Origin of the sequence: Nocardioides sp. Leaf307 (assembly GCF_001423135.1) — a bacterium.
GTDB lineage: Bacteria > Actinomycetota > Actinomycetes > Propionibacteriales > Nocardioidaceae > Nocardioides > Nocardioides kribbensis.
In genome coordinates this window covers 565401-622045 of the sequence record NZ_LMNY01000001.1, presented here as the reverse complement: position 1 = coordinate 622045, position 56645 = coordinate 565401, and the positions used below count along the sequence as shown (strand labels likewise).

Below are 56645 nucleotides of genomic sequence, written 5' to 3'. Positions count from 1 at the left end.
AGATGACGATGCGGCCCTCGGCGTCGACGCCCCCGGTGACCGGCGAGATCTGCGGCCGGCCGTCGGACTTGGTCGTCATCAGCGTCAGGTGGTGGCGGGTGCGCACGAAGTCGAGCAGCTGCTCGCGGTCGACCCGGTCGGTGGTGGCGATGTTCGGCATGGCGCCAGCCTAGGCGGGGCGATCACGCGACCGGGTGCGTCACGGACGCCGTGGGGTGCTGGGTGTCGTGGGGTGTCGTGGGCGACGATGGGGCGGTGGCAGCGAGGAGCAGGGCAGGCGGGACCGGCGGCAGGACCGGGCCCAGGACCGGGGGACGTCGCGGCGCAGCGGGTCGCGAGGGCGCCCCGGTGCGGGTGACGGTGGTCGGCGACCCGGTGGACCCCGCCGCAGGGGTCGGGCCCGCTGCCGAGCCCGCTGCCGAGCCCGCAGTCGGGCCCGCTGCCGAGCACACCGTGGAGGTGCCGGCGGCGACGACGCTGGCGGCGCTGCTCCCCCAGGTCGTGCCCGCGGTCGTGCCCGAGGTCGTGCCGCCGGTCGTCGCGGGCGGCGCCGACGTGGTCCTGCTGCTGCGCCACGGCGGCGACTGGCTGGGGATGCACAGCGCGACCACGGGCACGCGGGTGCTCCGCGACCCCGAGCGCACCGTGGCCGAGCTCGACCCCCCGCGGGTCCGCCTCGAGCCGTGGCCCGGCGTCGACGCGTCGCTGCTGCTGGAGGAGCTCGCCCTGGGCCGACTGCCCGACCGCGCCGCCCTCGCCGACCTCGCCGGCGACGGGTGGCGGCGTCGCTGGGAGGCCGAGGAGCGGGAGCTCGGCTCGGGCGGCGGCACCGCCCGGCTGCTCGACGACGACGTCGTCGGGGTCCTGGCCGCCGTCGGGGCGACGGTGCTCGCCCACGGCCCGGGCCACGCGCGGGTCGAGGACGCCGCCGGGTCGTCGTACGTCGTGCGCTGCGACCGCCAGGGCGGTGCGGTCTCCCGCCTCGACGCCGACGGCCTCGAGCGCCCGGTCGCCGCGGTCGCCACCCGGCCGAGCAGCCGGGCGGGCCCCGGCTCGGACGCCCGGGCCGGGGCCGGGGGGCCGACCGCGCGACGTGCCCTGGCCGCGACGCTCGCGGCCCTGCTGGGCACGACGTGGCGCGAGCAGCAGGGCCTGGAGCCGGCCCCGTCCCCTGCGCCGACGCGCGACACCCGGGTCGAGGTGGCCCGCGGCGGCGGGGTCTGGGGCTGGTCGTGGAGCGACGCCGCGGGGCGCCACGAGGGCCGCTTCGCCGCCGACGGGGCGATGGCCGCCGCGACGGCGGCGTACGCCCGGCTGGAGCCCGCCGACGTCGTCGCGCACCTCACAGCCCCCGCCGCCGATGGGGGCGGGGACCCCTCGCGGCCCTAGAATCGAGGAGGCTCCATCGGGGCCCCTCGACTCCCACCGGAAGTGACGACGCACCGAATGTCTGGAAACACCACCCGCAACGACCTGCGCAACGTCGCCATCGTCGCGCACGTCGACCACGGCAAGACGACCCTCGTCGACGCCATGCTGCGCCAGGCCGGCGCCTTCACCGCCCACCAGGCCGAGAGCGTCGCCGAGCGCGTCATGGACTCCGGTGACCTGGAGCGCGAGAAGGGCATCACGATCCTCGCGAAGAACACCGCGGTCCACTACGCCGGCCCCGCGGCCGACGGCAAGCCGATGACGATCAACATCATCGACACCCCGGGCCACGCCGACTTCGGCGGCGAGGTCGAGCGCGGCCTGTCCATGGTCGACGGCATCGTGCTGCTGGTCGACGCCTCGGAGGGCCCGCTGCCGCAGACCCGCTTCGTGCTGCGCAAGGCGCTCAACGCCGACATGCCGGTGATCCTGGTCGTCAACAAGACCGACCGCGGCGACGCCCGCATCGCCGAGGTCGTCGACGAGACCTACGAGCTCTTCATGGACCTGCTCGACGACAGCCACAGCCAGGACGCGCTCGACTTCCCGGTCGTCTACGCCTCGGGTCGCGCCGGCGTCGCCGGTCTCGACCAGCCCGCCAACGGCGAGCTGCCCGACTCCCCCGACCTCGAGCCGCTCTTCAAGACGATCCTCGAGACGATCCCCGCCCCGACCTACACCGAGGGCGCGCCGCTCCAGGCCCACGTCACCAACCTCGACTCCTCGCCGTTCCTGGGCCGCCTGGCCCTGGTGCGCGTGCACGAGGGGACCCTGAAGAAGGGCCAGACCGTGGCCTGGATGAAGCGCGACGGCGAGACCAAGAACGTCCGCATCACCGAGCTGCTGGTCACCGAGGGCCTCGAGCGCAAGCCGGGCGAGTCCGCGGGGCCGGGCGACATCGTCGCCATCGCCGGCATCCCCGACATCACCATCGGCGAGACCCTCGCCGACCCCGAGAACCCGGTCGCGCTGCCGCTCATCCACGTCGACGAGCCGGCCATCTCGATGACCATCGGCACCAACACCTCGCCGCTGGTCGGGCGGGTCAAGGGCGCCAAGGTCACCGCCCGCCTGGTCAAGGACCGCCTCGACTCCGAGCTCATCGGCAACGTGTCGCTGCGCGTCCTGCCCACCGAGCGCCCCGACGCGTGGGAGGTGCAGGGCCGCGGCGAGCTGGCGCTGGCCATCCTGGTCGAGCAGATGCGCCGCGAGGGCTTCGAGCTCACCGTCGGCAAGCCGCAGGTGGTCACCAAGGAGGTCGACGGCAAGGTCCACGAGCCCGTCGAGCGCCTGACCATCGACGCCCCGGAGGAGTACCTCGGCACGATCACCGAGCTGCTCGCCTCCCGCAAGGGCCGCATGGAGCAGATGACGAACCACGGCACCGGCTGGGTCCGCATGGAGTTCCTCGTGCCGGCCCGCGGCCTGATCGGCTTCCGCACCGAGTTCCTCACCGACACCCGCGGCACCGGCATCGCCCACCACATCTCCGAGGGCTACGAGCCGTGGGCCGGCGAGATCCGCTCGCGCAACAACGGCTCGCTCGTCGCCGACCGCAAGGGCGCCGCGACGGCCTACGCCATGACCTCGCTGCAGGAGCGCGGCGTGATGTTCCTCGAGCCGACCACCGAGGTCTACGAGGGCATGATCGTCGGCGAGAACTCCCGTGCCGACGACATGGACGTCAACATCACCAAGGAGAAGCAGCAGACCAACATCCGCTCCGCCACCTCCGACAACTTCGAGAAGCTGATCCCGGCCAAGAAGCTGTCGCTGGAGCAGAGCCTGGAGTTCTGCCGCGACGACGAGTGCGTCGAGGTGACCCCCGAGATGGTCCGCATCCGCAAGGTGATCCTCGACGCCGGCGAGCGCGCGAAGATCGCCAGCCGCGCCCGCAAGGCCAGCAAGTAGCACCCGCACACCCCGCTCCACCCCCGAGGGCCCGCCTCCGTCTCACGACGGGGCGGGCCCTCGGCCGTCCCGGCAGGCATGAAGGGCGCGAGTACGGGGTATGTCACGTACCGTGGTGCCTGGCGACCACCCCGCGGACCCTCACACGGGCGCGCGCGGTCGCCGCCAGGCCGGGCCGGGGGGACCAGCTGCACCGACTCCTCGACGTCTCGACGCCGCACGACCGTCAGCCAACGCTCGAGGAGCACCCGTGAGCCCGCACCGCCGCCCCCGCACCGCCCGCACCGCACCGGCCCGGACCGTCCTGGCCACGCTGGCCCTCGGCGCGGTCGCGGCCACCACGCTGGCGCCGAGCGCCACCGCCGCACCCTCGACGGCGGGCAACGGGCCCGCCGCCCAGGCCCCCGCCACCACCGGCTGGCTCCGCCTGGGCCACCTGAGCCCCGGCACCGGCGACGCCGACGTGCGGGTGCTGCCCCTCGACGACGGCAGCCGGCTCAACCTCACCGACGTCCCCTACGGCGAGGTCTCCGACTTCCAGCGCCTGCCGGCCGGCCGCTACCGCATCGCCTTCCGCGAGGCCGGCCAGCCGCTCTCGGCCAAGCCGATGGTGGCCCGGCTCGTCGAGGTCGACCCCGGCTCGGCGGCCACCGTCGTCGCCACCGGCCGCGGCGAGTCGCTGCGCACCGAGGTCATCGACGACGACCTCACCCCGCCGCCCGCCGGGCAGGCCAAGGTCAGGCTGGTCTCCGGCGTCGGCGACAACGGCCCGGTCTCCGCGGCCGTCGTCGGCGGCCCGGTCATCGCCGAGGACGTCGCCACCGGCGGCTCCACCCCCTACGCCAACGTCGCGGCGCAGACCTGGCAGGTCGACGTCGCCTCCGGCTCCGACATGCCCACCACCGGCAAGGTCGCGGTGAAGGCCGGCGGCGTCTACACCCTCCTCGTCGTCGACGGGGCCGACGGCGGCGTCGAGATCAAGGCCCTCCAGGACAGCGGCAGCGCGGCCACCATGCCCTCCGGCGGTGTCGACACCGGCGCCGGTGGCCTCGCCCCCACCGCAGGCGCCCCGACCGACCTGACCGCGCCCGCCGCAGGCGTCCTGGCCGCCCTCGCCGCGCTGGGCGGCCTCGTGCTGCTGCGCCGCGGACGCGCCACCGCCTGACCGACCCCGCCGGTCCCCCGACCGGCGCCCGCCCCCCGCACCGCCGACCCCGAGGCCGACCTGTGAGCACCCGCCCCGTCGCACGCCGCGCCGCCGCGGTGACGTTGCTCGTCGTCGCGGGCGTCTCGGCGCTGGTCGCCGTACGAGCCGGGGACGGCCCGCAGGCCGCGTCCTCACCGGCCGCGGCCGTGCCTTCGGCTGCCGCCGCCCCAGCCACCCCGTCGGGATCCTCCGCGCCGTCGTCGGGTGCCTCGACGATCCCGGTGCAGGGGGCCACGGCGGCGCGACCGGTGGAGGTGCGGGTTCCGCGCCTCGGGATCGTCTCGCGGCTCGACGACCTCGCCGTGGTCGCCGACGGCACCCTGGAGCGCCCGCCGCGCTGGCAGGTGGCGGGCTGGTACGCCGCCGGCCCGAGACCCGGCGAGACCGGTCCCGCGGTGATCGCGGGGCACGTCGACTCCCCCACCGGGCCCGCGGTGTTCACCGGGCTCGAGGCGCTGCGTCCCGGCGACCTGGTCGAGGTGATGGGCGACGACGGCACCACCACCAGCTTCACCGTCGACCGGCTCGCCACCGCCCCCAAGGACGCCTTCCCCACCCGCGCCGTCTACGGCCAGACCCCCGACGCGCACCTGCGGCTGATCACCTGCGACGGCGCCTACGTCGCCGACGCGGGCGGCTACCAGGACAACCTCATCGTCTTCGCCACCGAGCGCGCCTGATGGACGGCGGGGTCGCACCAGCGGAGCCCCCGCGCACCGGGCGGCGACGGACCCTGCGCCTGCTCGGTCTCTGCTGCGCCACGGCGCTCGTGGTCGCCCTCGTCGCCACGACGCTCGTCCTCGTCCTGCGCCCCACCGGCAACGAGAGGGGGCCGGAGGGACCACGCGCCGACGTCGACGCCCGGGCCTTCCTGGAGACCTACGTCGAGCCGGACGGCCGGGTCGCGCGCACCGACCAGGGCGGCGACACCGTCAGTGAGGGCCAGGCCTACGCCATGCTGCTCGCGGTCGCCACCGGCGATCGCGACACGTTCGACCGGGTGTGGGACTGGACGCGCGAGGAGCTGATGACCGCCGAGGGCCTGCTCAGCTGGCGGTGGGCCGACGGAGCGGTGGTCGACGCGTCCCCGGCCGCCGACGCCGACCTCGACGCCGCACGAGCCCTCGTGACCGCGGGCCGGACCTTCGACGAGGCCGACTACACCGAGGCGGGGCTGAGGCTGGGCACAGCGGTGCTCGACCACGAGACCGTCCGCACCCCGGCGGGCCTCGTCCTGGTCGCCGGACCGTGGGCCACCCAGGGCTCGCCGTACGTCTTCAACCCCAGCTACGTCTCGCCCGTCGCCACCGGTCTGCTCGACGCGGCCTCCGACGACCCCCGCTGGGAGGAGCTGACCGCCGGTTCGCGAGCGGCGCTGGAGGGCCTGACGTTCGGTGGTCGCCTGCCGCCGGACTGGGCCGAGGTGTCCTCCGACGGGTCGGTCCGGGCGACCGGCTCCCCGAGCGGAGGAGGGCCGCAGTTCGGCTACGACGCAGCGCGGGTCCTGGCCCGTCACGCCGAGTCGTGCGACCCGGACGACCGCGCCATCGCCGCACGGGCCGCCGACCGGCTGGGCCCCGAGCTGGACGTCGACGTGCTGGCGCTGTCGGGCGAGCCGCTGTCGCGCTTCACCAGCCCGGTGATGCTGGTGGCCCGTGCCGGGGCCGACGCCGCGTCGGGCGACCCCGCCGCCGCGCGCGCGGCGCTGGCGGCCGCGGACACGGCCGCCGCGGCGGCACCGACGTACTACGGCGACGCCTGGGCCGCGCTCGGTCCCCTGATGCTCGCCACGACCACGCTGGGTGCCTGCCCTGCGGTGCCGGCCGCGTGAACCACCCGGCGGCGAGGCAGGCTTGCTCCGTGACCCACGACCCCCTGGCCGCCCCCGCCGGTCCGCCCGCCGACCTGCACCACCTCCCCGACCTGCACAACCTGCGTGACGTGGGTGGCCTGCGCACCGACGACGGCGGGCGCACGCGCCACGGCGTGCTCTACCGCAGCGGCACGGTGGCCTTCCTCGACGCCGCCCAGGCCGAGGTCCTCGTCGGAAGCGACGGCCTCGGCGTGCGCTGCCGCGTGGACCTGCGCGGGCCGCGCGAGGTGGCCGAGGAGACCAGCGCCGCGCTGCGCGAGCGGGAGCGGCGCGCCGAGCACGTCGAGATCCACGCCGCCGACGTGGCCTGGGACTTCACCGCCTCCCACCGCAGCGACTGGGTCGCCGCCCACTACGCCCGCTACCTCGACGCCTCCGGCGACCGCATCGTCACCGTGGGCCGGCTGCTCGCCGACCCGGCCAACCGTCCGCTGCTCGCGCACTGCTCCGCGGGCAAGGACCGCACGGGGGTGACCGTGGCCGTCCTGCTGCGAGCGGTCGGTGTGGTCGCCGACGACCTGGTGGCCGACTACGCCCGCACGGCGCAGGCCATCGCGGGGCTGCGCGAGCAGCTGACCCGGCTGCCGGCGTACGGCGACCGGATCGCCGCGGTGCCGCAGGAGGCGCTCGGGTCGACCCCCGAGACCATGTGGGCCTTCCTGTCCACGCTGGAGGAGCGCCACGGCGGCGCGCGGGCCTACCTGCTCGGCCACGGACTCGACGGCTCCGAGCTGAGCGCGCTCAGCGAGGCTCTCGTCGAGCCGGCCTGAGGGGCCCCGCCCTCACTCGACCTCGGCGTACGCCGGCTCCGCGCGCCGCGACGACCGGGCCGGCCGGGAGCCGCGCAGCGCCGGGGCGAGCACCAGCAGGCCGGCCAGCGGCAGCAGCGCGAGCACGGCGAGGCTGGGGCCGATGCCGATCACGTCGCCGAGCCCGCCGACCACGGCGGAGCCGACCGAGCCGCCGGTCATGAAGACCAGGGTGGCCACACCGAGGGCGACGCCGCGCACGTCGGCGTCGACGGCGTCACCGACCGCGGCGCTGAGCGAGGGCTGACCGAGGCCGAAGGCGAAGGTCACCAGCACCACGGCCCCGCCCAGCACGGCCGGCACGTCGAGGATCGCCCCGACGCCCGCGACGAGCAGCGCCACCGAGGCGACGGCCCCGGAGATGGCCAGGCAGGCGGTGGGGCCGATGCCGCTGATGAGCGGGCCGGCCACCCGCGGCACGGCGAGCGCCAGCACGGCGCTCGGTACGAGGAGCAGCCCGACCTGCCAGGGCGCCCAGCCCTCGGCCACCAGCACGGCCGGCACCGCGATGAGCTGGCCGAACCACGCCGCCGGCACCGCGGCCGCGGCCACCGCGCTGCGCACCACGGCGGGGTTGCGCACCACGGCCAGCGGCAGGAACCCGTGGGGCCGCCGCCGCACCCGCAGCGTCGCCAGCGGAGCGCCGAGCACGAGCAGCAGCAGGCCCACCAGGGCCACCACCACGCCGGTCGACGGCGACTGCACGAGCAGCACCAGCCCGGCCGCGGTCACCGCGACCAGCACGGCGCCGAGGACGTCCAGGCTCGCGCCCGTGCCCTCCCCCACCAGGGCGCGCCACAGGAAGGGGATCACCGCGACGCCGAGGATCGGGATCGCCATCACCGCGCGCCACCCGAAGGCGTGCTCCACGAGGCCCCCGAGGAGCGGCCCGAGACAGCTGACCGCCGCCGCCACCCCGGCGAGGCGACCCAGGGCCAGACCGCGCACGGCCCCGTCGTACCGCGCGCTGAGGATGGCCACGCCCAGGGTCGGCACCGCCGCCGCGCCCGCGCCCTGGAAGAGCCGGGCGGCCAGCAGCACGCCGAAGGAGGGCGCGAAGGCCGCGACCAGCGCGCCGCTGGTCATCAGGCCGATGCCGATGACGAGCGGCAGCTTGACCCCGACGAGGTCGGAGACGCGGCCGTAGACCGCGGTGGTGACCGCGAGCATCAGCGCGTAGAGGCTGATCACCCAGGTCGCGCCGCCCACGCTGGTGCCGAACTCCGCGCCGATCGCCGGAAGCGCGATGGCCGCCGAGGCCGACCCCATGCCGGCCAGGCCGAAGAGGAGCCCGAGGAGCACGGAGACACGGCGCGAGTCGTCGAGGGGCATGGTTGTCGCCAACAACGACCGACCCGGGCGCATTCCGCCCCCGGCCGCCCAGCACGGCCGGCGCGGCCCTCCACCGGGCCCGCAGGGGGGACCTGTCGGCCCGGACCCGCACCTGTCGGCCCGTGCGTGGGCCGACCGGTGCGGGTTTCGCCAGCCGGCTGGCGAAACCCGCCGCCTCACCCGAAGGCCGGCTTCTCCTTGCCCAGGAACGCCCGGACCCCCTCGGCGAAGTCGGGCCCGGTGTAGACCTCGCGCAGCAGCTCGTGGTCACCGGCGGGCGAGGCCTCGAGCCGGCGGGCGCGGTCGAGCAGCTGGCCCTTGGTCGCGCGCAGGGTGACCGAGGAGGCGGCGCGCAGCCCGTCGAGCAGGGCGGCGAGCTCGGCGTCGAGGGCCTCGGCGTCGGGTGAGACGGCCATCAGGGCACCGACGGCGTGGGCGCGCTCGGCGTCGACGAGCCGCGAGGCGAGCAGCATCTCGCGGGTCACCGGCTCGCCGAAGACGGTGGCGCAGCGGTAGACGATCGAGGCGGCCAGCGCGTTGCCCAGCGTGCGGGCGATGGGGTAGCCGAAGCGCGAGCCGGCCGTGGCCAGGCGCAGGTCGCAGTGGGTGGCGACGGCCAGTCCCCCGCCGACGCAGACCCCGTCGACGGCCGCCACGGTGACCTGCGGGAGCGCGAAGAGCTGCTCGAGCAGGTCGCGGATCCAGTCCTCGTAGGCGACCGCGTCGGCGTCGACGAAGTCGCTGATCTCGTTGCCCGCCGCGAAGGCCCGCCCGCCGGCGCCGCGCAGCACCAGCACCCGCACGCTGCCGTCCTCGCGCAGCTCGGCGCAGAGGTCCTTCAGCGCGGCGTACATCGCCCGGGTGAAGGCGTTGCGGCGGTGGGGCCGGTTGAAGACGACCTCCACCACCCCGTCGCCGCGGGTCACGATCAGGTCCTCGCCCGGGCCCTCGCCGGTGCTCGTCTCGCTCACGCCGCCCGACCCTACGGTCCGGCGGCCTCAGCCCCGCGAGGTGTCCGCGCCCGGCCGGGCCACGACGTACGCCGCGACCGCGCCTGCCAGCGCCCCGAAGAGGTGGCCCTGCCACGAGATGCCCGGCTGCCCGGGCAGCACGCCCCACAGCAGCCCGCCGTAGACGACCAGCAGCACGACGCCGAGCACCATCTGGCCGACCCGGCGGGCCACGAAGCCGCGCAGCACCAGGTAGACCAGCCAGCCGAAGACGAGACCGGAGGCCCCGATGTGCACCGTGCCGGCCGGGGAGACCAGCCAGGTGCCGAGCCCACCGAGCAGCCAGATGACCGCTGTGGCGGCCAGCCCGCGGCCGATCCCCCCGAGCAGCACGAGGAAGAGCAGGAGCGCGGCCAGCAGGGAGTTGGAGGCGAGGTGGTCGAAGCCGCCGTGCAGCAGCGGGGCGAGCAGTACCCCGACGAGGCCGTCGCCGGTGCGCGGGCGGATCCCGTCGTCGTCCCACTGCACCCCGGGGAGGGCGTCGACGAGCTCGAGCACCCACAGCAGCGCGACGAAGCCGAGGGAGATCCCGAGGGCGGCGGGCCAGCTGCGCCGGGGGCGGGTGGGCGTGGTCGTCAGGCTCACGCCGACCACGGTAGCCAGGCCCTGCACGGGCCGGGTCGGGCGCTCGGCCCGGATCGCGGCGAAGCACCGCAGGAGGGGGTGCGATGCGTCAGACTGCGAGCGTGACCGTCCTGACGGCCGCGGGGGGCGCCGTCGAGGCTCCTTCCTCGCAGCCCGCCGCGCTGCCCTCCCCACTGCCCGCCGCCTCCCGTCGTGCGCCCCTGGTGGTCGCGGCGGTGGTGCCGGCCGTGGTCGGGCTGCTGTTTCTCAACGCCGACCTGCTGCTGGGTCCTCACCCCGCCTTCCTGCCGGCCTTCCTCACCCTGGTGCTGGCCTGCGACCTGCTGACGGCGGTGCTGCTGGTCGAGCAGTACCGCGCCGGCGGCGGGCCCCGCGTGCTGGCGCTCAGCGCCGCCTACGTCTGGTCGGCCGCGATCGTCGTGCCCCACGCCCTGGTCTTCGGCGGGCTCTTCACCCCCACGGGGCTCCTCGGCGCCTCCCCCAGCAGCGCGCCGTGGCTGTGGGCGGCCTGGCACACGGGGCTGCCGGTGCTGATCGGGCTGGCCCTGGCGCCCTGGCCGGCCGGGCTGGAGGCGCGCCTGGGCAGCCTCGAGCACCGCGGCCGCCGGCTGCTGCTGACCCACGGCACCGTCCTGGCCGCGGCCGTCGGGACCACCGCGCTGGTGACCGCGGGCGCCGACCGGATCCCCACGATCATCGTCGACGGCGACTACACCGTGCTCACCGAGCGCTTCGGCCCGTGGATCGTGGCGCTCTGCCTGCTCTCGCTCGGCGCGGCCCTGGTCGGCGTCCTGGGGCGCCGCGACGCCCAGGGCATCGAGGCGTGGGCGATCGTCGCCGTCGTCGCCACCACCGGCGACGCCACCCTCACCCTCTTCTCCGAGTCGCGCTTCACCGTGGGGTGGTACGGCGCGCGCGCCCTGGCCCTCACCGCCGCGACCGTCGTACTGCTCGCCATGCTGCGCGAGGTCACCGCGCTGCACCGCCAGGTGCTGCGCGACTCGGTGCGCCTGGAGACCACCAACCGCCAGCTCCTCGACGCCCAGAACCTGCGCGAGCACATGGTCGCCGTGGTCACCCACGACATGCGCACCCCGCTGACCGGGCTGCAGGGCTACCTCGAGCTGCTGTCCGAGGCCGGGGGCGACCTCGGCGAGGAGCGGCAGGCCACCATGATCGACCGCAGCCGCATGCTCACCCGGCGGCTGACGCTCATGACCGAGGACATGCTCGCCGTGGCCACCACCGACCGCGCCGTGGTCGCCCTGGAGCCGGCCCCGCTCCTGCTCGCCACGGAGCTGCAGGCCTGCGCCGAGGTCTTCCCCGACCTCGACCTGCGCCTGGAGTGCGAGCCCGGGATCCGCGTGCAGGCCGACCCGCTGCGCCTCCAGCAGGTGCTGGTCAACCTGGTCCGCAACGCCCAGGCCTACGGCGCCGAGCCGGTCGTCCTGGCCGCCCGCTCACTCCCCGGGCTGCCCGCCGCCCCGGGGCCCGCCCTGGTCGAGCTGGCCGTCTCCGACGCGGGTGCCGGGGTGCCGGCCGACTTCGTGCCGCAGCTCTTCGACTCCTACACCCGCGCCGAGGGCACCGGCCGCCGTGGGTCCGGCCTGGGCCTGTCGGTGGTGCGGGAGCTGGTCGAAGCCCACGGCGGACGGGTCTCCTACGACGCCGCCGCCAACGCCTTCCGTGTCGTGCTCCCCGCCCCGGCCGAGCTCAGCCTGGTCGAGCCGGTCGAGGCCGACCCCGTCGCCTGACGTCCCCCGGCTCCACCCGTCACTCGCGTCACACCGGTCGGCCCGGACCCGCACCTGTCGGCCGACGCGTGGGCCGACAGGTGCGGGTTTCACCAGCCGGCTGGCGAAACCCGCGGACGCCCCGCCGCCCCCTGACACCACCCGGCGCCCCTCAGTGCCCCGCGTCGGCCCACTTCTCCGACTGCGTCAGCGAGAAGAGGTACGCCAGGGCGGGCAGGACGACGGCGCCGGCGATGCCCACGGCGACGAGGAGGGCGGCCAGCGTGGCGGGAGCGCCGGCGGCGTCGGTGAGGGTGACCTCGTCGACGAGCAGCCAGGGGTACTGCCCGATCCCCCAGCCCGACACCACGGCGGCCACCGCGACGAGGGCGGTCAGCCGGGCCACGGAGTGGCGTCCGACCCAGAGCAGCCACAGGGTGGCGGCGCCGGCCGCGGCGGAGAGCAGCACCAGCGGCAGGGCGCGACCGCTGAGGCCGGCCCACAGGGTCGGGGCGTCCTCGTGGAGCGGCACCAGGGCGGCGAAGACGACCAGCCCGGTGACCGCGCCGACGCCGAGGGTCCGGGCGCGCAGCTGCGCGACCAGGTGCGTGCGGCCGGCCCGCGCGGCGTCGGCGACCAGGAAGACCCCGGCGAGGAAGGCGCAGGTGCCGACGGCGATGGCCCCGCCGAAGAACGACGTGGCGGTCAGCCACGACCCCCACACGTCGCCGCGTCCCTCGGCCGGCACCCGGCCCGAGGCGATCGCGCCGGCGGCCGCGCCGAGGAAGAAGGGCGTGATCAGTGAGGAGGCGGCGAAGACCGCGCCGAAGAGCTGGGCCTGGCGCAGCGAGCCGGAGTACTTGCGGAACGCGAAGGCGGCCCCGCGCAGCACGATACCCAGCAGCGCGAAGAGCATGGGGAAGATCAGCGTGCTCATGGTGGAGGCGAAGGAGGCCGGGAACCCGGTCCACCACACCACGAGCACGTAGATGAGCCACACGTGGTTGGCCTCCCACACCGGCCCGAGACTGTGGTCGACCTGGGTGCGCAGCTCCGCGCCGCGTCGGCTGCCGCCGGCGGTGAGGTCGTAGAAGCCCGACCCGAAGTCGGCCCCGCCGAGGAGGGCGTAGGCGATCACACCGGTGAACAGCGCCGCAGCGACGGCCAGCTCGAGGCTCACGCGTCGGCCCCCTCGAGCGACTCGCGCTCCGGGCCGTAGGGGCTGGGCAGGTCCTCCTCGCCCTCGCGCCAGCGCCGGGCCATCGAGCGGAGCACGACCACGGCGCCGACGGTCATCGCGGTGTAGACGACGGTGGAGATGCCGAGCAGCCACCACAGGCCGGGGTTGTCACCGGCGGCCTCGGTGGTGCGCATGACGCCGTAGACGACCCAGGGCTGCCGGCCGACCTCGGTGGCGATCCAGCCGGCCTCGAGGGCGACGACGGCCAGGGGTCCGGCGAGCACGGCGCCGCGCAGGAACCAGCGGTTGCCGAGCAGGTCGTGCCCGCGCCAGCGGGCCAGCCAGAAGACCACGACCGCGAGGGCCAGCAGGGTGCCGATGCCGACCATCGACTGGAAGGCCAGGTGGGTGATGTTGACCGGCGGCTGCTCGTCGACGGGGATGGTGTCGAGGCCCTGCACCGGCTCGGTGAAGGAGTTCCGCGCGATGAGCGAGCCGAGGTAGGGGATGTCGAGGGCGTAGCGGACCTCGCCGTCGACCAGCAGGCCGCCCAGGCGCAGCGGCGAGGGGCTCTCGGTCTCCAGGGCCAGCTCGAAGGCGGCCAGCTTGGCCGGCTGCGTCGAGGCGAGCCGGGAGCCGAGCAGGTGGCCGATGACCGGCTGGAGCAGCGCGGCCACGGTGGCGAAGACGAAGGGCACGGTGAAGCCGAGCCGGTGGTGGCGGTCGCGGCGACCGCGGAGCATCCCGGCGGCGTAGACCGCGCTGATCGCGAAGCCCGCGACCATGAAGGCCGCCACCCACATGTGGAGGAACTGCATCCACACGCCGTCGTTGAGGAAGGCCACCCAGGGCTGGACGTCGACGACCTCGCCGTCCTCGATGCGGAAGCCGGTGGGGTTGTTCATCCACCCGTTGACCGCGAGCACGCAGAAGGTGCCGACGACGCCGGTGATGCCCATCGGCACGAGCATCAGCAGGTGCTGCTTGGGCGGGATGCGTCCCCAGCCGTAGAGGTAGATGCCCAGGAAGATGGCCTCGAGGAAGAAGGCGAGGCCCTCGAAGGCGAAGGGCAGTCCGAGCACGTCGCCGAAGCGGCTCATCAGGCCCGGCCACAGCAGGCCGAACTCGAAGGACAGCACCGTGCCGGAGACCGCGCCGATCGCGAAGAGCACGGCGGAGACCTTCGACCAGCGCTTGGCCAGGACCAGCGCATCGGGGTCGTCGCGGTAGATGCCGCGCCAGTGCATCGCGAAGATGATGGTGGGGAAGGCGACGCCGAAGCAGGCCAGCACGATGTGCCAGCCCAGCGACAGCGCCATCTGCTGCCGCGCCGGGAGCAGCCCGGCGGGATCGTCGGTGACCAGGGACGTGAGGGCGAGGAGGGGCTCCACGCACTCGACGCTACGTCGGGGGAAGACCGCCTCCGAGGGTTTGTGAATTCATTCACGAAGTCGTGGGAGTGGCCCTCGACACACGGCCGTCACACGTTCTTCACGGCCTCCACCCCGCAAGGTGAAACGATTGGCGCGCAGGCTGGGGCAGCATCTACGGTCGGTCGGCCGTCTGGCACCAACCGGCCCGCGACAGGAAGAGGACAGCCGTGAACGCCCCCGAGCGATCCGACGACGCCCCCCGTCGCGACCCCGGCGTGCCCGCCGTCCGCCTGACCGACGTCGAGACGACGCTGCTGACCCGGGTCGGCGCCGTGCGCTGCACGCTGCGGGTGAGCAACGACGACGTCACCCCGATCGTCGACCTCGCCGTCACCCACGAGAGCGAGGACGGCCTCGTCTGCGGCATGCTCGCGAAGGAGATGCCCGGCCGCAGCAGCCGCGAGTTCAGCGTGCTGATCCAGGTCGGCGAGCACGCCGAGCTCACCCTGCCGCTCACCCTCGTCTTCACCGACGCCTACGGCGGCCACTGGGCCGCCACCAGCGAGGCCCCCGTCCGGTACGTCGGGCCCGCGGCTCCCGGCGACTGACGGCGAGCATCGGCCCCGAGGGCCTTACAACGTAAGGCCCTCCGAAGGTAACGACAATGGTCCGATCCGACCATTCAGACCGCGGCGCCCCGACCGCCATGATCGACCGGCGCGGGCACCCGGCCCGCACCCACGGGGACCCCCGCCACGTGCGCGTCGAGTCGCTCCGCTCCGGGGGGACGGGGCGGCCGACGACCTGGCCGGGGTCGCCCGAGACGGGCGCGGCACCCGCCCGGGTGGAGGTCGTGCGAGACGTGGGGTCTCCCCCGCGTGGCGCACGACCTCCACCGAACCCGCCTCGCAGCGGGACCGGGCGCCGGCGCCCGCGAGCGACGGGCGCGCACCCGCGCGGGTGCGCAGCAGAGCTACCGGCCGACGCGCCAGCGTCCGAGCAGCGTGCCGTGGTCCTCGAGCAGCAGGGTCAGGTCGAGCGGCTTGTCGATCGGCGCGCCCTCGGTGATCCGGCCGTTGCTGCCGGCGACCAGGCGCGGCACGGTGGTGCCAGTGAGCTCGTCGACACAGCCCTGGAAGACCATGTCGCGCAGCAGGTGCGGCCCGCCCTCGCACAGCTGGTTGCCCCAGCCGCGCTCGGCCAGGGTGGCCTTGAGCAGCGGCAGGTCGACCCGGTGGGAGCCGAGGGTCAGCACGTGCTCCTCGCCGAGGGTCGCCCGGGCCTTCTCGATGCCGTCGGAGCGCGAGCAGGTGGCGAGGTAGACCGAGCCGGCCGGCGCACCCACCAACGAGGGCGGCACCTGCGCCTTGCGGCTGACCAGCACGATCGGGGTGTCGGTGGGGCGGTAGCCCTCGGCCTTGGCCGTGCCGGCGCCGACGATGATCACGTCGGCCAGCGAGCGCAGCGTGTCGAAGACCCGCTTGTCGGCGGCGTTGTTGATCGAGCCGCTCACCCCGGTGTCGCCGGTGGCGCTGCCGTCCACCGTGCTCACCATGTTGGCGCGCAGCCACGGCGTCGACGGCGCCGAGTAGAGCTCGCGCAGGTCGTCGTCGCTCACGTCAGGTCCGACGGTGTCGGGACCGATCAGGACTCGCATGTCCACCTCATCACCCAGTACTGCACGCCGAACGGGTCGGCGGCGAAGTCCACCTCTGCCCGCCAGGCCCCCTGTCCGCCCCCGAGGAGCCGGCCCAGCGTCACGAACCCGTCGGGGTTGCCGACCAGCAGCTGATCCGCGAGCTCGCGGTCCAAGCGTGTCAGGTGCTCCGCGTCGACCTGACGGAGGGCCCTCCCCAACGCCTCGTCGAAGCCCGGGGCCCGCTCGTCGAGGTGGCCCGGCGCCTTCTCCCCGCGCCGCGCCGACCCGTTGGCCACCACCACGTACGCCGACCCTTCGGGGTCGGCCGCAGGCTCGCTCGCGGGGTCGGCCGCGGTGCTCGCGGGGACGACGTCGGCAGCGACTCCCGCCGCCTCGAGCAGCGAGCGGGCGACCCGCTCGCCCTGCGCGTCGGCCACGAGCGCGACCGGCCCCGCGCCGGCGAGCGACCCGAGCGCCGCGACGCACGCCGCGCGGAGCTCCGCGACCGGGTCGGCGATCCCGGCGTACTCGGGGAGCAGCGCGAGCACCCCCGGCACCAGCACGACGGTCCTCGCACCACGCACGGCACTCACTGCAGCCCCCTGATCGCTCGGGCCGGGCGGCGACGCCCGAGGACGGTGTTGACCATGTCGACGGTCTGGCGGGTCTCCACGACCTGGTGCACGCGGTAGATGCGCGCACCGGCGGCGGCGCACAGCGCGGTGGCGGCCAGGGTGCCGACGAGTCGCTCGCCGACCGGCAGGTCGAGCGACTCCCCCACGAAGTCCTTGTTCGACAGCGACACCAGCACCGGGCGACCCGTGTCGACCATCTCCCCGATGCGACGGGTGACCTCGAGGGAGTGGAAGGTGTTCTTGCCGAAGTCGTGGGCGGGGTCGATGACCACGCTGCGGGGGTCGACGCCGGCGGCGACGGCCCGGTCGGCGTAGGCCATGGTGTCGGCGATCGCGGAGGCGACGACGTCGTCGTACTCCACCCGGAAGGGGCGGGTGCGCGGCGTCGCGCCGCCGGTGTGGGTGCAGATCACCGCGGCGCCGGCCTCGGCGGCGGCGTCGACGAGCTCGGGGTCGGCCCCGCCCCAGGCGTCGTTGAGCACGTCGGCGCCGGCCTCGCAGACCGCCCGGCCGACCTCGGCGCGCCAGGTGTCGACGGAGATGACGAGGTCGGGGTGCTCGGCGCGCACCTGCGCGACGAAGTCGACGACGCGCGCCTTCTCCTCGGCGGCGTCGATCTCGACGCCGGGGGCGGCCTTGATGCCGCCGATGTCGACGATCTCGGCGCCGTCGGCCACGACCTGCGCGACGCGCGCGAGCGCCTTGTCCTCGGCCCAGGTGGCGCCCTTGTCGAAGAAGGAGTCGGGGGTGCGGTTGACGATGGCCATCATCAGCATGGCGTCGTCGTCGAACTCACGACGGCCGAGCTTGAGCGTCACAGGAGGTCCTTCGCGGGTGGTCGTTCGATGATCGGTACGTCGCGCTCGACGGGGCAGATGCGCCCGCCGTCGGGACGGTACTGCCGCAGCCGCACCGCTCCCTCCCCCCTCCGGCCCGACTCGGCGGCGCCTCCCCCGCCGGTCGAGGAGCGAGCGCCAGCACCTCCCCCGATGGTTGAGGAGCGAGCGCCAGCGAGCGTCTCGACACCACCGCGCCGCCGCTCGACGGCCGCGAGGATCTGCACGGCCATGGCCCCCAGGTCGAGCAGCGCCTGGTGGTGGTGCGCGCGCCGCCCGAGGTCGACCTGGGCGATCGCGCCGGCTCCCCGCAGCCGGCAGGTGTCGATGAGGGCGGCCAGCTCCACGGCGTAGCCGGTCGGCACCGACAGCGACGCGAAGAGCTCGCGACGGATCGCCCACTCCCCCGCCAGGGGCTGCACGAGCCCGGCGAGCGCGGGGTGCTCGAGGGCGATGACCGGGCGGGCGACGAGCTCGGTGACCCGACCGCCGTCGAGCGCGCCGAGCCCCTCGGGCCCCTCGCCGGTGCCGGGCCGCTCGTAGAAGCCCTTCACCATCCCGACCGCGGGCCGGGTCAGCAGCGGGCCGAGCAGACCGGGCACGAAGTGGGTGTCCCAGTCGACGAGGTCGGCGTCCATGAAGACCAGCACGTCGCCGGTGGTCACGAAGAGCGACTTCCACATCGCCTCGCCCTTGCCGGGGTGGCTGCCCAGCTCGGGTCGCACCTCCGCGGAGCGGTGCACCACGGCGCCGGCGTCGGTGGCGACCTCGTAGGTCGCGTCGGTGGAGTCGGAGTCGATGACGACGATCTCGTCCAGCAGCGCGACGGTCTCCACGAGCGCCTCGCGCACCCGGGTGACGACGTCGCCGACGGTGGCGGCCTCGTTGCGGGCCGGCACGACGAGGCTGACCCGCAGCCCGCTGGCGGCCTTGGCGGCCAGCAGGTCGTCGAGCGACCAGTCGGCCCAGTGGGAGGTGCCGGGCTCGTCGCTCACCAGGCGAGCCTAGCCAGCGGTGCGTGGGCCGCCGGGGCGACCTCGACCGAGACGCGCCTCAGGCCGCGAAGGCGGCGCTGAGGCCCGCACGCGCCGTCGTACGGCTGAAGACGGCGCTGGCGCCGGTGACCCGCACGACGGCGCCGGCCAGCGCGATATCGCGCCAGGCGCGGATGAGCACCCCGAGGGCGGAGGCGTCGACGAACTCGACCCCGCTGAGGTCGACCTCGATCGAGGTGACGGCCTGGCCGGTGGCGGTCGAGAGCGCGCGACGGAGGTCCTGAGCGGCGAAGATGTCGAGCTCGCCGTCGACGTGCAGTCGCAGGTGCCCGGGGGCGGTCGGTGCGGTGGAGATGAGGAGCATGGGCGGTCCAAACCGGCGCAGCTGCGCCAGTGTCCCGGACCGTCAGGACGGATGGGCCTTTGCCGGCGTCACCACGAGGTGCCCCCGGTCCGTCCCTTTACCCTACGGCACCGCGCACGGCGTGACCTCCACCCAGACAGGCTGGCCCGAAGTGACTAGGCGGGACTCGGGCCCCGGGTCGCGCGTCGGCGGCTCGGGGCAGACGGGGCCCCTGGAGGGAGCGGACGTCCGCTACGCCGTCAGGCGACGTCGACCAGCAGGCCGCCACCACCGGTGGAATCCTGCGGGGTCGCGACCGGCGTCGGGGTGAGGTCGCGACGCGGTCCACGCAGGACGGCGGCGACGAGCAGTCCGAGGGGCACCGACAGCACGGCCCAGCCCACCAGGAGCACGACGACGAGGTTCACTCCGCCATCGTCGCCCCCGCGGCGCCGGGTGGACAGGATGCTTTCGTCGCGGACCGTCTAGTCATTTATGACTAGGCCCACACCCGACTCGCCGGGCGTCGGCTCGCCCGACAGGACCTGGCGGGGGTGGACCGCGATACGTCCCCGTCACCTGGGAGCCCTACTGTCGCCCTCATGAAGATCGTCGTGGTGGGCCTGGGATACGTCGGCCTCTCGAACGCCGTGGTCCTCGCGCAGCACCACGAGGTCGTGGCTGTGGACCTCGATCCCGAGCGTGTCGCGATGGTCGAGGCGCGCCGGAGTCCCGTCGAGGACGAGGAGCTGGAGGAGTACCTCGCCCACCGCAGCCTCGACCTCCGTGCCACCGCAGCAGGGAGGGAGGTCTACCCCGGCGCCGACTACGTCGTCGTCGCGACCCCGACGGACTACGACGAGCAGACCAACTACTTCAACACCACCTCGGTGGAGAAGGTCGTCTCCGACGTGCTGTCCGTCGAGCCGCGCGCCGCCGTGGTGGTGAAGTCCACGGTGCCGGTGGGCTTCACCCGTCGTCTGCAGGCCGAGCACCCGGGGGCGTGCATCATCTTCTCCCCCGAGTTCCTCCGCGAGGGGCGTGCGCTCTACGACAACCTCCACCCGAGCCGGATCGTGGTGGGCGACACCGGGCACCGGGGACGGATGTTCGCCGAGCTGCTGGCGGAGGGCGCGATCGACGACGACGTCCCCGTGCTGCTGACCGACGCCACCGAGGCCGAGGCGATCAAGCTGTTCGCCAACACCTACCTCGCGCTGCGGGTCGCCTACTTCAACGAGCTCGACACCTACGCCGCCACCCACGGACTCGACTCCGCCCAGATCATCCGAGGGGTCGGACTCGATCCTCGGATCGGCGACCACTACAACAACCCGTCGTTCGGCTATGGCGGCTACTGCCTTCCGAAGGACACCAAGCAGCTCCAGGCCAACTACCGCGACGTCCCGCAGAACCTCATCAGCGCGATCGTCGAGGCCAACAGCACCCGCAAGGACTTCATCGCGAGCGACATCCTGCGTCGGGCTCCCGACACGGTCGGCATCTACCGCCTGATCATGAAGTCGGGCTCCGACAACTTCAGGGCCTCCAGCATTCAGGGGGTCATGAAGCGACTCAAGGCCAAGGGTGTCGAGGTGCTCGTCTACGAGCCCACGATGGAGGCCGACCGATTCTTCAACTCCGAGGTCCTGCACGACCTTCCCGAGTTCAAGCGCCGTGCCGACGTCATCATCACCAATCGCGTCACCGACGAGCTCGCCGACGTGGACGACAAGGTCTACACACGCGACATCTTCAGGCGGGACTGACCCCGTGCGCCGGCGGCCGCGACGTGACACTGGCCCCATCGACTCGCCACGGGTCACCCCGGTCCTTTAACCTCGAGATATGCGGGTTCATCTGACCCGCGGTGAGCACATGTGATAAGGGCGCTGCGATCGCCCACCTGAGTCTGACCGGGGGGCCAGTGACTCTGCGACATCGACGGACCCTCGGTGCCCGCACGTCCGCACCGGCAGCAGGTCGAGCGTCCGCCGGACCGGTGCCTGCGCTGCCACCCTGCTCGAGGCACCACGCGGACCGTCGGGCAGGGAGCGCTCGCGCTGCTGCCGTCACGCCCTCATCGTCTCGGACCCCACTCCCCCGAAGGACACGAACATGCCCGTGACCATCCCGCGCGCCTCGGTGGTGATCCCGGCCCACAACGAGGAACACGTCATCGGCCGGTGCCTCGACAGACTCGCGCAGTCGCCTGCCTCCTCCGAGCTCGAGGTCGTGGTGGTGGCCAACGGCTGCACCGACCGCACGGTCCAGGTCGCCCGCACCTACCGCAACAGGCTCCCCCACCTCGTGGTGGTCGACGAGGTCAGGCCCGGCAAGGTCTCGGCGCTCAACCGGGGCGACAGCGTCGCGACGACGTTCCCCCGTGTGTACCTCGACGCTGACATCGAGCTCGAGCCCGCGGCCCTCGAGCCCCTCCTCGCTCGACTCGACAGTCCCGAGGCCCGCGTCGCTGCACCCCAGGTCACGTTCGACACCTCGCGGTGCAGTCCCTGGGTCAGGGCCTACTACACCGTCTTCCAGTCGCTGCCCTACGTCACGGACGGCCTGGTGGGCCTGGGCCTCTATGCCGTCACCGAGGCCGGGCGTCGGCGTTTCGGCCGGTTCCCCGACCTGACCGCCGACGACCTGTTCGTCCAGCGGCACTTCTCCCGCAGCGAGCGCGAGACCACGCCCGGGTCGTTCGTGGTCCACACGCCTCGCACGGTGCGCGACCTGGTCCGGGTCCGCAGTCGCGTCGCCGCCGGCAATGCCGAGCTCGCCCAGGCCGGCGCATCACCCGAGGTCGCAGCCGCCGACACGCGCCACACCACGGGTGGCACCGTGGCCTCGCTGGTCGCGTGGCTCCGCCGCCGCCCCTCCCGGATCGGGGTGGCCCTGGTCTACGTCGCCATCACCGCGGCGGCACGGGTGGCGACCACCCGTCAGACCTCGGTCTGGCTCCGCGACGACTCGAGCCGGACGCCGCAGGCCACGGTCTCGCCGGCACGCCGTACCGGGGGTGCGGACACGGACGCACCCTCCACGCGCGTGCACCTCGACGGGGTCGACTTCGACGCGGTCGACGAGGCCGGAGCGGTGGACCACGTGCTCCTCGCCCTCGAGGAGGGGCGAGGGGGCCTGCTCGTGACCCCCAACGTCGACATCCTCCGACAGCTGCGCCGCGATGCGTGCGCCGACGTCGCAGCAGGTGCGTCCCTGGTCGTGGCCGACGGGATGCCGATCGTCTGGGCCAGCCGCCTCCTCGGCACTCCCCTTCCCGCCCGGGTGACCGGCTCGAGTCTCGTCTGGTCGCTCAGCGCCGCCCTCGCGCAGCGTTCGGGCTCCATCTACCTCCTGGGTGGAGCGCCCGGGGTCGCGGAGCGCGCAGGGGCGGCACTCTGCGACACCAACCCCGGGCTGCGACTCGCGGGGCATCTCGCACCGCCGTTCGGCTTCGACCGCGACCCCGAGCAGCTCGCCGCCGTCGTCGACGAGGTCTCCTCCGCCGCCCCCGACGTCGTGTTCGTCGCGCTCGGGTTCCCGAAGCAGGAGCGGACGGCCGCGGCGCTGCGCGAGCGCATGCCTCAGACCTGGTTCCTCGGCTGCGGGGGCTCGCTCGACATGGCCGCCGGCGACGTCCGCCGGGCTCCCGCCTACGCCCAGCGGTGGGGCGGCGAGTGGATCGTCCGACTGGTGCAGGAGCCGCGGCGGCTCGCCCGTCGTTACCTCGTCGACGACATCCCCTACGCCCTCGGGCTGATGCTCCGCACCGCCGCCCGTCGGGTGCGCGGCCGCTGACACCGTCCAGACCGCCTCGTCGCTGACGGTCGGCCGCGGGGCCTGTCCGCGAACCGGTCCACTCAGCGCTCGGCCACGCCGGCCAGGAAGTCTCGCTGGGCCCTGGCCGCGACCGGGACGGCGAACTCGGCCACCACCTTCTCGCGACCCGCCGTTCCCCAGGACACACCGAGCGCCGGGTCGAGGGCGAGCTCGCGCAGGGCCTCGGCCACGGCGTCGGCCCGGCCCGCGGGGAGCACGCGTCCGCTGACCCGGTCGGTCACCAGCTCGGGGATGCCGGCGATGGCAGTGGTGACGACGGGGAGCCCGCTGGCCATCGCCTCCATGAGCACCACCGGCAGTCCCTCCTGGAAGGAGGGGAGGACGAACACGTCGGCCCAGCGGTAGAGCTCCGGCAGCTGCTCCTGCCCGACGGGTCCGGTCAGCGCGACCGAGCCCGACAGACCCAGGTCGTCGACCTGCTCCGCGAGCGACCCCGCGAGCTCTCCCCCACCGACGAGACGCGCCTCGACGGGCACACCGTCGCCGACGAGCTGTGCCAGGGCGTCGAGGAGCACGGGCGCGCCCTTCTCGGGCACCAGCCGACCGACGTTGAGGACCCTGAGCGGTCGGCCTGCACCTACGGAGACCACGGGGCGCTCCACGGGCTGGTAACGGTCGATCTCCACACTCATCCGCACCAGGTCGAGGCGTGGCCATACCTCGGGCGGCACCAGCCTCATCAGCTGGCTGCGCGTGAAGTCGCTGATGCACGCGACGCCCGCGGCGTCGAGCACCTTCGCCGCCAGGTCTGCGGCCTCGACTCGCTCGAACTCGGTCGGTCCGTGCACGGTCATGCTCCACCGCCAGCCCGCGCCCGGTCCGTCGACGGCGCGGCCGATCTCGACGACCAGCCTCGCGATGTCGGCGCTGTTGTTGGAGAAGTGCACGTGCAGGTGTCGCAGCCCACGGCGATCGAGCTCGTCGTGCAGGCGCACGGCCTCGGCCCAGTAGAAGAGCTGCCACAGCCGGTGCCGTGCGTAGCGCGGACCCGTCCGGGCGGCGCGGCCCATGCCGCGCAGGGAAGCCAGCGGGTGCGCACGCGTCAGCCGGGCCACGGCCGCCACAACGGCTCGGCGGTCCTCGAGCAGCACCGTGGTCCGGGCCGCCTCCTCACGCATCATCCGGCTCAGCAGCGCCTCGGTGGGCACCGGCCTGACGCTGAAGGTGTCCACCCGCACACCCAGGGCCCGCAGACCTTCGATCTCACGCTCGACGAAGACGTGGGACGGCGCGGGGTACTGACTGACGAGGTACGCGACCTCAGCAGGTCTCGCACCCCCGTCGCCCTCGGAGGATGCCTGGGCCATGGGGACGGGTCTCCTCGAGCTGGTGGTCTCGCGCCGGACTGCCGCTCAGCCTAGAGGACCGCTGATCGGTCCCATCGGCCGCGCTCGCCGACTTCTGAGCAATGACCTCGAAGCACCGCGAGACGCCGTCGGTCTCCCTACGATTTCGCAGGTCACCACCCCCGGCCCCACCCAGGCCGTGCCCGGTCTCCTCCCCCCACCTTCGAAGGAACCCGTCATGTCCCCCCACATGATGGCGCCGCCGCGCGCCCGCAGAGCCGCCGCATCCGCTGTCACGCTGCTGGCCGTCCTGGCTGCCCTGCCAGCCTCCGCCCAGGCCCCGGTCGGCTCCACCGGCCTCACCGGCTCCATGGATGCGCCCGCCACCTCGCCGTCCCTCGAGCAGATCGCCGAGCGCTGCGTGCGCCACCGCACCGGCAAGGCAGAGGTCGAGGGGTGGCGTCCCACCCGCGCCGCACACACGAGGCGGATCGTCGCCAACTGCGGCAGGTGGGCCGCCGACCAGGTGACGGCGCCGGTCAGCGGCACCAGCCCGGCCCCTGTGTCCACCCTTCCCAGCCAGCCCTCGGCCGGCATCTTCGGGCCCCTCAGCGAGTTCCGTCGCGACATCTCGACGGCACCCGTGGCGTCGGACAGTGCCGCCGTCGTGGCGAACGTGGCGTCGCAGGTGGAGCGGTACTACGGCGGCGTGGCCGCCTTCAACGCCTGGCAGTACAACGTGTCGACCTACACGGTCAGCCCCGGACTCCCCCGCGTGGACGTCATCTGGGACAACTGCCAGGGCAAGAGCTACCTGCCCGGCCAGCTCTACGACCCCGCCCGCGGAGCCCACTTCAAGTCGGTGCCCATCCCCGACAACGCAGTGCCGGCGAAGGGCACCGATGCGGAGCTCACCATCTACGACCCCGCCACCGACCAGCTGTGGGAGTTCTGGAAGGCCGCTCGCAAGGCCGACGGCTGGCACGCCTGCTGGGGCGGCCGTATCGACAAGGTCTCGACGAGCCCCGGATACTTCCGCGACGGCATGGGCGTGACGGCCGCCGGGCTGTCAGCCGCCGCCGGCAGCATCCGGATCGCCGAGGCCAAGGCCCGTCGCATCGACCACGCGATGAGCCTGAACGTCATCAACGCCGCCCACTGGTCACAGTGGTCCTACCCTGCACAGCGCAGCGACGGCGCCGAGCCGCTCGGCAAGGCCGGCGTGGTGCGGGAGGGTCAGCGCCTCCGCCTCGATCCCAGGCTCGACCTCAGCCGGCTCTCCCTGCACCCGCTCACGCGCGCCATCGCCGAGGCCGCCCAGAAGTACGGCTTCATCGTCAACGACAAGGGTGGCGCCGTGGCGCTGATCCCGGAGAGCGGCGCGGGCACCGCGGCCGTCACCGGACGCGACCCCTGGAACGACATCCTCGCCGGCACCCCGGGCTACGCCGTGCTGAAGAACTTCCCGTGGCGTCACCTCCAGGCGCTCCCGGTCGACTACGGGAAGCCGTGACCTGAGGTCAGGCCCCGGCGTGGCCGCCCTCCGAGGCGCGTCCACGTCGGGGCTCCGCCTCAGCCCTGCGTCGGTCGAGCAGCACCGCCGCGACCAGCGCGAGAGCCGCACCGAGGACCAGCCCGAGGAGCCCGTAGCGCTGCACCTGCGACGTCGAGTCGTCGCCGGTGACGGCGCCGGGGTTGACCACGACGAGGTCGGCGGCCTCGGAGATGTCGCCGCTGGACAGGTACTGCGCCTCCACGCCGCGTGCCTCGAGGTCGGCCTCGGCCGCCGCGGTCTGGGCGTCGACCACCTGGCCGCGCAGCTGCTGGAGTCGGGCCGGCGAGGATGCCCCCGCCGACCGGGCCCCCGCGAGAGCACGCTGAGCGGCGTCGAGCGCGTCGGAGGCCTCTGCGGAGGCCTGGGCCAGTCGGCGGTACTGCTCGATGAGCCGCGTCGGCGCGCTCGCCGAGGTGTTGTTGACCGTGGTCACCAGGTCCTCGGCGGTGGCCTCCACCGCCTCGAGGGCGGCGTCCCTGTCCGCCGACGCCGCGATGATGCGAATGACGTTGGAGTCGGGGATGGGCGAGCCCGAGATGGCAACGCCGGCGAAACCCGCGCCGCTCACGCCCTGGTCGCTGACGTAACGGGCGTAGTTGGACGCCAGCTCACCGGCGGCCAGCGGGAACCCGGCGATCGCACCGGCGCTGAGATCGCCGTAGCCGACCGCCACCCGCGACTCCGCGGTATAGGTGGCGGACTGGGCGGACCCGGCCAGAGCCCCCAGGCCCGCACCACCCAGAGCCAGCGCCACGGCCAGCGGCCAGTAGCGCAGCAAGGCCTGCACCGGCGTGCGGTAGCTGTGGCTCCCACGGTCCCCACGTCGGTCCGCCGCTGCGTCCATGTCCGTCATCTGCGCCTCGTCCTGGGCCGACCGGCCCCCCTGGTCGTCCGGGCGCTAGCCCGCATCTGCAGGTAGGTTACGCGGTGCGAGGAGACCCGCGACCGCGCCGGTCATCGCCCTGAGACAACTGTGGAGGGCGTCACGTGGTTGGCACCACCGAGCACGAACCGTCGACCTCCGCCGACGTGACAGTGGTGATGCCCGCCATGAACCGGGCCCACCTGATCGGCCGAGCACTCGACAGCATCGCCGCGCAGACGGTGCGCCCCAGCAGCGTGCTCGTCGTCGACGACGCGTCGACCGACGACACCGTGCGCGTGGCGCGGGAGCACGGTGCCAGCGTGCTGGAGCTGGCGGTCAACGGCGGGAGCGGCCCCGCCCGCAACAGGGGGATCGAGGCGGCCACCACCGAGTGGATCGCCTTCCTCGACAGCGATGACACCTGGTTGCCCGACCACCTCGAGACAGTGTTGGCCGAGGCCGGTGACCGGGTCCTGGTCGGCGCTCCAGGACGCAGCAGCGGCGGTCGGATCATCGGCAACGCGTGGGGCGGCGACCTCACGGTCTCCGCGCGTTCGGTGCTCGTGCCGGGAGACCTCATCTGCACCAGCGGGGTGCTGGTGAGGCGCCGGACGCTCCTGGAGGCCGGGCTGTTCAGGCCGTTGCGTCGAGCTCAAGATCTCGACATGTGGATCCGCGTGCTCGAGCTGGGAGACGGCGTCGCCCTCGGGCGACCGGGGTTCACCTACTACCTCCACGAGCAACAGGCCATCCACGACTCCGACCTGATGCGAGACTGCTACGGCCAGATCGTCGACTACTGCCTCACCCGCCCGTGGTTCGGCGCCAAGGACGCCGACCGGGCGTGGGCGCGGTGGCACTGGGACGGACTGCGCGCCGCGGCCGCCGCAGGTGACCGCACCGCTGCAGCGGCCGACGTGCGATGGCTTGCCACCCGACCCCACACCTGGCGGACCGTGGTCGACAAGCTGCGCGAGAGACGACGCAGCCGAGCCGCCGAGTCTTGAGATCTCAGCTGCGTTGGCCGATGACACGAGCCGGCGCGCCGGCCACGACGGCGTAGTCGGGGATCGCGCCGCGCACCACGCTGTTGGCGGCGATCACCACGCCGTCCCCGACCCTGGCGTCGGGGAGCACGACCGCGCCGGCGCCGATCCACACGTCGTCCCCGATGACCACGCCCTGCCCGGACCAGTCCTGACTCACGACAGTCCGTCCAGCGGCGGTGCCGTGATTGGAGCCGACAATCGTCACGTGCTGACTCACCAAGCAGTCGGCACCGATACGAATAGCCGCACCGGCGCACCGAATGTTGTTGAACTCGCCGATGTAGGTCCGTGGTCCGACCGACAGCGACGCGCCAGTGAGTCCTCCTCCGTCGGTCACGAAGATCGAGGTCGGCCCTTGCACGAAGACACCTGCGCCGAGCTCGGTGCGGGCCGGATCGCCTTTGAACAGCACCGCGCCGGCCACTACTGCTGCGGGGTGTGCCCGACGCAGGCGTTCTCGCGGAAGGGTCTCGTCACGGAAGCGGCGAACGAGGTCTTTCCAGGGCATCAGAGCGCTCCTTCTGCCGCATCCAGTTCCGGTGGGCGAGTGCGCGAGGCCCATGCGGGCCTGACCAGCAGCGCTCGCCCCGCGATGCCCCCGATGAGCCAGACAAGGTTGTTGGGCAAGGGGTAGTTGTTGGGGCTGAGCATGGTCGGAAAAAGCCAGATGACGATCCCAGCCAGCGCGAGGACCCGCCAACCCTGCATCTCTGCTGTGCTGGCCGGGGTCATCACCGACCTGATCGGGCCCAGAAGCATGGCCAAGCCCCACAAGGCTGCCCCGATCAGGCCAGTCTCGGCGGCGCGGGCCAGGAAGACGTTGTGCACCTCGATGCCGGTGTTGGTGAGCGGGTAAGTGTCGGCCTGCCTGACGAACTCGGGTGACACAGCCACGAAGCGACCCCAGCCGACACCCTCCAGCGGGTAGGTCTCGATGATGCGACCGGCGGCAGCATTGGTCAGTGCACGGTCGTAGACAGACCGCTCCGTCGTCAGACGCTCCGTGAGCAGCGCCGTCAGGCTGGGGGCCGCGAGCAGCAGCAGCACCAGGAGCGCAGCGAGACCAGCTAGGACGGCTGGGAGCCAACGACGCATGCGAGGCACGGCGAGGCCGACGACGACGACGGCGGCCAGCGTGCCGATCCAGGCGGTGCGGGTCAATGACAACACCACGGTCACGAGACTCAACACCACACACACGACTGCGGCGCGCCGCCACCACCCGCCGCTCTGGAACGCGAGCAGTCCCGCTGCGAAAAGGCACAGGCCCCCGGTCATGCCCATCGGCTCTGAATAGAGGAAAGGGCCGCGAGCGCGGCCGAACTGGATTCCCAGACCAGGATCGAGGATCCAATGTGGCCAGACCAGGGCAGTCGTGCCGCTGATCTCACCGATCGCCGTTATCCCGAGGTAGACCCCCAGCACCACGAGGACCTTGAGCAACAAGGTCCGGCGAGCCGGTGTGGAGAAAATGAGGGCCCCGAGAGCGAACATGAGGAACGGCACGACGACGCGATCGGCGAGGGCGAACGCCTTCACGGTCTCCCGCACACCACCCGTGCTGATCCACGACCACAGGGACCACGCCACGCATGCTCCCATCACCGCGAACACCGCGCGCGGTCGCAATCTCTCGATCGACGGATCGAGGACCACGAGGAGGGCGGCCAGCAGGAAGAGGGGACGGTCCAATCCCAAGGGCAGCCCCAGGAGATAGGCGTTGCCAGCGAACAGGTTGGCTATCAAGCCGGCGAGAAACAGCCAGACGAAAGCAGGGTGACCCTCGCCGCGACGACGGATCCGTCGATCGGAACCTCTCGTCCGGCGCTTCGCGACCTCGGCGCCTTGAACGCTCACACTGCCCCCCACGACGGACCGGCCAGTTCGGGGCGACGATGCCCTTGAAGGGACCGGCGGTGTCCTCCCACAGTAGTCGGGCTTTAACCCTGGACTGCACACGTGTCCAGGCTGGACACTCCGACTATGTCAAGACTCGCACCGTCGTGGGAACTCGCCGAGCGCGGCCCCACCCGACTCGATGAGACCCTGCGCAAGGTGCGGCGCAAGTGGCGCAGGGTCCCGGACCTCGGCTCGCTCCGGGACGCTGGCATGACCATCGGGTCACGTGTGGCTGCCATGAACGGCGTGCACCTCGACCCCGGACGACCGTGGCTGCTCACCATCGGCGACGACGTCGCCTTCTCGCTGGACGTCGTGGTCCTGACGCACGATGCCAGCATGCTGCGACACACCGGTTACGCCCGCATCGCGCCGGTGAGTATCGGGTCGAGGGTCTTCGTCGGGGCGCATGCGGTGATCCTGCCCGGAGTGACCATCGGCGATGACGTGGTCGTCGCCGCTGGAGCGGTCGTGACGAGCGACGTGGCGCCGGGGACCGTGGTGGGCGGCGTACCCGCCCGCCCCCTGGCCACTCTGGCGGACTGGGTCGCCCGGCACCGCGCCTCCATCGACCAAGGCCCGGTGTGGGACCAGGCCGACCTGCCGGCCGGACACCGCTCGCCGCCGCAGCAACAGCGGTCCGTGCTCGACGAATTGATGGTGCACGGAGCCGGCTACATCGGTCGCGATCCCGCACCCTGACCGCGATCCGGTGGGCTGACTGGTGGTTGTGGTCACCCCCGCTTCCCCCGGCCGTGGGCGCTGGGGCAGGGTTGCGATGTCAGGCCACCGCATCGACCCCACCGGGGGGAGGGATTCAGATGACTGCCCCACGTCCCGTGGCCCCAGCCGACCGTGTCGGCGGGTCTCCGCGGGTGATCATCGTCGCTACCAATGCAAGCACTGAGCTGGGGGGCGAGGCCATCCTGCCGTGGCACTACTTCCGTCTGCTGAGGCAGCGGGGGGTGGACGCCCACCTCGTCACCCATGAGCGCAACCGGGACAACCTGCTCACGCAGGCCCCCGGAGAGTCCTCTCGGATCCACTTCACCAAGGACCGGCGCGCGAGCAGGTTCGTGGAGCGTGCCGGGATGCGACTCCCGCGCAACGTGAAGTCGATGACGGTGTGGTTGGTCATGGCGGCCATCACTGCGTTGGACCTCCGGCGCGCAGCACGATCGTTGGCCGCCACCGCTCCGGGGCCCGTGGTCGTGCACGAGCCTGTTCCCGTCTCACCGCGCCAGCCGTCGTTCATGACGTCCATGGGAGCGCCTGTCGTGATCGGCCCGCTCAACGGTGGCATGACGTACCCGCCTGGCTTCCAGGCCCAGGTCAGTCGCTCCGAACGCGTCGTGCGGCGACTGGTCCGATCGGCGGCCGACGTCGCCAACCTGGCGGTGGACGGCAAGCGCCGCGCCGCCGTGATCATGGTCGCCAATCAGCGGACGTCGGATGCCCTGCCGCGTGCGGTCCGCGCTGGCAATGTCGTGCGGATGGTCGAGAACGGCGTCGATCTGACGACGTTCGCCAAGCGCTCCGAGCCGCCGACAGGAGCCCCGACCTTCGCCTTCGTCGGCAGACTGGTCGACTGGAAGCGGGTGGACCTGTTGCTGCGAGCCATGGTCGCCACCCCCCGCCACTATCGGCTCGAGGTCGTCGGCACCGGGACTCTGGACAACCAGTTGATGCGGCTCGCCGCCGAGCTCGGCGTCGCATCGCGGGTCAGATTCCATGGCCAGCTGTCCCAGGACGAGTGCGCCGCAGTGCTGAGGCAGGTCGACGCACTGGTGCTGCCCTCGATCTACGAGTGCGGCGGAGCCGTCGTCCTGGAGGCGATGGCGGTGGGCCTGCCCGTCATAGCGGCCGACTGGGGTGGCCCTGCCAGCTACGTGGTCGCGGGCGAGACCGGCCTGCTCATCGATCCCTCCAGTCCAGCGGCCCTCGAAGCCGGGCTCGCGAGCTCGATGCGCAGCCTCGGGGAGGACCGTGCTCTCGCGTGGCGCATGGGTGCCGAGGGTCGTGCCCGAGTGGAGGCCCACTTCGACTGGGAGCGCAAGATCGATCAGATCGGCGACATCTATCGTCGGGCTGTGCGACCGGCAGCCGCTTCTGACCGCGGTCGGCCAGCGCATGGTTGAGGCGTTCTTGCTGGCTCCGACACGGCATAGAGGGGCGCAGGGTCCGGCCTCCACCGGCCTCGCGGGCGAGACGGCCTCATGATCGACTCCGTGGACGTCAGTGTCGTCATCCCCTGCCACAACGGCGCCCAGACGATCACCCGGCAGCTGGATGCTCTTGCTGCACAACGCACCGCCGCGCGATTCGAGGTCCTGGTGGCCGACAACCGGTCGACCGACGACAGCCGGGCGGTGGTGACCGACCATCCCCTCGGTGCCCGGTTGGTCGACGCACATGCTGCACCGGGTATCAACGTGGCCCGCAACGCCGGCCTCGAGGCGGCTCGTGGCGCCCTCATCCTGTTCTGCGACGCGGACGACGTCGTCCACGCCGGATGGATCGAAGCGTTCTGGACCGCCTACAGCCACGGTGCCCGAGCCATGGGAGGTGCGTTGCGCCGTGTCCGGTCTGACGGAACGGCGACCTGGCAGCGCGAGCTGAACGAGGGGTTGGACTTCCTGCCCTGGCCGACTGGCGCGAACTGCGCGATAGCGCGCAGCGTGTTGGACCAGATCGGAATTTTCGACCCGGAGCTCCGGGGTGGTGGTGATGAGACGGATCTCTTCTGGCGTGCGCAACTCGCCGGACACGAGCTCGTCCTCGTCGATGAAGCGACGATCGACTACCACCAACGACCGACCGCGCGCTCCACCCACCGACAGCGCGTCGCCTTCGGACGCTCGCACGTCCGCCTGTTCCTTCGGTTCCGAGACCGTGGCATGCCCCGGCGCGTCGCGGGCCGGTCGGCGTGGTACCTGGCCTCCACCCTCGCCCGAGGGATCCGCTCCGGCGACCTGCGGACCGCGCGGACGTCGATGGGCGCCCAGGCCAGCATCATCGTGGGCCGGGTACAACAGTCGCTGCGATCGGGAACCTTCTATGTCTGAGCCCACGCCGGGCGCTGCCCCGGAGGTCCAGCTGTGAGTCAGGGACCCGGCCTCGGCCGCAGCGCGATGACGGGTGCTGCCTGGACTGCAGCCCAAGCCTGGAGCGCGCGCGCGATGAGTGCTGCGACGTTCATCGTGCTGGGGCGCACCCTGGCCCCGGAGGACTTCGGCGTGGTGGCGCTCGCCTTCGCGATCATCCTGGTGCTGACGACGATCGGCGACAGCGGGCTCGCCAACTACCTGGTGCGACAGCCGGATCTCGAGGACGACACGATCGACACCGTCTTCTGGGTCGGCCTGGGCCTGGCAGGCGGCCTGGCCGTCGCTCTCGCCCTCGGCGCCGGGTCCGTGGCCAGCCTGTTCGATTCTCCGGCGCTCGCCGACGTCCTGCCTGTTCTCGCGCTAAGCATGGTCGTGACCGCAACAGGGAGTGTGCCGGCGGCGCTCATGCGGCGTGACCTCCGTTTCAAGCCGCTGGCGCTGCGAGGCAGCGCAGCGACCCTGGTGGGCTCGGTGGTCGCGGTGGTCGCCGCGCTCGCGGGTGCGGGCGTCTGGGCGCTCGTGGCGCAGTACGTCGTGGCGGCGGCCGTCAGCACCATCGTCGTCTGGTTCGCCGTGACCTGGCGCCCTCGTGCCGTCGTCCGCCGAGAGCGTGTCCGGGAGATGTTCGCCTTCGGACTCAAGCTGCTGTCGATCGACCTCATGACCCAGTCGCGCGACCGCAGCGAGGACTTCGTGCTCGCGGGCTTGTACTCGACGACGACGCTGGGGTTCTGGACTGTCGCCAGCCGGCTGGTCCGGCTGGTGCAGGAGTCCGGCACTCAGGTGATCAACGCAGTGGCCACACCGACCTTCGCGAAGGTGCAGAGCGACCCAGGGCGGTTGTTCCGCGGCTACGAGCTCGCCATGGCCGCCTCCGGGGTCCTGCTGTTCCCCACGCTGCTGTTCATGGCCGTGACCGCCGAGGACCTCATCCCGTTCGTCTTCGGCGAGCAGTGGGCCACCACCGCGCAGGTCGCCCAAGTGACGGCGGTGACGGCTGCGGTGGGGGTGTTCAGCTACTTCGACCGCTCACTGTGCGTGGCAGTGAACAAACTGCGGGCCGAGATGATCCTGACGGGCTTCATCGTCGCGACCCACGTAGCCGTCGTCATCCTGGTGGCTCCTTTCGGCCTGCGCGAGCTCGCGTGGGCGCTGCTCGTGCGCCAGTGCGTCACCTTCCCTGTCCGGCAGGTGGTGCTCCACCGCGTGGTGGGGGCGCCTTACCACTGCCTCCTGCTCCCGCTGCGGGTGCTGGCAGCCGCCGTTGTCGCGTGCGCGGTGGTGCCGGCGCTGAACCTCGTCCTTGCCGACGGCTACTCCACGTTCCTCACGCTGATCCTCGACGCCGCAATCGTCGCCCTTCTCTACCCCCTCCTGCTCGTGCTGCTGGCCCGTGACGTCCTCGGCGCTGCCCGCGCCGCGCGTCGCGGTCCGACCGCCGCGAGCAGCCGGGCCACCTCCGCCCGATGAACCACCATCCCCTGCTGAAGAAAAGGTGCCGACCACATGCATCCAGCCGCCAGTCCCGCCCCGGGGTCCCCGCGGTCAACCGTCCTCGACTCCCTCAGCTCGACGTTGAGGTCGACGCTCTCCCAGGTCGCCCCGCACAACGCGACGTGGACCTACGTGGACTACCCGAACTATCTGAACTGCGGCGACGCAGCGCTCTACCTCGGCGCGGCCGCGGCGGCGAAGCACGTGGGCGCTCGCATCGCGCGTGTCCTCGACCGCACGTCGTTCCGACCCGATCTGCTAGGACCTGACGACGCGATCGTGGCCCAGGGCGGCGGGAACTGGGGCGGCCTCTACCCCACGCACCACGCGCTGCGACTGGAGCTGCTGCGACACTCGAAGGGCCGCCCGCTCCTGCAGCTGCCCCAGTCGATCAACTACCGGGACGAGAAGCACCGCGACGAGCTGCGCCGTGCGGTCGCCCAGCACGGCGCGGTCACGCTGCTCGTCCGGGACCAGCCCAGCTTCGACCTCGCGCGTGCTGACTACGACTGCCGGGTGGAGCTCGTCCCTGACACCGCGGTGCTCCTCGGACATCTCGCGCGGTCCGCGCCGCACCGGGCTGTCTCGCTCCAGACCCGCACCGACCAGGAGGCGGGCGGCGATGGCGCCCAGGTCGCGGCATCGCTCTCGACCCGACCGTGGGACTGGCTGGAGGCCGACCCGAGGTCTGCCTCGCGCCGCGCTCTCGCCGCCAGCGAGTTCCTCAACCGGGCTCAGCGCAAGGTCCCCGGGCGGGCCGGGCGGCTTCCTGCGGTCGCCGCCGCGGCGGTGCTGGCCCGAGCCAGCCTCGCCCGAGCCCGGGGCTTGCTGAGCGCAGGTGAGCACGTCATCACCGATCGGCTCCACGGTCACGTCCTGAGCACTCTGTACGGGATCCCCCACGTCGTCGTGAACGACCGGCACGGGAAGATCTCCGGGTTGCGGGACACCTGGACGGCGACGGATCCGCTGCACGAGTTCGCGGCGACGTGGAGCGACGTCGAGTCGGCCTACCGTCGGCTGCAGGAGCGCTTCCCGCAACGACGGTGAGACGAAGCTGCTAGTCGGACCGACGGCGCGAGCCCGTCCAGAACCCTCTGGGGGCCGCGGCGACCAGCTCATCGAAGAACTCGCACGTCTGAGCGCCGATCCGACCCCAGTCCAGGGCTGAGAGATCCGGCCGGGTCTCGTCGCGAGGTGGTTCGACAGCAGCAGCGACGTCGAGTGCCTGCTCCGGACCTCCGTCGAAGAGGTGCACCCAGTCCGCGCCGACGGTGTCGCGCAACTCCTCCATCGGCTCCGACCGCCTGACGACGACCGGCCGCGCGAGAGAGAGCGCCAAAATGGCAGCCCCGGAATTGAGCACGGAGGGACCTGAGTAAGGCAGCACCACGATGTCGGCCGCAGCGTGGAGCAACGGGAGCTCGGCGTCGGGCACGTGACCCAGTCGGAGCACGGTATGTGGTCCGGACGCCGCGAGCAGCTCCTGCCGGAGCTCGTCGTCCTCGACCCGCCCGGCTACGACCAGGCACAGCGTCGGGTCGTTGCGAGACTCCATCCGGTCGATGAGCTCGGGGACCTGCTTGTAGCGGCGAATCTGACCGAGCACCAGGATGATCCGCGACTGGGGCGCCAGTCCCAGGCCGCGCCGAGCCGCAGTCTGGGAGGTCTGCCGTGGGTACAGGTCTCGGTAGTGCCCGTGCACCACGGTGCGCACCTGCTTGCGCGCAAGCCAGCGGTGCTCTCTCTCCAGCGCGCGCGTGGCCGCATCGCTGAGGCTGAGGACGCCCGAGGTCAGCGCACCGAACGCGCGGAGGTAGGCGCCCGTGAGGCGGGGGCGTGTGACGTCGTGCGGATGGAGATTGTGCGCCGTCCAGACGATCTGCGAGCCGCGCAGTCTCGCGAGGCACAGCAGCCCCAAGACCTTCACGACATCCGTCCACGCCGTCGTCCCGGAGGCCGACCACCGCACGAGCTGCTCAGGCCAATGCACGTGGATGACCTCGGGACGCCCTAGGAGTGCGCGGCGACTGAACGGCCGCACGTCGTAGCCATGAGCGCCCACCTGACGGTAGAGCTGCCCGATGTAGGGGTTGCCCTCCTCGACGGTCGTGCAGGGGGCCGCGAGGACGACCCGACGAGCAGACATGGGTGGCACCTTCTTGGTCGTGACGCGTGAGCGCGATGTCGACAGCATAAAGCGCGCCCATCGGCGCCTCAGGGGCAAGGGCCCAGACCTCCGGTCGTCACTCGAGAGCTCCGTAGTCAGGCGGCAGCGCGTGGAGCGAGCGCCACGGGAACCCGGCCATCACCCCGTATCCCGGTGTGTCGCCCCGGGCTGCTGCCCACGCGTCGACGAAGGCCGGGCCGCGCTCCGCGATCACCGACACCGCACCGGCACGGTCGTTGACGATGAACCCGTAGCGCTGGGCGGCGTCGGCCACGAGGCGCGCGATGGGGTGGAGGTCGAGGGTGTCGAGGTCGAGTGCTGGGTCGAGGCGGAAGCGACGACCCTCCTCGATCGCGGCCGGCGCCCCGAGAGGGAGGTTGCCGTCGCTGCGCTGCGCCGGATAGCTGTAGGTCGTGAAATGGGCGGCGTCGACCACGTTCAGGCTGAGCGCGTGGTCGATCCGACCAGCCCGGACCTCTGCGAGTCCGATCGCCCCACCCGTCACCGAGAGCCCGGTCGCAGCGACCCCGGTGTAGCCGGGGAAGAAGCCGGGGCTGGCGCTCACGTCGTCGAGACGACCGCCCCAGCATGCGTGCCAGACGCCGTCCACCCGACGGGCCTTCCACAGCTCCCACAGCTGGTCGGCGGCCGGGTCGTGGACGGTCAGCTCGCCGTCTGCTCCCGCAGCAGGCACCGCGCCCTCGGGCACGGGCACGTCGAGGAAGTGTCCTCCCACCGCCGGATCGGTCAGCTCCGACGGCGTGTAGCCCTTGCCCTGGCAGTCGTCGAAGCTGACGTCGACCCTCGGCTGGCCCGGCGGCACGCGGTAGTAGGCGACGTTGTACTCACCGTCGTTGAAGGCGGCCACGCCGCCATACCTCACCTCAACCTGGGAGGCCAGCTGATCGACGAGCTCCTCGCTGTCGGCGGCCACCGGGGCCTCCCCGACCTGGCGACGCCACTCGCTCCCGGGTCCGAACACGCCCCCTGCTGGCAGCATCTGGGCCGCAGCCCTCGCATCCGGCGCCACGGGGGCGGGGGTGGACCCCTCCGGGGACGAGGGCGTGTCCGGGCCCGACATCCCAGGTCCCGACGTCTCAGGTGAGGACGGTCCTCCGGTGGGCGACGAGCAGCCCGCCGCCGCGCTGGCTCCTGCCAGGACCAAGGCGACCAGAGGTGGGAGCACTCGTCGAGAAGGCATCGACTCCACGGTACGCACGGGGTGTTTCGCCCGCGTCACGGCGCGGGCCCGCGGCTCGGAAGAGCAATCGTGCGCACCCTGTGCGCCGGCCTGCCATAGTGACGTGGTGCGACGGCGCCCACCCCAACTCGACGAGGACGACCGGTTCGTGAGGCTGGCGACCCGCGCCGTCGCAGCAGGCACGACGGCCCCCGCACCGCCCACTGGCGCCGAGTGGGCGGCACGAGCGCGTGATGCCGGGGTGCTCCTGCCCTTGACGGTGGCCCTGGGCGACGCAGGACACCCGGTGGCCACCCGCATGCGGCAGCTGCAGCTGCTGACGGCAGCACGCCAGCTCGCGGCCGGGCGGGACCTGCAGTTCCTGGCCACCGCGCTCGACGACGCCGGCCTCCCCTGGGCCCTGCTGAAGGGCCCGGTCCTCGCCGACGTCGTCTTCTCGCGGCCGCGGTCGCGGGAGTTCACCGACCTCGACGTCCTGGTCGCGCCGTTGCAGGTCGATGCCGCGGTGAGGGCGCTCTGCGAGGCGGGGGCGACGCTCATGGAGGTGGACTGGGACCACGTCAACGCTGCCCGCACGGCCGAGCTGGGCCTGACCCTCCCCCACGGCACGGTGCTCGACCTCCACTGGAGTCTCGTGAACCTCGGCCGCACCCGTGACGCCTACCGGCTGTCGACCCGCGACCTGCTGGACCGCCGCGTAACTCGGACGGTTGCTGCGTCGGAGGTCGCGACGTTGGACGACCTCGACATGGTGCTCCACACGGCGCTCCACGCGTGCCTGTCCGGGGGGCACCAGCTGCGGTGGCTGCTCGACGTGCAGCAGTGCCTCCGCTGGATCGACCGCACGCCGCAGGATCTCGCAGTGCGGGCGCACCACCACGGGGTGACCGTGGCGGTCCGGGCGGTCCTCGACAACGTGGTGACCCAGCTGGATCCCACCTGCTCGCCCTGGGCCGACGCACTCGCACCCGGCACGGCGTGGAACGCCCTGCTGCGGCGGATCAGTCGCCGGAGCCCTCCATCCGCCCCCTCCGTCTCCTCCCGCACGGCCCGGTCCTGGTACGCCGCGACCCGCCCGACCACCGCAGCATCGGCGCACGCGTTGGCACGCACGGCGAGGCTCTCACTCCTCCACCTGAGGCGTCCGTGGCCCGCCGGCACCCCTCGGGCGGCCTCGCTCGACGACGCCGGCTACGCCCGCTGGGTGGAGGTGGCACGTCAGGAGGCTCTCCACGACGAACACCGTCGCCCTCCTCAGTCCAGGTAGGCCGCTGCTTGCAGCGTGTAGAGCTCGGCGTAGCGGCCCTGCCGGGCCAGCAGCTCGTCGTGCGTCCCGTGCTCGATCACGCGGCCTGCGTCCATCACGTAGATGTGGTCGGCCAGCCGGACGCTCGACCACCGGTGGGAGATCAGCAGTGCCGCCCGCCCCTCCAGCATCCGTCTGACGTCGGAGAACAGCTCGTGCTCGGCTCGGGGGTCGAGCGCCGCCGTCGGCTCGTCGAGGACGATCACGGAGGCGTCGCGGTAGAGCGCACGGGCCAGGGCGACTCGCTGCCACTGGCCCCCGGACAGGTCCGAGCCCTCCGACAGCTCCAGGCCGAGGTGGGTGTCGTAACCCCGTGGCAGCGCCCCGAGCGCCGCGTCGATGCCTGCCCCGATTGCCGCACGCTCCACCCGGGCACGGTCGTGCGGCGCCGCGGTGTCGGCGATCGCCACGTTGTCGGCTGCGCTCAGCTGGTAGCGGACGAAGTCCTGGAAGACCGCCGAGACCCGAGCCCGGAGGTCCTCACGGGCGAGCTCCTCGCCGTCCCAGAGCACCGTGCCGGTGTCGGCCGCATAGAGACCCGCGACGATCTTGGCCAAGGTCGTCTTGCCCGAGCCGTTCTCCCCCACGACCGCCACGACCTGACCGGGCGCCAGGTCGAGGTCGACGTCCTTCACCGCAGGCGTGTCCCGGCTGCCGTAGGTGAAGCTGACCCCGCGCACCGACAGGGCGTCGCGGAGCGGACCGCGTCGACCACGTGAGCTGTCCTGGGGCAGGCCGGCGAGGAAGTCCTCCAGGTCGCGCAGGAACGGCCCCGACTCGACCAGCGTCCCCACGGCGGTGAACACCGCGCTCAGCTGCCCCCCGAGCAGACGAGCAGCGATGGCCGCCGCACCCGCCTCGGCCAGGGACAGGCGCCCGCGGTCGAGGAGGAGCACGATGAGCAGGAGCGCAACCGCGAGTGCGACCGCCGACGCGAGCGTCGAGAGCACCCCGACGCGCTGCCGGAAGCGCACGTGGGACTCCAGCGCACCGAGGTAGGCGACGTCCTCGGCGTCGTGGCGGCCCACCAGGTGGGGTCCTGCGTCGAAGGCCCTGATCTCGGCGGCGAAGGGTCGACCCGTCATCAGCTGCTTGAGGTAGATGCGTCGCCTCAGGCCGGCGTTGACGCCGCTGGCGAAGCGGAACTCCGCACGGCTCGCGATGCGCGAGAAGAGGACCGAGGGCACTCCGGCCGCGATCAGCACGGGGATCAGCAGGGGCTCGATGGCGAGGAGGACCGCCACCATGCCCACGATGCCCACCGCGCTGCCCGCGAGTCCCATGAGGGCCCCGACCACGGTCGTCGGACGCTGGAGCGCGTTGCTCCGCACCCGCTCGAGCCGGTCCGCGAAGGCGGGCGACTCCCAGGTGACGAGGTCGACCGCGACGCAGGCTCGGAGGAGTCGTCGCCAGATGTACTGGCCCACCTTCTCACCGAGCAGGCGCTGCTGCTGCTGCTGGAAGACGCTGATGGAGCTGGCGAGTGCCGTGGTCACGGCCAGGAGAGCAAGCGCGACCACGAGGAGGCGAGGCACACCCCCCTCGTCGGACACGAGTCCGTCGATCGCGAGCTTGCTCGCGAGCACCACGCCCAGGGCGCTCGACGCACCCAGCACCTGGAGCAGGAAGGCTCGCAGGACGCCGCCGCGGTCGGCGGTCCACGCCGTGGCCAGGGCGCGCCCGACCGCTCCGCCGCCGACGGCCGACCTCATGTCCGCCCACCCCGGCGACCTGCGCGACCGCAGACGCCGATCAGCATGCCCCGGAGACCGTCCTGGAGCGACGCCGTCAGCGGCACACCCGGGTGCCACGGGAGCCACAGCTCCACGACCGGGACGCTGCGCACCACCTCTGCCGCCGCCTCGAACTGTCGCCTCAGCAGACCCGGAGCCGAGAGCCCGTCGAGCGCACTACCGGCCGCGAGCACCGGGAGTGCGGCCGCGCCGGGCACGCGGCTCAGCCTCGGTGCCGCCACGTCCGCGGTGAGTCTCGGCAGCACCACGAGCCTCAGCGGCGCGGTCGGCGGCCCCGGCGCGCGGCGGTCCTCCAGGACGTGGCGTCCGTCGGCGGTCACCCCGACGCCGGACGTCTGCACGAGGCGTCCCAGCTCGTCAGCTCGCCCGCGCAGGCGCGAGCCGGTCGTCCCACGGTGCACGGTCACCGTCTGCGAGCCCGCCGGCGGCGGGTCGACGCGCAGGGCGTCGTCGGAGAGCAGGTGTCGCCCTGACCCCGACAGGAGCCGGGCGAGGGAGGACTTCCCCGACCCGCTCGGACCCGCGAACGCGACAGCACCGTCGGCCTCGGGCAGCAGCACCGCGCTGGCGTGCAGCACGGCGTGGCCGGCGAGGGCCGCTGCTGCGACGGCGACGGGTCCGGCGACGAGCACCGAGAGCAGCTCGTCCGACACTCCCGGGGCCGTGCGGAGCTCGGCCCGCGCGGAGCCGGTCCGGAAGGCCACGCTCGCGGCACCGGTGAGACTCAGCACGGCCCCACCCTCGGCGCGCTCGGACAGGACGTGCCGGCGACGTCCCGGCCCCTCGTCCACGGCGGCCAGGAGGACAGGTCCGGGCGCCTCCGGCGGCCCGTCGTGACGCACCAGGTGGAGGTCCGGCGTCCCGTCGTCCGACACCGCCCCGATCGGCACGGGGCTCGTGATCCTCAGGCCGTGCAGCAGGTAGGTGGGATCCGCGCCGGCCGGCTCGGAGTCGGTCACCCGACGTCGAGGACGGCGTAGTGCGGGGACTCGACGTCGAGCGAGCAGCCGTCGACCACGAGCCAGGCGTGGGCCGTGAGCGCACCGGTCTCGTCGCGCCTCACCCCCATCACCAGGGCGGGGGACAGATCACGCAGGAGACGCCCAGCCACCAGGCTCTGCCGCAGGCACGTGCCGCGCCACGGCCATCGCGCCCCCACCAGCCGGGCACCCCGGAGGGCACGACTGACCCGATGGGCAGTCGTCGGCGCCAGCCCAGCGACCGCGGGCGTGGACGGCTCGGCGCCGAGCGCCACGCCGAGCGCGGAGCACACCTCGGGGAGTCGTCGGGTCCTGAGCAGCACCTCGACCACGGCGTAGAGCCCGCAGACGTGAACACCGCGCAGGAGCTTCCGGGCGTAGTTCATCGGCCAGTGGGCCTGGGAGTCGAACCGCTCCGGAAGCCGACAGCCCCGCCACCACGAGGGTGGGCGGGGCTGACGGTCGTCGTGACAGGGATCAACGCACCGCGGGAACGATGGATCCCACGATCGGCACGACGGCGGAGTACTGGTCCGGCTCGAAGCCGACCTTGTTGAGCGACAGCGTGAAGTCGCGGACGTTGCCCAGCTCGGTGATGGTCGGTGCGGTGTAGGTCATGATGGTCCCCCGGTCTCGCCGCGCCACCTGCGCGGTCGGAAGTAAATGTAACAGCAGCCGCTGTCAGCGGAAGAGGCGAAGTGGCGTGTACCACGCGTACGGCATGACCGTCGACCGGCTACGCGCGCGCGCCGGACTGGTCGGCCCCCGCGAGCTGGAGTGGATCCCGCTCGGGCTCGAGCTCGCGACCGGCCCGGCTCCGGCGGAGTCAGGGCTGAGGTGGGAGGACCACCGGGTGGAGCTGCGATCGGCCGGGGTGGCCACGATCGCCGTGCACCGGGAGCAGAGCGGGGACTCGGGTGTCCGTGCCTCCATCATGGCTCCGTCACCCGTGAGCGAGGCCGAGGTGCACCATCCCTATCTCGCCTTCATCGCCGGCGTCGCGTCTCGGTGGATGGGCCGCACCACGCTGCACGGGGCCGCGGTCGTGCTCGGTGGCCGGTCCTGGGTGCTCACCGGCGGACCCGGGAGCGGGAAGAGCTCGCTCGCTGCGGCCCTCGACCGGTGCGGACACGCCGTGCAGAGCGACGATCTCGCCGTGATCGAGGCAGGGACGGTGTTCGCGGGCCCCCGAGGGGCCGACCTGCGCGACGACAGCGCCGCGACGATGGGCCGCGGAGAGCTCGTGCGACGCGGCGAGGAGGCCCGGTGGCGCACCGTCCTCTCCCCCGCTCCCCACGAGGCCCCCTTGGGGGGTCTCGTCGAGCTGCGGTGGGGTGATCGGCTGCTCGCCGAGAAGGTGCCGTTGTCCCGACGCCTCGACGTCCTGGCCCGCGCCGAGGGCTTCGGACGCGGACCGAGCCGGGACAGCAGCTTCCTGGAGCTGCTCTCCCGACCGGTCTGGACCCTCACCCGACCCCGTCGCTGGGACTCGACCGACGAGGCTGTCGACGTGCTGGACGGCCTGGCGTCAGGCGGGTGAGCGGTCCTCGTCGAGCCACGCCTGCTGCACGAGCCCCATCGAGCAGTACGGCGGCGACGGGCTGAGCCATGCCCGGTGCAGCGCCTCGGCGTCCACCAGCCCGTCGAGGTCGCGACGGAGCCGATCCGGCGACCACGCCTCGACGAAGGCCCTGAAGTCCGGCCCCCAGACGGTGCCTCCGAAGCTGGCCTTCGAGACACGCGAGAGGACGTCGGGCGGCAGGAGGTCGCTCGCCAGCAGCTCCATCGACCCGGTGCGACTCACCGGGCCGGCCCACCCCACCTCGCGGGCGAAGGTGTCGACGAAGGCCGGGTCTGCGAGCGGGCTGACGATGGCGCAGCCGTAGAGGTCCCCCACGGAGCCGAGCGCACGAGCGCCGAGCGCGACCGCTCGGGACCGGGCCCACCGAGCCGCCTCCCAGTCCCACCGCAGCCGAGGCCTCGCGTCGTCGGTGGCCAGCCGGCGGGACACCTCACGCTCTGCCGACGGGGTCAACCACGGCGCGAAGGGGAAGCCGGCGCGCGCCTTCCACGCGCGCCGCACGCGCAGTGGGGCGGCGGCAAGACCCAGCGGGAGCACGTCGCGCGGCCTGGGGCGCACCCTCCCGGTGACGACGGCCGCCGCTCGCGAGCCCGGGGTCCCGAGGACCTCGTCGCCCCCGACGCCGGTGAGCACGACGCCCCCCGCGACGGCTTCCGCGATCGTCAGGTGCAGGTAGGAGTTGGGCGGCAGGGACACACCTCCCGACGCGATCAGCTGGGTCGACCTCTGGCCCAGGACGTCCATGGAGTCGGCCACGTCGATCCTCACCCAGTCCGTGACACCGAGGTGGCGGATCACCCGCTCCTGCCAGCGGTCCTCCCGGGACTCCGCCGAGGGGTGCCTGTTGGTGACCGCGATCGGCATCGGCAGACCCTCACGCCGGGCCACGCGGCACGCCACGGCCAGGATCAGCGAGGAGTCGCGACCGCCCGAGAAGCTGACCGCCAAGCGCCTCCCGTCGACCGCGCGGTCCAGCACCAGACGCTCGAGCACGTCGCGCGCCGAGCGCCCGTGGGCACGGGGTGGAGGACAACGACGCCCGTCGTCGGGCTCGAGCGCGATGCCCGCCGCCAGCTCCAGAGGCTCCAGCGACAGCGGCATCAGTGGGTGGAGACCTCGAGCAGACCTCGGCCGACGGCGTCCTGCACGAACGCCGAGGCGTCGGCGGCGGCCGTGGCGCCGTCGATGGCGAACGCGTCGACCAGCGCCGACGCCAGTCCGTCCACCGTCGCGCCGTGCTGGGCACCGACCACCGCCGTCCACAGGACGGAGGCAGAACCGTTGAGGGCCGAGTAGGTCGACGAGGCGAGGTCGAGGATGACCATCTCGTCGTCCACCTTCTGCCAGCTCACCGAGTCACGCGCACGGTACCGATCTGCCATCACGTCGCCCCCGGTCATGCGAGGAGCCTACGGCCACACCGGTGATGCCCAGACGCCGTCCGCAGCGCCGGCATGGCTCGCGACCCGACGCCAGGCCCGGACCTCCGACTCGACGCCCCGCCGCCATGTGCGCACCGCGGCGTCGAGGAGGTCGCGGTGCTCCGCCTCGGTGATGCCGTGCGTCGTCAACGCAGCAACGAGCGGCCTCGGGTCGGACGATCCGGTGAACTCCCTGATCTCCCACGCCATGCGATAGGCACGACCGAAACGCTGCTCCAGGTCGCGGTCGACCCGTCGCGGGGCGTGGCCGCTCGACGAGGTCCGAGGGAGCATCAGGTGGAACACGGAGTGCGGCCTCCAGGGTCGGTGACTGCTCGCGGACGGGCTTCGGGTCGGGACGTGGTGCGATCCTCGCCCCGACACGCTCCCGGAGCAACGGCCGAAAGGCCCGATTCCGTCGTCCGATCGGAGGAGTGGCGGGCCCTCGGCGCACCGGCGTCTCCTAGGCCGAGCTCCACAGGAGCCAGCACGCCACCGATCCGACGCCCCAGGAGGCGATCACCGGGACGTCGCCCGTGTTGAGACCGTGGTCGGCGTCCAGCGACCAGAACGTCGCGCCGGCCCACCAACCGTGTCCTGCCACCAGGAGCAGCGCGCAGACCGTGAGGGTCACGAAGAGACCGACCGCCGCGACACGCTGCATCGCGCCAGCGTAGCCATGGCGCCCTCCCCGCCTGCGCCGGCGGGCGGTGCCCCGACCGGAGCGTCCGTGACACTGGTCCCACCCCCGTGCATTCACGGGCCGGAAACCCCGTGGATACAACCATCGGCGAGGCTGGCGGCACGGGCGTCGTGAGACGTCGAGCCGGCCGAGTGGCGATGACGCGGCAGACGACTTACATTGGAATGGATTTTACATTTGTGCCTCCGGCGATCTCGGCGCCGTCTGGCACAGCACGGGGGGACGACGACGTCACTCCATCAAGCGACCCGTTACTCAGGGCGGGACGACGTGGGGGCACGTATGAGCACGATGCATGACACTCGACCGAGCACAGCCGAGGTGACCGGCGCCAAGCGCGCCTTCCGTTACCTGCCGACGAGTGCCCTGGTGATCGACACCGCCATCCTCGCCTGCGTGGGGGCTCTCGCAGCGATCGGACGACGCGAGCTCGATGTCTTCGGGGATCCTGCGAACGTCGAAGGGACGCTCACGGTCGCCGGGCCTCTCATGGTCGCCGGCTGGCTGGCGGTCATCGCGGCTCTGGGCGGCTACCGGCAGGAGGTGTTCGGTGCCGGCACCGACGAGTACAAGCGCGTCTTCAACGGTGGGCTCGTCGCGGCCGGTCTCACCGGTGTCGGGTCCTACCTCACCGACTTCGAGCTCTCGCGCGGATTCTTCCTCATGTCCGTCGTCCTCGGCCTGCCGTCGCTGCTGCTCGGGCGGTTCCTGTTCCGTCGCGCCCTGTACAGCGCGCGACGCCGAGGCAGCTTCGGCCAGCGCGTCCTCATCGCGGGGACACAGGCCCACATCGACGAGATCGCGGCGGTGCTGAGTCGCGAGAGCTGGCTCGGTTATCGCGTCATCGGCGCGCTCACGCCGGCGGCCGATGATCGCGAGGAGACCCCCGGCGGGATCCCGGTGCTCGGAGACGCCGAGGAGGCCAGTCTCCGCGCGGCCGCCGTGGGAGCGGACGTCATCTTCTTCGCAGGGGGTGCTCTGGGCTCAGCCGGGCAGCTGCGCCGCACGGTCTGGGAGCTCGAGCAGACCGAGACCAAGATCCACGTCGTGGTGGCCCCGAGCGTCACCGACATCTCGGGGGAGCGCATCCGCGTCCGCCCTGTCGGCGGACTGCCGCTGATGCACATCGACCCGCCGACCTGGACCGACGCGTCGCGCTGGGGCAAGCGCGCCTTCGACGTCGCGGGCTCGCTCCTGCTCATCATGGGCATGGCACCGTTCCTCCTGGCCATCGCAGCCACCGTGCGCATCTCCGACGGCGGCCCGGTGTTCTTCAAGCAGACCCGGACCGGCCGTCACGGAGACGAGTTCGGGTGCTTCAAGTTCCGCACCATGGTCGTCGACGCCGAGGCCCGCCTCGCTGCGCTCCACGCACAGGCCGGCTACGACGGCGGGCTGTTCAAGATGAAGGACGACCCGCGGGTGACCCGTCCCGGCCGCCTGCTGCGGCGTCTGTCCCTCGACGAGCTCCCTCAGCTGTTCAACGTGCTGCGCGGCGACATGAGCCTGGTCGGCCCACGCCCCCCGCTGCCCCGCGAGGTCGCGGGCTACGAGGTCGACGCAGCCCGGCGCCTGCGGGTGCGCCCCGGCATGACCGGGCTGTGGCAGGTGTCGGGGCGCTCCGACCTGTCCTACGACGAGGCCATCCGCCTCGATCTCTACTACGTCGACAACTGGTCGATGCTCCAGGACCTCTCCATCCTCGGGAAGACCGTGGGCGCGGTGTTCGCCTCCCGCGGCGCCTACTGACGCCTCCCGGGCCCGCCAGCACCGCGACGTGCGGACGACGAAGGCCCGCTCGCCCCGAGGGGCGAGCGGGCCTTCGTCGTCCGGGCCGGCGTCAGGCGCCGTGTCGCCCGTAGTCGTCCTCGAGCCGCACGATGTCGTCCTCACCGGTGTAGTGCCCCATCTGGATCTCCACGATCTGGAGGACGGTGTCCTCCTCGTTCATGATCCGGTGGGCCTGACCGATCTCGACGTCGACGGTCTGCCCGGGCCCGGCGACCACGGTCTCGCCGTCGATGACGCAGGTGGCCTTGCCGGTGACGACGAACCAGTGCTCGGCGCGGTGCTCGTGGGTCTGGTAGCTGAGCCGCGAATGCGGATTGACGTCGATGCGCTTCACCTTGAAGCCCTCGTCCTCATCGAGGACGTGCCAGGCCCCCCATGGACGTTCTCCGGTCTCTCCCACCACGTGCTGTCCCCCCTGTGATCGTCGCGTGCCGCGCTTGTCCGGCGGCACGCCTCCGACGGCGCCTCGGCGCAGCCGTCGGTAAAGGCTAAGGCCTGTTCAGCGCGCGAAACACCGCTGACGCCGAAATGTCACCGCCTGGTCAACGAGAGCAGCGCGGGCCGCACGTCGGCGAGGTAGACCAGCGCCGCGATGAGGAAGATCAGGTTGAGGAACGAGATGGGCGAGCCCAGCAGGAGCACGTTGACCGCCACGCCGATGCCGAGGATCAGGCACCAGGCCGGCTTCGTCAGCTTGCCGGCCGCCTCGTAGGCCTCGCCGGAGAACATCAGCGCGTTGACGAAGGTGAAGATCTTCACCACGAGGATCACGAAGGCCACGACGAGGTAGAAGTTGAGCTCGAGCTCGGTCACGTTGGGCACGCCCCGAGCCTAGCCAACGACGCCCCGCTCGGGGGCGCGACGCCCTCCGACGGCGTTCTGCCCACCGAACGACGAGACCCCCGGGCCAGCGGGCCCGGGGGTCTCGTCGTCGTGCGTGAGTCAGAACAGCATCAGCTGGTCGTCGTCGGGGTCTCTTCAGTCGCCGACCTTCTTGGCGGCCTCGGTGACGGCCTCGGTGGCGGCGGAGGCCGTCTTCTTGGCCGTGGTGGTGGTGGCCTTCGCGCTGCTCTGGGCGGGCGCCGAGGTCTTCTTGGCCGTGGTGGTGGTCTTCTTCGCGGCGGTCTTGGCCGTGGAGGTGGTCTTCTTGGCCGCGGTCTTGGCGGTGCTGCGGGTCGAGGCGGCGGCCTTCTTCGCGGTCTCGGCCGTGCTCTTGGCCGAGGTCTCGGCCTGCTTCGTGGTGGCCTCGGCCGACTTCTTGGCCTGGGTCGCGGTCGTCTTGGCGCGGGCCTTGGTCGACTTGGCCTGCTTCACCGTGGCCTGGGTCGACTCCTGCTTGCGGATGCGCCCGACGAGGACCTCGCCGCGCTTGGCCAGGTCGGCGTAGGCCGAGGTGGCGGTGTCGACGTTCTCGTTGACGGCCGACTGCACGCGCGTGGGGAGCGCCTGGAGCTCGGCGACGCGGGCCTCGATGGCCTCGCGGCGGGCCTTGGCCTCGTCGGTGATGGTCTCGACACGGTTGCTGACCGCGGTGGTGGCCTTGTCGCGCAGGGCGGCAGGCTTGAGGCCGTTGACCTTGGCGTGCACGTCCTTCTGCACGTCGGAGACCTTCTTCTGCACGTCGGCGACGTAGTCGCGGACCGCCTCGACGGCGAGGTCGGCCACGCCGGCACCCGCGTAGAGGCCCTTGGTCGCCTCGGTCTTGATGTCGAACTTGGCCTTCGCCATGTCTGTTTCCTCCTGTGGGGTCGGTCCGGCTCCGTGCCGGACCTGGGTGGTGGTCGCTCAGGCCTCGTCGCCGGTCGCGGCCGGGGAGGTGCTGCCCTGCCCGGTGGCGTTCAGCGCGAGGAAGCTCTGGTAGACGTCGAGCAGGGACTGCTTCTGCCGCTCGGTGAGCGCCGTGTCGTTGAGCACGGCGATCTCCACGCTGCCGCCGACGCCGTCGTCGGGGCTGACGATGCCCGCGTGGATGTAGAGCTGCTCGGCCGAGATGCGCAGCGCCTTGGCGATCTGCTGGAGCACCTCGGCGGAGGGCTTGCGCAGCCCGCGCTCGATCTGGCTGAGGTAGGGGTTGGAGACGCCGGCCTGCTGGGCGAGCTGCCGCAAGGAGAGCTGCGCGGTGGTGCGCTGCTCCTTGAGGTAGTCGCCGAGCGAGACGACGGTCTTGCCGACCTTTCCCTGTGCCATGCGTTCCATAGTGCTAGCAATTGCTAGCGCTTGCAAGCGCTAGCACTGTGCACCGCCTCACACGGCGGGGCCTATTCCCGCTAGCACCGCTAGCACACCCTTCCGGATGAGCTCAGAAGCAGGCCACGATCCGCCCGACCGGCACTCCCCCGCCCAGCAGCACCAGCTCACCCGTGCGCCGCACGGCCTCCCCGTCCACCCACTCCTCGGCGTCGATCCCGCTGCGCCGCAGCGCCTCGGCCATCAGCACCGGGCGCACTCGCGGGGCGCCGTCGTCGGTCTTCAGCGCGAAGGCCCGCCCGTCGGGCAGGGCGACGGCGTAGCAGGACTCCGCGCCCGCCTTCCCGATCGCACCCGGCAGGGCGGTGAGCAGGGTGAGCTCGTCGCGTCGGCTGCCCGACACGTTCTGCGGGAAGGCGCGGATCGCCTCGGCGATCCGGCGCTCGGGGCCGTCCTCGGCCACCGCGAGGGCGCGGAAGGCCCGCGCGAGACCGACCAGCGAGGTCGACAGCAGCGGCGCGCCGCACCCGTCGACGGCCACGGTGTCGACGCCCTCGCCGGTGAGCCGCTCGAAGGTGGCCCGGAGTGCGACCTGGAGCGGGTGGTCGGCGTCGCGGTAGGTGGCGAGGTCCCAGCCGTTGACCGCGCAGGTGACGAGCATGGCGGCGTGCTTGCCCGAGCAGTTCATCAGCACGGGCGCCTTGGCGCCGCCGGCGCGGATGACGTCCTCACGGGCCTGGTCGTCGAGCGGGTAGTCGGCCGGCGTCAGCAGCAGGCTCTCCTCGAGCCCGGCGCCGGCGAGGATGCGCCGGACGCCGTCGATGTGGAAGGGCTCCCCGGAGTGCGACGCGCAGGCCAGCGCGAGCAGGTCGGGCGGCAGGTCGAGGCCGGCCTCGACCATGCCCAGGGCCTGCACCGGCTTGTTGCACGAGCGCGGCAGGATCGGCGTCTCGACAGCGCCGACCGACCACTCCGCGGCTCCGTCGGCGCCCAGCGCCACGACCGATCCGTAGTGGTGGCCCTCGACGAATCCGGAGCGCTGGATCTCGGCGACGACGACGGGCATCTCGGCTGCTGGCTGGGCTGAGGACATGCCCGCGAGGTTAGCCGCGTGCCCCCTCCCGACCGACGCCGAGTCGACCGCTCAAGTCCCCTCGATTACTCCGCTTAGGATGGCGGCCGTGTCCGCCTCCTCCGTGCCCCAGCACTGCCCGACCCCACGAGAGCTCGACGACCTCGAGCTGCTCACCACCGGGGCCCTCGCGCCGCTGACGGGCTTCAACCAGGACGGCAGCGTCGTGACGCTGACCCTCCCGACCGACGTCGACGAGGCGGCCCGGGCCGCCGGTGCCGTCGAGCTGGTCGACCCCGAGGGCCTGCCGCTGGCGCGCGCCCCCTGGCCGACCGGACCGGTCGAGGCCCTGACCCACGCCCAGTACGGCCCCTTCCGCGACCGCTACCTCTCTCCCAGCAGCGTCCGACGCCGCCACGCGGGCCGCACCTTCGTGCCCGTCGCCGGCCCGCTGAGCCTCGACCAGCTCGACCGGCTGCGCGAGGTCGGCCCCGTCGCGCTGCTCGCCCTCGTCGGCACCGGTACGGCGGACCTGTCGCCGGTCGCCCTGGTCCGGGCCACGCTGGCTGCCGCCGCCTCGCTGCCCGACGCCGTCGTCGTGGCCGTGCCGCTGGCCTCCCACGAGGACGCCGAGGGCGATCACGCCCTCGGCGTGCAGGTCGTCGAGACCTTCGCCGCCGGCGACCCGGTGCTGGCCCTCCCTGACGCCGGCGACGACGCCGATCTCCCTGACGACGTCGCGGCCATCGTCGACCGCGACCGCCCGGCCCCCGAGGACCAGGGCCTGGTGCTCTTCTTCACCGGCCTCTCGGGCAGCGGCAAGTCGACCTTGGCCCAGGCGCTGATGGACCGCGTGCTCGAGCAGGGCCGGCGCAGCCTGACCTCCCTCGACGGCGACGTCGTGCGCCGCAACCTCTCGGCCGGCCTGACCTTCTCCAAGGCCGACCGCGAGACCAACATCCGCCGCATCGGCTGGGTCGCCGCCGAGGTGTCCCGCCACGGCGGCCTGGCCGTGTGCAGCCCGATCGCCCCCTTCGACGAGACCCGCCAGCAGGTGCGCGAGATGGTCGACGCCGCCGGCGGCGCCTTCTTCCTGGTCCACGTCGCCACGCCGCTCGAGGAGTGCGAGCGGCGTGACCGCAAGGGGCTCTACGCCAAGGCCCGCCGCGGCGAGATCCCCGAGTTCACCGGCATCTCCTCGCCCTACGAGGAGCCCGCAGACGCCGACGTCCGCGTCGACACCACGGGCCGCTCCATCGACGACGCCCTGCACGACGTGCTCGTCGCCCTGCGCGACGCCGGCTACCTCGACCTCCTGTCGGGCGCTCACCGTCCCGCGGCACGCGACGACTCCTCCACCCCGGCGACCCCCGCGACCCTGTCGACGGAGCCCACGCCGTGAGCGCGCCCGCGTCGCCCGCCACCCGGATCGATGATCTCCTGCGCGTCGTCGTCCCCGCCCTCGTCGGATCCAGGAGGATCCCCGCATGACCGAGATCCTCACCCTGACCGCGCTCTCGATCCTCGCGGCGGGCTTCCTCGTCGGGATCGTCGTGGGGCTGACCGGCATGGGCGGCGGCGCCCTGATGACGCCGGCCCTGATCTTCCTCGGTGTCGGCGGCGGTGAGGCGGCCACGATCGTGACCGCCGACCTCACCGCGGCGGCCGTCTACAAGACCGGCGGTGCCGCCGTGCACGCCAAGGAGGGCTCTCCGAACTTCAGGATGGCGGGCTGGCTGATCCTCGGCTCGGTGCCGATGGCCTTCGCCGGGCCCTACCTCGTGCACTTCTTCACCACCGACGAGGAGCAGCTCGACCGCGTCCTGAAGCTCAGCATCGGCTTCGCGCTGCTGCTGGCCGCCTTCACCTACGCGCTGCGGCTCTACGTCAACCTGCGCCGCGTGCGCGCCGGCGGCCCCACCGGCGACCCCGACCCCAAGGTCCGCCCGATCCCCACGCTGCTCGTGGGCGCCCTGGGCGGCATCCTGGTCGGCATCACCAGCGTCGGCTCCGGCTCGGTCATCATGATCGCGCTGCTCATGCTCTACCCCGGTCTGTCCGCGGTGAAGCTGGTCGGCACCGACCTGGTCCAGGCCGTGCCGCTCGTGCTCGCCGCAGCCATCTCCAACATCGCCATCAACGGCCTCGACTGGGGCATCGCGATCCCGCTCATCATCGGCTCGGTGCCCGGCACCATCCTGGGCAGCAAGATCGCCCCCAAGGTGCCGCAGTCGTTCATCCGCCGCGGCATCGTGGTCGTGCTGACCATGTCGGGCGTCGCGCTGCTCGACAAGGCCGGCTGGGCGCCCCTGGGCCGCGAGGAGACCCACCCGATCCTCATCGGCGTCATCGGCCTGGTCATGGCCGTGCTGGTGCCCGTCGTCTGGGGCTTCCTGCGCAAGGGCCAGGGGCTGCCGATGTTCGGCGCCCCGACCGTCTCCGAGCTCGACTCGTGGTCCTACGGCGGCTCGCGCACCGACCGTGCGGCCGCACGGGCGGGCGTCGGGGAGGGGTCAGGCCCGACCGACGACCGGCCAGTCGGATAGCACCGGGCGGTCGATCCAGGTCGGGCCCTCGTGCTCGAGGGCCTCGAGGTCGGCGTCGACCATGAGCCGGGCCAGCTCCGGCACGTGCACGGTGGCCTTCCAGCCCAGCTCGGCCTCGGCCCTGCCAGGATCGCCCAGCAGCGCGTCCACCTCGGTGGGCCGCAGGTAGCGCTCGTCGAAGCGGACGTGGCGCTCCCAGTCCAGACCGACGTGGTCGAAGGCCGCCGCGACGAAGTCGCGCACGCTGAAGTCACGGCCGGTCGCCAGGACGTAGTCCTGCGGCTCGTCGGCCTGCATCATCCGCCACATGCCCTCGACGTACTCCGGGGCGTAGCCCCAGTCGCGGACCGCGTCGAGGTTGCCGAGGTAGACGTGGTCGGCCCGGCCGGTCTTGATCGCCGCCACCGCGCGCGTCACCTTGCGGGTCAGGAAGGTCTCCCCGCGCCGGGGGGACTCGTGGTTGAAGAGGATGCCGCTGACCGCGAACATCCCGTAGCCGTCGCGGTAGTTGCGGGTCATCCAGTGCGCGAAGACCTTCGAGACGCCGTAGGGCGAGCGCGGGTGCAGCGCGGTGTCCTCGCTCTGCGGCGGGTTCACCGCGCCGAACATCTCCGAGCTCGACGCCTGGTAGAACCGCGCCGGCACGCCGCTGGCCCGCACCGCCTCGAGCAGCCGCACGGCCCCCACACCGGTGACGTCGGTGGTGTGGGCCGGCTCGTCGAAGCTGACCCTGACGTGCGACTGCGCCGCCAGGTTGTAGACCTCGTCGGGCTGCACGCGCTCGACGAGCTGGATCAGCCGTCCGGCGTCGGTGATGTCGCCGTGGTGGAGCAGCAGTCGCGCATCGGGGTCGTGGACGTCCTGGTAGAGGTGGTCGATCCGCGAGGTGTTGAAGGTCGAGGACCGCCGGAGGAGGCCGTGCACCTCGTAGCCCTTGCCGAGCAGCAGCTCGGCCAGGTACGAGCCGTCCTGTCCGGTGATACCGGTGATGAGAGCGCGCTTCATGGAACCCCTGCGTCCGACGATGGTGACGCAACGCTAGCGGGGGCCCGGACCGCCGACCGCCCCCGCCGCCCCCGCGACCGCCCGGCACGCCGGTGCGCACCGGGCCGTCCGTCCGGCCCGCTTTGTGCCCTATGACGCGCGACAACGTGGACGTTTCATGCCCCGGGCCGCGCCGGGTCTACGATGAGGGCTGCTGTCCCGAGGAGAGGTCCCCTTTCGCATGCCCGAAACGCACGCCGACTACCGGCTGAGCCAGCTCGACCAGCTGGAAGCGGAGTCGATCCACATCTTCCGTGAGGTCGCTGCGGAGTTCGAGAAGCCCGTCCTGATGTTCTCGGGCGGCAAGGACTCCATCGTGATGCTCCGCCTCGCCGAGAAGGCCTTCTACCCCGCGAAGATCCCCTTCCCGGTGCTGCAGGTCGACACCGGTCTCGACTTCCCCGAGGTGCTCGCCACCCGCGACTCCTGGGCCGAGCGCCTGGGCCTGCGCCTGATCGTGGCCTCGGTCGACCAGGCCATCGCCGACGGCATCGTCGTCGACGACGGCAAGACCAGCCGCAACCGCCTGCAGATCGGCACGCTGCTGAACGCGCTGGAGGAGGGCCAGTTCACGGCCGCCTTCGGTGGCGGTCGCCGCGACGAGGAGAAGGCCCGCGCCAAGGAGCGCGTCTACTCCCACCGCGACGAGTTCGGCCAGTGGGACCCGAAGATGCAGCGCCCCGAGCTGTGGAGCCTCTACAACGGTCGCCTGCACGAGGGCGAGCACATGCGCATCTTCCCGATCTCCAACTGGACCGAGCTGGACATCTGGGACTACATCGGTCGCGAGGGCATCGAGATCCCCTCGATCTACTACTCCCACCAGCGCCGCGTCTTCGAGCGCGACGGCATGCTGCTCAGCGAGAACGACCTCAACCCGCTGCGCGCGGGCGAGACCGTCACCGAGCGCACCGTCCGCTTCCGCACCGTGGGCGACCTCAGCCAGACCGGCTGCGTGGAGTCGGACGCCGACACCATCGAGAAGATCATCGAGGAGGTGGCGGTCGCCCGGGTCACCGAGCGAGGCGCCACCCGCGGCGACGACCGCTTCTCCGAGGCCGCCATGGAAGACCGCAAGAAGGAGGGCTACTTCTGATGGCCGCCAGCGACACCGAGACCACCGAGACCATCACCACCAACATGGACCTCCTGCGGTTCGCGACCGCCGGGTCGGTCGACGACGGCAAGTCGACCCTCATCGGCCGCCTGCTGCTCGACTCCAAGTCGATCTTCGAGGACCAGATGGAGGCCGTCGAGGCCACCAGCCAGTCCAAGGGCTACGACTACACCGACCTGGCGCTGCTGACCGACGGTCTGCGCTCGGAGCGCGAGCAGGGCATCACCATCGACGTGGCCTACCGCTACTTCGCGACGCCCAACCGCAAGTTCATCATCGCCGACACCCCGGGCCACGTGCAGTACACCCGCAACATGGTCACCGGCGCCTCCACCGCCGACCTCGGTCTGGTGCTCGTCGACGCCCGTCAGGGCCTCACCGAGCAGTCGCGCCGCCACGCGGTGATCCTGTCGCTGCTGCGGGTGCCCCACCTCGTGCTCGCCGTGAACAAGATGGACCTCGTCGACTACTCCCAGGAGGTCTACGAGAAGATCCACGCCGAGTTCACCCAGTTCGCGACGAAGCTCAACATCCCCGACCTCGAGGTCATCCCGATCTCGGCCCTGGCCGGCGACAACGTCGTCAACCGCTCCGAGAACATGGGCTGGTACTCCGGGCCGACCCTCATGCACCACCTCGAGCACGTGCACGTCGCCTCCGACCGCGACCTCATCGACGCACGCTTCCCCGTGCAGTACGTCGTGCGCCCGAAGTCCGACGAGCACCACGACTACCGCGGCTACGGCGGCCAGGTCGCCGGCGGCGTCCTCAAGCCGGGCGACGAGGTGGTCGTGCTGCCCAGCGGCATGACCTCGAAGATCGCCGGCATCGACCTCTTCGACCAGGAGGTCACCGAGGCGTTCCCGCCCATGTCGGTGACCGTGCGCCTCGAGGACGACGTCGACGTCTCGCGCGGCGACATGATCGCCCGGGTCAAGAACGCCCCGCAGCCCAGCCAGGACATCGACGCGATGGTCTGCTGGATGACCACGGCGCCGCTCAAGCCGCGCCAGAAGCTGGCCATCAAGCACACCACCCGCAACGCCCGTGCCCTGGTCAAGGACATCCAGTACCGCCTGGACGTCAACTCGCTGCACCGCGACCAGGAGACCAAGGAGCTCGGGGTCAACGAGATCGGTCGCGTCACCCTGCGCACCACGGTGCCGCTGCTGTGCGACCCGTACTCGAAGAACCGCACCACCGGCTCGTTCATCCTCATCGACGAGGCCACCGGCATCACCGTCGGCGCCGGCATGATCAACAACGCCGGCTGATCCACGCCCGGCACGACGAAGGCCCCCGACCGCGAGGTCGGGGGCCTTCGTGCGTGCCGGCGGGTCGTGCCCGCGGGTCGTGCTCAGATCGCGACGACGACCTCGGCGACGCTGCCGACGGCGGCGTGCACCCTCTTGTCGACGGGCTCGGCCTTGGGGGCGAGGGTGCGTAGGGTCCACTCCCCCTCGCCGGCGAAGAACCGGAAGTGACCGGTGGCCGAGGTCGGGACCTCGGCGGTGAACTCGCCGGTGCGGTCGAGCAGGCGCACGTAGGCGTTGCCGACGGGCTCGCCGTCACGCACGACCTGGCCCTGCACGATGGCCTCCTTGGCGACGTTGACGCCGTCGAGGGACAGGCCGCCCTCGGTCGCGCCGCACATCAGGCGCCCTGCCCGTCGGCCTGGCCGGGCTCGTCGCCGAGGGCGACGGGCACGCCGACGAGCGAGCCGTACTCGGTCCAGGAGCCGTCGTAGTTCTTGACGTTCTGGTGGCCGAGGAGCTCCTTGA

58 protein-coding genes (2 of these 58 cut by a window edge) are annotated in these 56645 nt (G+C 72.5%); 24 read left to right on the top strand and 34 right to left on the bottom strand.

The window, feature by feature from the left end; all coding sequences use genetic code 11:
* Positions 1-160, bottom strand: the 5' portion of a protein-coding gene (locus ASF50_RS02875) for a PPOX class F420-dependent oxidoreductase (protein WP_056863465.1). It extends 311 nt beyond the left edge of the window; the window shows 160 of its 471 coding nt (coding positions 1-160); it begins with the start codon at positions 158-160; its stop codon lies beyond the left edge, outside the window.
* A gap of 188 nt (positions 161-348) precedes the next feature.
* Between ASF50_RS02875 and ASF50_RS02870 the strand changes: the two genes are divergently transcribed.
* The 6 genes from ASF50_RS02870 to ASF50_RS18295 all read left to right on the top strand — a co-directional run bounded on the left by ASF50_RS02870 (position 349) and on the right by ASF50_RS18295 (position 7192).
* The gene (locus ASF50_RS02870) at positions 349-1389 is read left to right on the top strand and encodes a hypothetical protein (RefSeq protein ID WP_056903426.1); all 1041 of its coding nucleotides are present in this window, start codon (positions 349-351) and stop codon (positions 1387-1389) included.
* A gap of 57 nt (positions 1390-1446) precedes the next feature.
* Positions 1447-3342, top strand: a complete 1896-nt coding sequence (typA, locus tag ASF50_RS02865; RefSeq protein WP_056863463.1) for a translational GTPase TypA — start codon at positions 1447-1449, stop codon at positions 3340-3342.
* 250 nt (positions 3343-3592) lie between these two features.
* Positions 3593-4507, top strand: coding sequence for a DUF4397 domain-containing protein (locus tag ASF50_RS02860; protein ID WP_056903425.1), 915 nt, complete (start codon positions 3593-3595; stop codon positions 4505-4507).
* A 62-nt stretch (positions 4508-4569) separates the two neighbouring features.
* Entirely contained in the window at positions 4570-5229 is a 660-nt protein-coding gene (locus ASF50_RS19225) for a class F sortase (RefSeq protein WP_162242359.1), read from the top strand.
* A complete protein-coding gene (locus tag ASF50_RS02850; RefSeq protein ID WP_056903423.1) occupies positions 5229-6380 on the top strand; it encodes a glycosyl hydrolase family 8 in 1152 nt (383 codons plus the stop codon). Before ASF50_RS19225 ends, ASF50_RS02850 begins: the two co-directional genes overlap by 1 nt.
* Positions 6381-6409: 29 nt before the next feature.
* Positions 6410-7192: a tyrosine-protein phosphatase gene (locus tag ASF50_RS18295; RefSeq protein ID WP_056903422.1), complete on the top strand. Its 783-nt coding sequence runs from the start codon at positions 6410-6412 to the stop codon at positions 7190-7192.
* Between the two features lie 12 nt (positions 7193-7204).
* Here ASF50_RS18295 and ASF50_RS02840 read toward each other — a convergent pair whose 3' ends face one another.
* From ASF50_RS02840 to ASF50_RS02830, 3 genes are all read right to left on the bottom strand, one after another.
* Positions 7205-8563, bottom strand: coding sequence for an MFS transporter (locus tag ASF50_RS02840; protein WP_056903421.1), 1359 nt, complete (start codon positions 8561-8563; stop codon positions 7205-7207).
* A 176-nt stretch (positions 8564-8739) separates the two neighbouring features.
* Positions 8740-9534, bottom strand: coding sequence for an enoyl-CoA hydratase-related protein (locus tag ASF50_RS02835; protein ID WP_056863457.1), 795 nt, complete (start codon positions 9532-9534; stop codon positions 8740-8742).
* A 27-nt stretch (positions 9535-9561) separates the two neighbouring features.
* Entirely contained in the window at positions 9562-10158 is a 597-nt protein-coding gene (locus ASF50_RS02830; protein ID WP_193666254.1) for a rhomboid family intramembrane serine protease, read from the bottom strand.
* 101 nt (positions 10159-10259) lie between these two features.
* Between ASF50_RS02830 and ASF50_RS02825 the strand changes: the two genes are divergently transcribed.
* Entirely contained in the window at positions 10260-11912 is a 1653-nt protein-coding gene (locus tag ASF50_RS02825; protein WP_056903420.1) for a sensor histidine kinase, read from the top strand.
* Between the two features lie 151 nt (positions 11913-12063).
* On the opposite strand, the gene ASF50_RS02820 is transcribed toward ASF50_RS02825, so the two are convergent.
* Together ASF50_RS02820 and ASF50_RS02815 are read right to left on the bottom strand one after the other, a co-directional pair.
* Positions 12064-13071, bottom strand: coding sequence for a cytochrome d ubiquinol oxidase subunit II (locus ASF50_RS02820; RefSeq protein WP_056863455.1), 1008 nt, complete (start codon positions 13069-13071; stop codon positions 12064-12066).
* Positions 13068-14462 carry a cytochrome ubiquinol oxidase subunit I gene (locus tag ASF50_RS02815; RefSeq protein WP_056903419.1) on the bottom strand — a complete coding sequence of 465 codons (1395 nt, stop codon included), beginning with the start codon at positions 14460-14462 and terminating at the stop codon, positions 13068-13070. The genes ASF50_RS02820 and ASF50_RS02815 overlap by 4 nt, the downstream gene beginning before the upstream one ends.
* 209 nt (positions 14463-14671) lie before the next feature.
* Between ASF50_RS02815 and ASF50_RS02810 the strand changes: the two genes are divergently transcribed.
* Positions 14672-15052 carry a hypothetical protein gene (locus tag ASF50_RS02810; RefSeq protein ID WP_056903418.1) on the top strand — a complete coding sequence of 127 codons (381 nt, stop codon included), beginning with the start codon at positions 14672-14674 and terminating at the stop codon, positions 15050-15052.
* 365 nt (positions 15053-15417) lie between these two features.
* Here ASF50_RS02810 and ASF50_RS02805 read toward each other — a convergent pair whose 3' ends face one another.
* The 6 genes from ASF50_RS02805 to ASF50_RS18760 form a co-directional block, all read right to left on the bottom strand.
* Positions 15418-16101: a dihydrofolate reductase family protein gene (locus ASF50_RS02805; RefSeq protein ID WP_056903417.1), complete on the bottom strand. Its 684-nt coding sequence runs from the start codon at positions 16099-16101 to the stop codon at positions 15418-15420.
* Positions 16089-16667, bottom strand: coding sequence for a hypothetical protein (locus ASF50_RS02800; protein ID WP_056904201.1), 579 nt, complete (start codon positions 16665-16667; stop codon positions 16089-16091). Before ASF50_RS02800 ends, ASF50_RS02805 begins: the two co-directional genes overlap by 13 nt.
* 5 nt (positions 16668-16672) lie before the next feature.
* Entirely contained in the window at positions 16673-17536 is an 864-nt protein-coding gene (gene folP / locus ASF50_RS02795) for a dihydropteroate synthase (RefSeq protein WP_228942672.1), read from the bottom strand.
* Positions 17533-18549, bottom strand: coding sequence for a glucosyl-3-phosphoglycerate synthase (locus ASF50_RS02790; RefSeq protein WP_082502691.1), 1017 nt, complete (start codon positions 18547-18549; stop codon positions 17533-17535). Before ASF50_RS02790 ends, folP begins: the two co-directional genes overlap by 4 nt.
* Positions 18550-18607: 58 nt before the next feature.
* Positions 18608-18913, bottom strand: a complete 306-nt coding sequence (locus ASF50_RS02785; protein WP_056903415.1) for an STAS domain-containing protein — start codon at positions 18911-18913, stop codon at positions 18608-18610.
* Positions 18914-19152: 239 nt separating this feature from the next.
* A complete protein-coding gene (locus tag ASF50_RS18760) occupies positions 19153-19320 on the bottom strand; it encodes a hypothetical protein (protein WP_156718049.1) in 168 nt (55 codons plus the stop codon).
* 174 nt (positions 19321-19494) lie between these two features.
* Between ASF50_RS18760 and ASF50_RS02780 the strand changes: the two genes are divergently transcribed.
* Positions 19495-20661 (top strand): nucleotide sugar dehydrogenase, encoded by a 1167-nt coding sequence (locus tag ASF50_RS02780; RefSeq protein ID WP_056903414.1) that lies wholly within the window; start codon positions 19495-19497, stop codon positions 20659-20661.
* Positions 20662-21010: 349 nt separating this feature from the next.
* The gene (locus ASF50_RS18290; RefSeq protein ID WP_082502689.1) at positions 21011-22693 is read left to right on the top strand and encodes a WecB/TagA/CpsF family glycosyltransferase; all 1683 of its coding nucleotides are present in this window, start codon (positions 21011-21013) and stop codon (positions 22691-22693) included.
* A 62-nt stretch (positions 22694-22755) separates the two neighbouring features.
* Here the strand turns inward: ASF50_RS18290 and ASF50_RS02770 are convergent, their stop codons facing one another.
* Positions 22756-24042: a glycosyltransferase family 4 protein gene (locus tag ASF50_RS02770; protein ID WP_056903413.1), complete on the bottom strand. Its 1287-nt coding sequence runs from the start codon at positions 24040-24042 to the stop codon at positions 22756-22758.
* A gap of 217 nt (positions 24043-24259) precedes the next feature.
* On the opposite strand from ASF50_RS02770, the gene ASF50_RS02765 reads away from it, so the two are divergent.
* Complete coding sequence (locus ASF50_RS02765) at positions 24260-25534, top strand: hypothetical protein (RefSeq protein ID WP_156718048.1); 1275 nt, start codon at positions 24260-24262, stop codon at positions 25532-25534.
* Positions 25535-25541: 7 nt separating this feature from the next.
* Here the strand turns inward: ASF50_RS02765 and ASF50_RS02760 are convergent, their stop codons facing one another.
* Positions 25542-26363, bottom strand: a complete 822-nt coding sequence (locus tag ASF50_RS02760) for a hypothetical protein (protein ID WP_056903411.1) — start codon at positions 26361-26363, stop codon at positions 25542-25544.
* Positions 26364-26563: 200 nt separating this feature from the next.
* On the opposite strand from ASF50_RS02760, the gene ASF50_RS02755 reads away from it, so the two are divergent.
* The gene (locus ASF50_RS02755) at positions 26564-27448 is read left to right on the top strand and encodes a glycosyltransferase family 2 protein (protein WP_056903410.1); all 885 of its coding nucleotides are present in this window, start codon (positions 26564-26566) and stop codon (positions 27446-27448) included.
* Positions 27449-27452: 4 nt separating this feature from the next.
* On the opposite strand, the gene ASF50_RS02750 is transcribed toward ASF50_RS02755, so the two are convergent.
* Entirely contained in the window at positions 27453-27998 is a 546-nt protein-coding gene (locus ASF50_RS02750) for an acyltransferase (protein WP_056903409.1), read from the bottom strand.
* Positions 27998-29347 carry an O-antigen ligase family protein gene (locus ASF50_RS02745; protein ID WP_156718047.1) on the bottom strand — a complete coding sequence of 450 codons (1350 nt, stop codon included), beginning with the start codon at positions 29345-29347 and terminating at the stop codon, positions 27998-28000. Before ASF50_RS02745 ends, ASF50_RS02750 begins: the two co-directional genes overlap by 1 nt.
* 126 nt (positions 29348-29473) lie before the next feature.
* Here ASF50_RS02745 and ASF50_RS20005 point away from each other — a divergent pair, with 126 nt between their 5' ends.
* The 5 genes from ASF50_RS20005 to ASF50_RS02720 all read left to right on the top strand — a co-directional run bounded on the left by ASF50_RS20005 (position 29474) and on the right by ASF50_RS02720 (position 35040).
* Positions 29474-30091, top strand: a complete 618-nt coding sequence (locus ASF50_RS20005; protein ID WP_082502687.1) for an acyltransferase — start codon at positions 29474-29476, stop codon at positions 30089-30091.
* Positions 30092-30264: 173 nt separating this feature from the next.
* Positions 30265-31527 (top strand): glycosyltransferase family 4 protein, encoded by a 1263-nt coding sequence (locus ASF50_RS02735; RefSeq protein WP_056903406.1) that lies wholly within the window; start codon positions 30265-30267, stop codon positions 31525-31527.
* Between the two features lie 78 nt (positions 31528-31605).
* Entirely contained in the window at positions 31606-32454 is an 849-nt protein-coding gene (locus tag ASF50_RS02730) for a glycosyltransferase family 2 protein (protein WP_056903405.1), read from the top strand.
* A gap of 66 nt (positions 32455-32520) precedes the next feature.
* Positions 32521-33966, top strand: a complete 1446-nt coding sequence (locus tag ASF50_RS02725) for an oligosaccharide flippase family protein (RefSeq protein WP_268778350.1) — start codon at positions 32521-32523, stop codon at positions 33964-33966.
* A gap of 156 nt (positions 33967-34122) precedes the next feature.
* Positions 34123-35040, top strand: a complete 918-nt coding sequence (locus ASF50_RS02720) for a polysaccharide pyruvyl transferase family protein (protein ID WP_162242357.1) — start codon at positions 34123-34125, stop codon at positions 35038-35040.
* 10 nt (positions 35041-35050) lie between these two features.
* Here the strand turns inward: ASF50_RS02720 and ASF50_RS02715 are convergent, their stop codons facing one another.
* Positions 35051-36139 carry a glycosyltransferase gene (locus tag ASF50_RS02715; RefSeq protein WP_056903402.1) on the bottom strand — a complete coding sequence of 363 codons (1089 nt, stop codon included), beginning with the start codon at positions 36137-36139 and terminating at the stop codon, positions 35051-35053.
* Between the two features lie 97 nt (positions 36140-36236).
* Positions 36237-37142 carry a hypothetical protein gene (locus ASF50_RS02710; RefSeq protein ID WP_056903401.1) on the bottom strand — a complete coding sequence of 302 codons (906 nt, stop codon included), beginning with the start codon at positions 37140-37142 and terminating at the stop codon, positions 36237-36239.
* Between the two features lie 460 nt (positions 37143-37602).
* On the opposite strand from ASF50_RS02710, the gene ASF50_RS02705 reads away from it, so the two are divergent.
* Positions 37603-38628 (top strand): nucleotidyltransferase family protein, encoded by a 1026-nt coding sequence (locus ASF50_RS02705; RefSeq protein ID WP_056903400.1) that lies wholly within the window; start codon positions 37603-37605, stop codon positions 38626-38628.
* On the opposite strand, the gene ASF50_RS02700 is transcribed toward ASF50_RS02705, so the two are convergent.
* The 4 genes from ASF50_RS02700 to ASF50_RS18755 all read right to left on the bottom strand — a co-directional run bounded on the left by ASF50_RS02700 (position 38616) and on the right by ASF50_RS18755 (position 42019).
* The gene (locus tag ASF50_RS02700; protein ID WP_056903399.1) at positions 38616-40379 is read right to left on the bottom strand and encodes an ABC transporter ATP-binding protein; all 1764 of its coding nucleotides are present in this window, start codon (positions 40377-40379) and stop codon (positions 38616-38618) included. The genes ASF50_RS02705 and ASF50_RS02700 overlap by 13 nt on opposite strands.
* Positions 40376-41152, bottom strand: coding sequence for a hypothetical protein (locus ASF50_RS02695; RefSeq protein WP_156718046.1), 777 nt, complete (start codon positions 41150-41152; stop codon positions 40376-40378). Before ASF50_RS02695 ends, ASF50_RS02700 begins: the two co-directional genes overlap by 4 nt.
* Before the next feature lie 224 nt (positions 41153-41376).
* Entirely contained in the window at positions 41377-41787 is a 411-nt protein-coding gene (locus tag ASF50_RS02690; protein ID WP_056903397.1) for a lasso peptide biosynthesis B2 protein, read from the bottom strand.
* 91 nt (positions 41788-41878) lie between these two features.
* Positions 41879-42019, bottom strand: a complete 141-nt coding sequence (locus ASF50_RS18755; protein WP_156718045.1) for a hypothetical protein — start codon at positions 42017-42019, stop codon at positions 41879-41881.
* An 85-nt stretch (positions 42020-42104) separates the two neighbouring features.
* Here ASF50_RS18755 and ASF50_RS02685 point away from each other — a divergent pair, with 85 nt between their 5' ends.
* Positions 42105-42941: a hypothetical protein gene (locus tag ASF50_RS02685; protein ID WP_056903396.1), complete on the top strand. Its 837-nt coding sequence runs from the start codon at positions 42105-42107 to the stop codon at positions 42939-42941.
* On the opposite strand, the gene ASF50_RS02680 is transcribed toward ASF50_RS02685, so the two are convergent.
* From ASF50_RS02680 to ASF50_RS02665, 4 genes are all read right to left on the bottom strand, one after another.
* Positions 42930-44084 carry an asparagine synthase-related protein gene (locus ASF50_RS02680; protein ID WP_056903395.1) on the bottom strand — a complete coding sequence of 385 codons (1155 nt, stop codon included), beginning with the start codon at positions 44082-44084 and terminating at the stop codon, positions 42930-42932. The genes ASF50_RS02685 and ASF50_RS02680 overlap by 12 nt on opposite strands.
* On the bottom strand, positions 44084-44335 hold the full coding sequence (locus ASF50_RS02675) for a PqqD family peptide modification chaperone (RefSeq protein WP_056903394.1): 252 nt from the start codon (positions 44333-44335) through the stop codon (positions 44084-44086). The genes ASF50_RS02680 and ASF50_RS02675 overlap by 1 nt, the downstream gene beginning before the upstream one ends.
* A gap of 57 nt (positions 44336-44392) precedes the next feature.
* Positions 44393-44710 (bottom strand): hypothetical protein, encoded by a 318-nt coding sequence (locus ASF50_RS02670; protein ID WP_056903393.1) that lies wholly within the window; start codon positions 44708-44710, stop codon positions 44393-44395.
* A gap of 157 nt (positions 44711-44867) precedes the next feature.
* On the bottom strand, positions 44868-45068 hold the full coding sequence (locus ASF50_RS02665) for a hypothetical protein (RefSeq protein WP_056903392.1): 201 nt from the start codon (positions 45066-45068) through the stop codon (positions 44868-44870).
* A gap of 360 nt (positions 45069-45428) precedes the next feature.
* Between ASF50_RS02665 and ASF50_RS02660 the strand changes: the two genes are divergently transcribed.
* Positions 45429-46856, top strand: a complete 1428-nt coding sequence (locus ASF50_RS02660) for a sugar transferase (protein ID WP_056903391.1) — start codon at positions 45429-45431, stop codon at positions 46854-46856.
* 91 nt (positions 46857-46947) lie between these two features.
* Here ASF50_RS02660 and ASF50_RS02655 read toward each other — a convergent pair whose 3' ends face one another.
* The 5 genes from ASF50_RS02655 to ASF50_RS02635 all read right to left on the bottom strand — a co-directional run bounded on the left by ASF50_RS02655 (position 46948) and on the right by ASF50_RS02635 (position 50178).
* On the bottom strand, positions 46948-47298 hold the full coding sequence (locus tag ASF50_RS02655; protein WP_235557606.1) for a phosphomannose isomerase type II C-terminal cupin domain: 351 nt from the start codon (positions 47296-47298) through the stop codon (positions 46948-46950).
* Between the two features lie 131 nt (positions 47299-47429).
* Positions 47430-47720 (bottom strand): DUF2516 family protein, encoded by a 291-nt coding sequence (locus tag ASF50_RS02650; RefSeq protein WP_056903389.1) that lies wholly within the window; start codon positions 47718-47720, stop codon positions 47430-47432.
* Between the two features lie 156 nt (positions 47721-47876).
* Positions 47877-48626 (bottom strand): hypothetical protein, encoded by a 750-nt coding sequence (locus tag ASF50_RS02645; protein ID WP_056903388.1) that lies wholly within the window; start codon positions 48624-48626, stop codon positions 47877-47879.
* A 57-nt stretch (positions 48627-48683) separates the two neighbouring features.
* Entirely contained in the window at positions 48684-49085 is a 402-nt protein-coding gene (locus ASF50_RS02640) for a helix-turn-helix domain-containing protein (protein ID WP_056903387.1), read from the bottom strand.
* Positions 49086-49197: 112 nt separating this feature from the next.
* Positions 49198-50178 (bottom strand): asparaginase, encoded by a 981-nt coding sequence (locus ASF50_RS02635; protein WP_056903386.1) that lies wholly within the window; start codon positions 50176-50178, stop codon positions 49198-49200.
* Between the two features lie 88 nt (positions 50179-50266).
* Here ASF50_RS02635 and cysC point away from each other — a divergent pair, with 88 nt between their 5' ends.
* Complete coding sequence (gene cysC, locus ASF50_RS02630) at positions 50267-51559, top strand: adenylyl-sulfate kinase (protein WP_235557534.1); 1293 nt, start codon at positions 50267-50269, stop codon at positions 51557-51559.
* A gap of 85 nt (positions 51560-51644) precedes the next feature.
* Positions 51645-52703: a sulfite exporter TauE/SafE family protein gene (locus ASF50_RS02625; RefSeq protein ID WP_082500106.1), complete on the top strand. Its 1059-nt coding sequence runs from the start codon at positions 51645-51647 to the stop codon at positions 52701-52703.
* Here the strand turns inward: ASF50_RS02625 and gmd are convergent.
* Positions 52671-53708, bottom strand: a complete 1038-nt coding sequence (gmd, locus tag ASF50_RS02620; RefSeq protein ID WP_056903385.1) for a GDP-mannose 4,6-dehydratase — start codon at positions 53706-53708, stop codon at positions 52671-52673. The genes ASF50_RS02625 and gmd overlap by 33 nt on opposite strands.
* 220 nt (positions 53709-53928) lie before the next feature.
* On the opposite strand from gmd, the gene cysD reads away from it, so the two are divergent.
* A complete protein-coding gene (cysD, locus tag ASF50_RS02615) occupies positions 53929-54843 on the top strand; it encodes a sulfate adenylyltransferase subunit CysD (protein ID WP_056863431.1) in 915 nt (304 codons plus the stop codon).
* Positions 54843-56138, top strand: a complete 1296-nt coding sequence (locus ASF50_RS02610) for a sulfate adenylyltransferase subunit 1 (protein ID WP_056863430.1) — start codon at positions 54843-54845, stop codon at positions 56136-56138. Before cysD ends, ASF50_RS02610 begins: the two co-directional genes overlap by 1 nt.
* Before the next feature lie 83 nt (positions 56139-56221).
* On the opposite strand, the gene ASF50_RS02605 is transcribed toward ASF50_RS02610, so the two are convergent.
* Positions 56222-56518: a DUF1416 domain-containing protein gene (locus ASF50_RS02605; RefSeq protein ID WP_056863429.1), complete on the bottom strand. Its 297-nt coding sequence runs from the start codon at positions 56516-56518 to the stop codon at positions 56222-56224.
* Positions 56518-56645: the 3' portion of a sulfurtransferase gene (locus tag ASF50_RS02600; protein WP_056903384.1), read on the bottom strand. It continues 736 nt past the right edge of the window; 128 of the gene's 864 nt are visible here — the last part of the coding sequence; the start codon falls outside the window, past its right edge — the gene reads right to left on this strand; its stop codon occupies positions 56518-56520. The genes ASF50_RS02605 and ASF50_RS02600 overlap by 1 nt, the downstream gene beginning before the upstream one ends.

Coding starts and splice junctions, on each gene's coding strand:
- typA (WP_056863463.1), top strand. CDS start 1,447: ATGTCTGGAAACACCACCCGCAACGACCTGCGCAACGTCGCCATCGTC.
- ASF50_RS02850 (WP_056903423.1), top strand. CDS start 5,229: ATGGACGGCGGGGTCGCACCAGCGGAGCCCCCGCGCACCGGGCGGCGA.
- ASF50_RS02840 (WP_056903421.1), bottom strand. CDS start 8,563: ATGCCCCTCGACGACTCGCGCCGTGTCTCCGTGCTCCTCGGGCTCCTC.
- ASF50_RS02805 (WP_056903417.1), bottom strand. CDS start 16,101: ATGCGAGTCCTGATCGGTCCCGACACCGTCGGACCTGACGTGAGCGAC.
- ASF50_RS02785 (WP_056903415.1), bottom strand. CDS start 18,913: ATGCTCCTCATCTCCACCGCACCGACCGCCCCCGGGCACCTGCGACTG.
- ASF50_RS02780 (WP_056903414.1), top strand. CDS start 19,495: ATGAAGATCGTCGTGGTGGGCCTGGGATACGTCGGCCTCTCGAACGCC.
- ASF50_RS18290 (WP_082502689.1), top strand. CDS start 21,011: ATGCCCGTGACCATCCCGCGCGCCTCGGTGGTGATCCCGGCCCACAAC.
- ASF50_RS02770 (WP_056903413.1), bottom strand. CDS start 24,042: ATGGCCCAGGCATCCTCCGAGGGCGACGGGGGTGCGAGACCTGCTGAG.
- ASF50_RS02765 (WP_156718048.1), top strand. CDS start 24,260: ATGTCCCCCCACATGATGGCGCCGCCGCGCGCCCGCAGAGCCGCCGCA.
- ASF50_RS02750 (WP_056903409.1), bottom strand. CDS start 27,998: ATGCCCTGGAAAGACCTCGTTCGCCGCTTCCGTGACGAGACCCTTCCG.
- ASF50_RS20005 (WP_082502687.1), top strand. CDS start 29,474: ATGTCAAGACTCGCACCGTCGTGGGAACTCGCCGAGCGCGGCCCCACC.
- ASF50_RS02730 (WP_056903405.1), top strand. CDS start 31,606: ATGATCGACTCCGTGGACGTCAGTGTCGTCATCCCCTGCCACAACGGC.
- ASF50_RS02725 (WP_268778350.1), top strand. CDS start 32,521: ATGACGGGTGCTGCCTGGACTGCAGCCCAAGCCTGGAGCGCGCGCGCG.
- ASF50_RS02715 (WP_056903402.1), bottom strand. CDS start 36,139: ATGTCTGCTCGTCGGGTCGTCCTCGCGGCCCCCTGCACGACCGTCGAG.
- ASF50_RS02700 (WP_056903399.1), bottom strand. CDS start 40,379: ATGAGGTCGGCCGTCGGCGGCGGAGCGGTCGGGCGCGCCCTGGCCACG.
- ASF50_RS02690 (WP_056903397.1), bottom strand. CDS start 41,787: ATGAACTACGCCCGGAAGCTCCTGCGCGGTGTTCACGTCTGCGGGCTC.
- ASF50_RS18755 (WP_156718045.1), bottom strand. CDS start 42,019: ATGACCTACACCGCACCGACCATCACCGAGCTGGGCAACGTCCGCGAC.
- ASF50_RS02680 (WP_056903395.1), bottom strand. CDS start 44,084: ATGCCGCTGTCGCTGGAGCCTCTGGAGCTGGCGGCGGGCATCGCGCTC.
- ASF50_RS02665 (WP_056903392.1), bottom strand. CDS start 45,068: ATGCAGCGTGTCGCGGCGGTCGGTCTCTTCGTGACCCTCACGGTCTGC.
- ASF50_RS02645 (WP_056903388.1), bottom strand. CDS start 48,626: ATGGCGAAGGCCAAGTTCGACATCAAGACCGAGGCGACCAAGGGCCTC.
- ASF50_RS02640 (WP_056903387.1), bottom strand. CDS start 49,085: ATGGCACAGGGAAAGGTCGGCAAGACCGTCGTCTCGCTCGGCGACTAC.
- ASF50_RS02635 (WP_056903386.1), bottom strand. CDS start 50,178: ATGTCCTCAGCCCAGCCAGCAGCCGAGATGCCCGTCGTCGTCGCCGAG.
- ASF50_RS02625 (WP_082500106.1), top strand. CDS start 51,645: ATGACCGAGATCCTCACCCTGACCGCGCTCTCGATCCTCGCGGCGGGC.
- gmd (WP_056903385.1), bottom strand. CDS start 53,708: ATGAAGCGCGCTCTCATCACCGGTATCACCGGACAGGACGGCTCGTAC.
- cysD (WP_056863431.1), top strand. CDS start 53,929: ATGCCCGAAACGCACGCCGACTACCGGCTGAGCCAGCTCGACCAGCTG.
- ASF50_RS02610 (WP_056863430.1), top strand. CDS start 54,843: ATGGCCGCCAGCGACACCGAGACCACCGAGACCATCACCACCAACATG.
- ASF50_RS02605 (WP_056863429.1), bottom strand. CDS start 56,518: ATGTGCGGCGCGACCGAGGGCGGCCTGTCCCTCGACGGCGTCAACGTC.